Origin of the sequence: Pseudoalteromonas sp. BZK2 (genome assembly GCF_014349195.1) — a bacterium.
GTDB lineage: Bacteria > Pseudomonadota > Gammaproteobacteria > Enterobacterales > Alteromonadaceae > Pseudoalteromonas > Pseudoalteromonas simplex.
In genome coordinates this window covers 57672-115342 of record NZ_JACSOG010000005.1, presented here as the reverse complement: position 1 = coordinate 115342, position 57671 = coordinate 57672, and the positions used below count along the sequence as shown (strand labels likewise).

The following is a 57671-nucleotide window of genomic DNA, read 5'->3' as shown; positions in this document are numbered from 1 at the left end:
CCTTTAGCTGCAAGTCAGCAGCAATTGTCTCAACTATTGAATCAATACAAAGGGCAAGTCGTGTTACTCGATTTCTGGGCGTCTTGGTGCAGCCCGTGTCGACGGTCATTTCCTTGGTTTATAGCCATGCAGAGCAAGTATCAACAGCAAGGGCTTAAAGTGATTGCTGTAAACATTGATGTTGAGCGCAGTGATGCCGATGCTTTTTTAACTGAGTTTGCAGTGAACTTTAATATTATTTATGACCCAGACGCTGTTATTGGCAGGCAATACCAACTTAAAGGGATGCCGAGCAGCTTTTTAATCGATAAAGAAGGCGTAGTACGGTTCCAACACACAGGATTTGTTGCTGATAAATTAGACCTCTATGAAAGCCATATCAAAGAGTTAATTACTAAGTAGTGTGATTAGGTAGATAACTTTTGCAGTTGTTCGCTTTTATCGAACAAAGCTATCTATTTAATTAATTGCACTAATATTTACTTAGCATGCTAACTACATTAAAATACTTAGCATGCTAAGTAAATGGAGCGCATCATGTCTTCCACTCCCCCTTTTCACGAAACTCTTGATTTAACATTATGCGGCAGTATGGGCCGTGTGCATCGTTTATGTCGCGATGCTGTCACTTTGGCGGTTGAGCCTTTGGGTCTTACCCAATCTCGCTGGACCGCGATGATGCACCTGTTTCATTTAAACCAAGGTTGTACGCAACAAGAGTTAGCAAATAGCTTAGGCATTGAAATGCCTTCACTCACTCGTACGATTAAGCAGCTTGAGCAACAAGAGATTATTGCTCGCAAAGCTGACGCTGAAGATAAACGCAGTAAACGTCTGTACTTTACTGAGCAAGGTCTACAATTGTTAGACACATTGCAGGTGATTATTGCTGATGTGAAACAGCATCTTTATGCCGACTTAACCACTGAGCAACTCGATACCATGGCGCATGGTTTAATTCAGATGGAACAGAATGCTCGCCAGTGTATCCGCCATTATTCAGGAGATAAGTAACGTTATGACACCAGATCAAAAGTTTGCCCGTTACGTAAAAATCTCTTTAGCGGGTTTTATTGTTTTATTTTTATATTTTGTGATTGCCGATTTGTATATGCCTGTTACACCGCAGGCCCGTGTGTATCATCCGGTTGTGCAAGTGACCCCGCAGGTAAGTGGTCGCGTGACTGACGTACTTGTCACCAATAATCAAGCCGTCGAAAAACAGCAAGCCTTGTTTAAGATTAATGACGAGCCTTTTGAGCTTGCCGTGCAACAAGCTGAACTTGCATATGATGATGCAAAACTACAAAACCAACGTTTAGATAGCAGTGTGAAGGCAATAGAAGCACAGCTTGCAGCTGCTCAAGCTAAGCTGCATGAACAAACATTACTGTTCGAACGTGGTGAGTCGTTATTGAAAAAGCGCTCTATTTCAGAGCAAGAGTACGAAACTATCAATGCAAACTATCAATCAAGCAAAGCCAATGTTGCTGCAATTGAAGCCCAGCTTAGCGAGGCTAAATTAGCGCGTGGTAAAATGGGAGATGATAATTTAGCGCTTCGTCATGCTCAAAACCAGCTTGAACAAGCGAAACTAAACCTGTCGTACACCACAGTGACAGCCGATACCGACGGTAAAACAGCAAACTTACAAGTAACACCAGGTACCTATGCTAATAAGGGCCAGCCGTTAATGGCGATTGTTGCTAATAAAGCTGATTTAGTGGCTGATTTTCGTGAAAAGTCTTTAGTTCACGTACAAGTTGGTAGTACTGCAAAAGTCAGCTTTGATGCGCTACCGGGCAAAGTGTTTACTGGCAAAATTATTAGTTTTGAAGCGGGTGTCAGTGATGGTCAGCTTAACGCGAACGGTTTACTCAGTGCTACTGAAAGCAGCAACCGTTGGGTACGAGATGCACAGCGTCAACGTATCCATATTCAACTAGATGAACACCAGATGTTGGCTAAATTTCCAAGTGGTGCGCGTGCAACTGTGCAACTTCTGCCTGACTCTAGCATCGGTAGCTGGTTTGCAAGCATGCAAATTCGCTTCATTAGTGTTCTGCACTTCATTTACTAAGGCTGGGTGAGTTATGTCAGTATTGCAACTCGATGGTAACGGCTTACGCCAAGCGCTACGCATTGCTACGGGCTCAGCACTAGGGTTTACACTGGCAAAATTGATGAACTGGCCTAATGGCATCTTTTTTACTGTTTACCCTATGCTATTGCTCGGTTTAGTGCCTGTGCTTAACATGCATATTATTCGTCAGTTTTATGCAGGCGCGGTGTTCAGTGCGCTGTTCGTATTGGTTGTACAAGGTTTGTTTTCACACCTGCCTGTTGTTATGACAATGATGTGCTTTATCGCATTTGCTTTTTTGTTTTATCAAATGAGCCGTGGTGCTAACTTTTTATTTGGTGCCACAACAGTGGTAAGCTTGTCGATTCAATTGCACTTTTCGACCTACACTGGCAGTGGAGTGAGTATTTATCCGTTGATCATTAGTAACGCTGTTGCCGTTGTGGTCACAGTGGTGTTCTCGATGCTAATGCATGGTTTATTTCCTGATGTAGCACCACGCCAAGGTCGGGTAATGCCAGAAAAAGCAAAAGAAAGTGTGCGCCACGAAGTATTACTGTGCTCAACTGTAGCTACCTTGTCATTCGTTGTATTTCAGGTCTTCGATTTACAAGATTCAATTTCAGCTCAAGCGGCCTCGGTACTGATATTGTTTTCGTTGTGCTGGAAAGCAGCGGGTATGGCCGCGTGGCAACGTGCGATAGGCACCTTAATTGGTTGTAACTTAGCGTTAGTGGCACAGTTATTTTTGTATAACCATACCGATATTTTAATATTTCCTGCGTTAATTCTGTGGATTTTGACCTTTATCTTTAGTCGTTATCACATAATTGGTGGCGGTATTCCGGGTGTTGGTTTTGGTATTATTACCACATTTGGTATTTTGTTTGGCCAGTCATTAGGGCCGGGGCAAGATCTGGTTTACAGCGCGCTGTATCGTTTTTCGTCGGTATCTGTGGCAATACTATTGAGCTTGTGTGCGGTGTATATAATGCATCACATCTTAAATCGCTTTGAAATGACAAGGCATCACACGTTTGAGTAAAGATTAAAAAGGGAGTTAATCAGAACTCCCTTTTTTATTGTTATTTGATTCGAAAATGGTCGGTAAAGACTTTAATAAATCATCTTGTTTTTTTACGACACTCTGTACGCAGGTTTTTGAGGCGACATCTGCAACCCAAGCGCCCCATTGTGAACTACCTGGTTCTTCACCTGGAGTTGCCCACCATCTGGCTTTATAAAGAATTTCGTTGTAACAGGTTTCACTACCTTGCGGATACGCGTTACCGGCTTGCCATGAATCTACAGCAAAACTCGACATAGGCAAAGCTGACAGCGTTATCATTGCTGCAGCAACAATGCGTGATTTCTGGCCCATACGCGGCTCCTTCATTAATGGTGAGATTGTATGACTATTATAGACGCGGCAGGATTAACCATCAATTAACTTTGTTAACAAGTTACACTTCTTTACAGTTCTGCTTATTTTTGACACGATCTTCTGATGTGAAAGTTAGAATTTTACATTTTTTCTTAATACTTTTGTTTGTCCTCTTTTCGTTTTAGAGTCCATGCGTTTTCTCTGAGAGCTTTTGCTTGGTTTTGTCGCTCTTCGCGCCTTTTGTACTTGAGTGGCATTAAGAATTAATTCTTTCAAACGATTAAGCGCATCCTCTTTGTTCATCTCTTGCGTGCGATGACTTTGCGACTTAATAACAATAACGCCCTCTTTGGTAATTCGAGAATCATTCAAATTAAGTAAACGTTGTTTGTAAAAGTCAGGTAACTTTGAGCGTTTAATATCAAAGCGAAGGTGAATAGCTGTGGCCACTTTGTTGACATTCTGCCCGCCCGCGCCTTGCGAGCGGATCGCACTAAAGTCGAGTTCCCATTCATCAATTGTGACGGTATTAGAAATAATTAACATCAGGTTCAGTTAGCTATGGTAAAAAAGGTATTGTAACATTTGTAATTGGCTAAACATAATAGCTCGACTATTTGCGCCGGTTGCTAACCATTTTGAAAGAAAGGAGATCACGATGAAAGCACTACTTATTTCTATGAGTCTACTTGCGATGAGTTTTTCTAGCTTCGCAGAAGATATTTCTGAAAATCAGCTACAGCGTTACATTAAAGCCCTTCCTGCAGTTGTTAATTGGTCACAAAACCAACCTGAGCTGGATAGTTTGAATCTAGGTAGTATGTTAGGTAGTTCTGATGGTGTTGACAGTTCGTCTGTAATGAATGCATTAGGCCACATTAAAGAACACGAGCTTTACACTGAGTTTGCAGCCCTTACCAAACAATATGGTTTCACACCTGAGCAGTTAGTTACTGTTGGTTCAGAGGTATCAATGGCGTATTTAGAAAACCTTAAAGCGGGTATGTCTGAAGAGAATAAGCAACGTGTAAACCAAGCAATGAGTGGTTTACAAAGCCTTACAGCATCATCATCTGATGCGGGTACTCGCTCAATGGCTGGTGCTTTAGAAGGTATTAAAGCAAGTACTGCAACAGCAGATGTTAGCGAAAGTAACGTTAACTTAGTTAAGCAGTATATGCCGCAGTTAAAAGAATTGTTCGCAATGTTGCAGTAACTGCAAAACGAAAAGAAAGCGGCTAGGTAGCCGCTTTTTTTATGCTTACTCGAATACCACAGCGTTTTTTAGATGCAGCTTTTGTTCTGCAGTTGGTAAAAATCCAGTTTGTACAAACTCGCTAAGGCTTGGATGACGTTCAAAGTATAAAATATCAAGGGCGAAACGATTCATGCCGTACAAGCCCCGATGGATCATGTTTGCCGAAAATATGAGTAAGTCACCTTTTTTGAGTGCCACACTTTTACCACGAACGAGTGAGTCACTATTTCGAGCACCCTGCTGTTCTAATCTAACTGTTAACTCTTCATCTGAATCCCAGTTTTTATGGCTACCCGGTATTAGTTCTATTCCTGGTTCATCTTCAAAAGCAACGCGGCAATGTAGTACTTCAGGGCCGTTAAGAGCTACTTTTTGCGCATCAAGCTCTAAGTGATACTGCATATCTCGATGCCAATAGTTAGCTTGTTTGGGATTGTATGGGTTAAAGAATAGTTGAGTATTCATAAACTGAGGACCAGCAACAATACCTTTAACCTGTTTCAATAGTGTGTTGGCGCTGACAAACTTAAAAAGAGTAAACTTTTCCTCAGCACTTAAACATGCAGCGCCAGTCAAACCTGAGCTATTAATACCTCTAGATTGATAAAAAGATTGGTTTTCTTGCAACCAGTGTTGATGAAATTTATCGATAATTGGCCTTACTTTACTAAGCTCACTCTCTGTGTAAAGCCCCTTTACATGGTAGTAGCCGTTTTCAGCAAAAAAGTTATTTTTCATTTTCTACCTTGCTAAAATTGCACGCATTTTACTATTAAGCTCAGGCAATACTTGTTGCTCAAACCACGGATTTTTCTTTAGCCAGATATTATTGCGAGGGCTTGGGTGAGGAAGTGGCAAGTAATTTGGCCAATATTCACGCCACGATTTTACTAACTCAGTTAAGGGCAGCTGCTTAGTGTGGGGTAAATGATATGCCTGCGCGTATTTACCTAAGATAATGGTGAGCTCAATATTATTTAGTTGCGCTAAGAGCTTTTCACGCCATGCAGTCGCGCACTCTTTTCTTGGCGGTAAATCACCTGATTTTCCTTTGCCCGGGTAACAAAAGCCCATCGGCAAGATAGCAAAATTGTGGTCATCGTAAAACTCATCACTCGTAACACCAAGCCAAGAGCGAAGCCTTTGCCCGCTTGCATCATTAAAAGGTTTGCCACTTTCATGCACTTTAATCCCCGGCGCTTGACCGGCAATTAAAATACGAGCCTGTGGATTAAACTGAATAACGGGCCGCGCTCCGAGTGGTAAATGAGGTTCGCAGATCACGCATTTACTAACTTGTTCTAATAATGATTGAGTACTCATGAGTTAGTAAAAATATGATCTATGCTTGTTTTGACCAAACTGCTAACTCGTTACCACTTGGCTCTGTGAAGTGAAACCGACAGCCTCCAGGAAAATCAAACAAGGGCTTAATAATTGTTCCACCATGTTTTTCTACCTGCGCTTGCGTCTCTTTAATATTATTTGAATAAAGCACCAGTAGCGCGCCGCCATTATTGGTTAAGCTAGCTAATGGGGCTTGATAAAACCCGCCATCAAGCCCCGCAGATTCAGCGCTAAAGGCCGTGTATTCAGGGCCATAGTCGGTAAATTGCCATTTAAAAACCTGATGAAAAAATGCTTTTGTTGCGGCTAAATCTTTAGCAGCAAATTCAACATAATTTAGGCTATGGTGGTTCGACATGGTGAGCTCCTAATTTAAACTATTCTCAAGCGCCATAGCGCAATGAAGAGCAGTACTATCAAGTAGTGGAATTGATGTATCAGATTGTTGTACTAATAAGGCTATTTCGGTGCAACCAAGAATAATGGCTTCAGCACCTTGCTGAGTTAGATTATCAATAATGGTTAAATACTCGGCTTTAGATTCTTCCTTGATAACGCCTTTACATAGTTCATCATAAATCACACGATGCACTGTTTCACGCCCCTGTGCATCAGGAATTAACACGTCTATGGCGAATTTATCTGCTAGGAGTTGCTTGTAAAAGTCTTGTTCCATAGTGAATTGGGTGCCCAACAAAGCCACTTTTTTAAAGCTATGCTGGATCAGGTTTTCTCCAACTGCATCTGCAATGTGTAATAAAGGAATTGTAACAGCAGCTTGTACTTGCTCAGCTAGTTTATGCATCGTGTTGGTACAAATTAATAAATAATCCGCGCCCGCGGCTTCAACTTGCTTAGCGGCCTTAATGAGTATCTCGGCCATCTGTGGCCAATCTTGTTGCTGTTGTAGTGCTGCTATGTGGGCAAAATCGAGGCTAACGAGCACTATCTTGGCACTATGCAACCCCCCAAGTTTGTTTTTAATGCCTTGATTTAAAAGCTGGTAGTAACTTTGTGTAGACTCCCAACTCATGCCACCGATTAAGCCTATTGTTTTCATTGCAGCTCCCTTTTATTTACTTAACACCATATGATATTGCACAGAACAAAGCTAGCAGATCATTATTTTACTAACAGATCGACTTAGTTGGTTCAGTTTCACTATTTAATACGTGCATGCAAATGATAACTACTATCTTTTCTGTTTGTCGGCGATATAATACGGGGTTTTCTTCTCGTGTTATTTTTTAAGGGATTATCATGCATTCTCAATCATTAGATGCAGTGACTACCAATCGCCCTAAAAATACAGCTAAAAAGCGCTCTGTGAGCCTATCTTATCGTGTTGCTGTGTTTTTGCGTTTCGTTGCAGCCATCATTGGTGGTTACGCCTTTACCAGTGTGCTTATTTCATTACTAGCTGTGTTATTACCACTTAATAAACTCGACAGCGTGCTGTTAACCACGACTCTATCGGTATTTTTTTACTGTTGTGTGTTTATTTGGGTGTTTGCAGTTAAGTCTTTAAAGACTGTTTGGATCACTATTTTACTAACAACTGGTGGGCAATTGCTGGCCCTTTCATTGATTAAGGATTGGTTATGAAAGAGAGCTTTTTCCGCTCAATGACTTGGCTTCATACCTGGGTTGGCTTGCTGGTATGCTGGTTACTGTTCTTAATCTTTTTTGCTGGCACCATCAGCTTTTTTAAAGATGAAATCACTATTTGGGCTAAACCTGAAACACACAATGTTCAGCATCAAGCACTACGGGTTCAGTCTCAAGCCGAGCAAATTAATTATGTGTTTGCGCAATTACAGCAACAGGCACCTAATTCATTATCTTGGCGGATAAACTTACCTGAGCCACGTAACCCTGTTTTAAGCTATGGGTTTGCTGAGCCTAAACAGCCAGGCCAGCGCCGAGCACCTTTCAACTACTCACATTTAGACCCTAATACCTTAGAGCAATTACCCGAACCTCGGGAAACTAAGGGGGGTAACTTTTTCTATCGCTTACACTTTGATTTACATTACATAGATGTATTTACTGCACGGATAATTGTTTGTTTAGCCTCATTATTTATGTTGGTAGCGCTTATAACAGGCATCGTGATCCACAAACGTATTTTTAAAGATATGTTTAGCTTTAGAGCAAACAAAGGCAGCCGAAGCTGGCTCGATGCACACAATGTTTCGTCAGTGCTGGCATTACCATTTCATATCATGATCACCTACACGGGTATTATTACACTGATTTTTATGCTGTTCCCCTACCCTGCCGAAACCGTTTATGAAAATGGCGTACGGCAGATGTTTAATGAGGCGCAACCAGTTAATAAGCGTGCAAAACCAAGTGAAGAGCAGCGCCCAATGGTGGCAATTAAAGATGTATTAGATCAGATTTATACTAAGTCGCCGAATGCTGATATTAGCTACGTGTTTGTAAGAAATGCGAATACTGCTTCCTCGCAAATCGTGGTTTATTTGGCAACCGGCAAAGAGGTTGTTGATAACGGGCCGCGCTATTTATTCAATGGTGCTACCGGTGAACTTGAAGCAAGCTCAGGCGAAGATTGGAGCGCTTCGGCGCAGTTTTATGACTCAATGACGGCATTGCATAGCGGTCGTTTAGCCGAGCCGTTGCTGCGTTGGTTGTATTTTTTCTGTGGCGTAGCTGGCTGTGCCATGATCGCTACAGGCTGCATTATGTGGGCAAAACGCTTACGCGAGAGGCTCAAAGTAGAGCAAAAACCAAGCTTTGGTTTAAAGCTTGTTGAAAGTCTTAATTTAATAACTTTAATGGGCTTACCGCTAGCAACTTCAGCGTTCTTCATTGCTAATCGTTTATTGCCTTTAGAGTTAGCTGGGCGTGCCGATAAAGAAATACTCGTGTTTTTCTTAACTTGGCTTGCGGTGGCGCTTTCGGCTGTGAGCAGTATAGAAAAACGCCACTGGCGCTATAATGCATGGCTCAATGCAATAGCTTGCTTTCTCGTGCCCGTGGTAAATGCACTGACAACAGATGGTAATTGGATCACGTATTTACTAACTAATCAATGGGCCTTATTCGGTGTTGATAGTGCGTTTATTTGTGCTGGCGTATTGTTTTTACTACAAAGCAAAAAAATAGCTAGTCACAAAGCTGTTATTAACAAGGCAAAACCAAGTAAAAATAGGGTGTTAAAGGAGCAACAAGGATGATGGAGTTACTGCAATTTAGTCTCTGCTTTTTAGGGTTTAATTGTTTTGCGCTTGCAAAATTCAATCATTTCCGTGATGTATTTAAAAAGAAATTAACCGAAAAACAACGAAATAGCTTTTTAGCCAGTGGCTGGATCAGTATTTTACTAAGTTTGGTACTTTGTGTGCTGTCTGATGCTGGGTACGGCGCATTGCTGTTTTGCGGCTATATGGCTTTAAGTGTGCTTATGCTCATGATTTTATACAGTTTTACTGTTTCATGGGTGAAGCATGTCAGTGTATTTACTATGTCTATTTTACTGTTGAGTGGCTTTTCGGTGATGATTTTGTAGTTTAGTTAGTAAAAAACTGATCTGATAGCAATTTGCAATAATGCTTAATTGATCAAATTTGTTTAAAAAAATGGGTAGGCAATGCCTACCCTAGCAGGGGATTAAATTGGGGGATCACATGTTGCTTCAATTTAACGACGCTAAGTTTGCCTAGCATCCATTACAGTTGTGTTGCACATTCGTGATAGTTTAAAGACAGTTGTAAAGCCCCTTTACAAGCTATTATGGTCAACATAGATAAGTTCATCTGTTTTAAAGCCATATTCTTTTGCAGTGTTTATAAAGTCCTGCATTTGCTGTTTTGTCACGGTCGGTGTGCGCGACAAAAACCATAAATACTCTTTGTTATAACCTGTGATATAAGCGTATTGATAATTTTGCTTATCTAATTCAAACACCACGTAAGAGCTGTAAAATGGTCCAAAGAATGAGACTTCTAAGTGGCCTATGTTTTGTTCCTCTGCAAACTTCGCTTTACCTTCAGCTTGCTGCCATTCTTTATCTTCAGCGCTGTAACCCTTGTTGATAACCTTCACACTGCCATCTGGGTTAATTGAGTATTCGGCGGTAATGCCCTCAAGGCCGCGTTCAAATGAATGATCTAAACGTGCAATTTCGTACCATGTTCCTGTGTATCTGTTTAACTCAAAATTATCGACGGGTTTGATGTTGTCTGGCACGCCTGTACATGCAGATAAAATGACTGTGATACATAAAACCCCGATTAATTTTAATGATGTTTGCACGTTTTTACTCCCTTTAAAAATTAAACAAATTAATACGTTAATAGCACTAATTTAGTTCAATTACGGTAAACTATTAATGTCTAAAATTAAAGATTGAGAACAGCATGAAGATTTGGGTTGATGCAGACGCCTGCCCCGTCGTTATTAAAGAAATATTGTTTCGTGCCGCAGAGCGCACACAGACCTTTACCACATTAGTGGCGAACCATGCGATGCGAGTACCACCCTCAAAGTTTATTAGCCGTTTGCAGGTATCTTCGGGTTTTGATATTGCCGACAACGAAATCGTTAAACGTATTGAGCCGAATGATTTGGTGATCACCGGTGATATTCCCTTGGCTGCAGAAGTCATCGAAAAAGGCGCACAAGCGCTTAATCCGCGCGGTGAATTATATACGACCGAAAATATTCGCTCACGTTTAAACGTTCGTGATTTTATGGAAACAATGCGCTCAAGTGGTGTTGAAATGGCCGGTGGCCCACCGCCGTTAAGCCAAGCAGACCGCCAAAACTTTGCAAATAATCTTGATCGAATCCTAGCTAAACAGTTATGAGTGTCGTTAATAGTGCGCCACTGCAGGGTTTTGGTGATGATGCGTTTAAAGTCGCTGTTTATATAGAAAAGCGCCCGCCGATGCCTGCTTGGCAACAGCTTAAGCATTTGCATGCAATACAACCCGGACAAATAAACGAAATAAACCAAGCATGTGGCAATGGTTGGCGCAAAGTTTTTAATGTGTATGGCAAAGTACTTTTTGCACTACCAAGTGAATATTATGATTTTGCAAAAAGAGCACCTGATTGGCAGAGCTTTCGCGATGAGCAACTACTGCAAGCACATAGCCAAACTGCATTACTGTTTAGCCCACCGATATTAGGCAAACCAGAGCAATTACATATAATTGCAGGGCGAACCCATGCTAAGCAGCTTATAAATGACGGGCTTTTGCATTGCCAATTAATATGGCTTGATGATGAATTTGCTATTAGTAAATCAGATAAAGTGATTGTTTGCCCCTATTTTGATTACCGCCAGTTGAGCAACATTAAAATTGCACGACTTAGCCAGCTAGTTGCAGATATTTTTTCTTAGTTTCTGGTTTTTTGCGTTATTGAGTTAGCAAACTAAGCTTTAAATACTGTAGAGCTTAATAGGAGTTTAGATGAAAACTCTGATCGAATTGTTAAAGTGTGAAAAATGGAGCTAAACCGATGTTTAAGCATTTACCAATAGTGAGTTTGTTTACAGCTAGCTCTGTTATGGCGAGTGCTGAACAATTGACTTTATATACTGAAGTGTTCCCACCCTATAATTTTGTGGAGCACAATCAGCTCACTGGTATTAACACCAAAATCATGGAATCTTTGTGCGAAAGAGCCAAGTTGAGCTGTACGTTTAGTGTATTGCCTTGGAAGCGCGCAATGTCACTAACCCTTGCCCAACCGAATGCAGGAATTTACTCTACTTCACGTACCGCAAAGCGAGAAACTCAATTTTACTGGGTTGGCCCTTTGGTATCTGGGCATTCATGTTTCTATCGTTTAAATGACCGAAACGACATTAAAGTAACGAGTACACAGTCGTTGCAAAACTACACCATTGGCGTATCTCGTGGTGATGTATATCAAACCGTTCTTGCTGATTTTAACCTTACTGAAGGCCAGCAATTTTTAACTTACTCAAAAAAGTTCGAAGAACTTAAAATGTTTAAGCAAGGCAAGCATGATTTACTGATTGGCTCCTCTCTCACTCTGTCAACACAATTGATGAATGTAGGTATGAGCACAGACCAAGTCACACCGGTATTTGAGTTAAAGCACCCTGCTTTAGTGGGTAATTATTTAGCACTTAACAAAAACACATCGCCGGAGGTAGTTACTAAGCTGCAACACGCCCTCGATACCATGAAGCAAGAAAACCTGATTGACCCTTTTGTTGATCAGTTTGTCGAAGAGGATAGGCACTCTCACGGCGAAGCATCGACAGTTGCACAGCAGTGCTTAAATGGCTCTGCCATTTATTAAATTGGAGTGATTTTAGGTAAGTTAGCCGCTATTTTTCTTATTTTTGAAGTCAATCGCGATTTTTCGCGCTCGAACGCAAAGCCATTGCCTGATCTTAAATTGCTTTTTATAGTGACAAATAAAAAGGGCAAAAAATTATGAAACCAACTCCACTCTTCAAAAGCTTAGTGCTAGCAGTATGCTTAGGCACAGCAGGTGCTGCTCAAGCTTACGATCGCATCACTGGCCATAACTTTGCTAGTCGTTCTGAAGTCATCGCACAATCAGGGATGGTTGCAACATCGCAGCCGTTAGCCACGCAAGTGGGCTTACAGGTATTAAAAGACGGTGGTAATGCCATTGATGCAGCTATTGCGGCAAATGCAGTGCTAGGTCTGGTTGAACCGACCGGGTGTGGAATTGGTGGCGATTTATTTGCCATTGTTTGGGATAACAAAAGCAAGCAACTTTACGGTTTAAATGCCTCTGGTCGTTCACCACAAAGCTTGTCTTTTGAAACTTTAAAAGCACAAGGTGACTACATTCCTGCTTATGGGCCATTGCCTGTCTCGGTACCTGGTGCTGTAGATGGTTGGTTTGAGTTACATAAAAAGTTTGGCAAAACACCAATGAAAGCCTTACTGCAGCCTGCTATCGACTACGCTGAAAATGGCTTCCCTGTGTCTGAACTGATTGCCTATTACATGCAAAAAAGTGTGGCTGCGCGTGGTAAATACCCAGGCTTTAAAGATGTATATATGCCTGATGGGGCAATGCCAGAAAAAGGAGAGATCTTTAAGAACCCTGCCCTTGCAAACACCTATCGTAAAATTGCCAAAGGCGGCCGCGATGCCTTTTACAAAGGCGATATTGCTAAAGAAATTGGTCGCTACATGAAAGAAAACGGCGGCTACTTATCGTATGACGATTTAGCTGCCCACCATAGTGAATGGGTTAAGCCTGTGAGCGCCGATTATAGAGGGTATACGCTTTGGGAATTGCCACCAAATGGCCAAGGAATTGCCGCACAGCAAATTCTGAATATTCTTGAAGGTTACGATATCAAAGCTATGGGCTTTGATAGCCCTGAATACGTACACACCTTTGTTGAAGCGAAAAAACTCGCGTTTGCAGATCGTGCAAAGTATTACGCCGATCCAGCATTTAACACCATTCCCGTACAAACACTTATTTCGCAGCAATATGCTGACCAAAGACGCAAACTGATAGACCCTAATAAAGCTGCAAAACGTGACCACGCAGGCCCAGTAGAAGGCGATACCATTTATATGACGACCGCCGACAAAGACGGCAACATGGTTTCGCTTATTCAAAGTAATTACCGTGGCATGGGCTCAGGTATGACACCTGCAAAATTAGGCTTTGTATTGCAAAACCGTGGCGAAATGTTCGCCCTTAAAAAAGGCCACATGAACCAATATGAGCCAGGCAAACGACCATTTCATACAATCATTCCAGCGTTTGTCACCAAAGATGGCAAGCCATATATGAGTTATGGCGTAATGGGCGGCGCAACACAGCCACAAATGCATGCTCAAATACTTATCAACATGATTGATTTTGGCATGAACCTACAAGAAGCCGGTGATGCACCACGTATTCTGCACACAGGTTCATCGCAGCCAACAGGTGAGATCATGGAAGACGGCGGTTTTGTTAGCTTAGAGTCAGGTTTTTCGATGGAAACCCGCCGTGAGTTAATGAAAAAAGGCCACACCTTACAAGACGCGGTTGGCCCATACGGTGGTTATCAAGCAATATTGAAAGACCCAAAAACCGGCGTTTATTACGGCGCATCTGAAACCCGTAAAGACGGACAAGCCGCGGGGTATTAGGCTTAGGAGCTAACTCCCAACCACATACCCAGCAAAACCAAGCACTTTAAAATACTGTTTTGGGGTGCTGAAGCGGGTTTCATTCATTAACTCTGAAAAACGAATTCGGTCTAATGGGTAAAACTCGTGCTCTAGGTTGTGGCGCATGCGTTCTACGCCGACTTCGGTTAAACCTAACTGCGTACACAGCTGTAGTTGAGATTCGCGCTCAAAAGCGGTTTCTGGGCGCATTAAATCGGCAATGTATAAGTTGCTCGATTTTTTAAGTTTGCTGTGAATCGCTTTTAATAGCGCTTTTTTATCGCCGTTATCTTCAACAAAGTGCATTACCAGTAAACACAGTGCGGCGTCACATTGAGTGTCGATGTCGTTGATATCACCGCAGTGTACTGTTACGCGATCGCTAATGTTATGCTGGCCAAACTGTTGCTCGGCAATATCGAGCATGTCTTGCGAAATGTCTTGAGCAATAAATTGCCAGCTTGGTTTTAGCGCCGCTAATTCAATGATTTCTTTACCTGTTCCGGCACCAATCACTAAAATGCACGCTTCATCGCTCAGCGTGGCTGCTAATTGGGCTGCGGTTGCTTGATGTAATAGCTCATAACCTGGAACTAGGCGCAAAATGCGTTCGTCGTAATGATTTGCTTCTTCGTGGTTAAAAGTTGGCATGCTAATCCTTTAAATAACTGAGATGGTCGAATAACCACCTGGTTTTTTCGCCACATGCACTTGCGTGGCAACGCGTTCGGTCATTTCTGATACGTGAGAAATAACCCCTACTTTGCGGCCTTGTGCTTGTAGTGAATCAAGAGCATCCATCGCGATGCTTAACGTTTCACTGTCCAACGTACCAAACCCTTCATCGATAAACAAAGAGTTTATTTGCACTTTATTCGACGATAACGAAGCAAGCCCTAGGGCCAGTGCTAACGACACTAAAAATGATTCACCGCCCGATAATGTATTAACAGAGCGCTGCTCATCGGCCATGTCTTTATCGATAATTGCTATATCGAGCGTTTGCCCTATGGCTGTTAATTTGTAGCGTTTATTTAGTGTCTGTAAGTGACTATTCGCGTAGTGCAGCAGTATTTTTAAGGTTTGCGTTTGCGCTAAATTACGCATGGTTTTGCCGCTGGCATCCCCCAAGACCTTATTGAGTATATGCCAGTGCTCATAGCTTTTTTGCTGCTCAACTAATAGCTTTTGTTTATCTTCAAGCGCTTGGCTATTTTGTTGATGGGTTTTAAGCTCAGTCGCAACTTGTAATAGTGCATTATTCGCTTGTACATGTTGCTCTGTGGCTTGATTAAGCTGTAATTGTAGCTCATCTTCACCGAGCGCTGGCTTTTCTTTTTGATGCTGAGCCAGCGCCTGCTGTCGCTGTTTTAAAAGCGCCTCTGCGTCTTTTAAGCTGCTCTCGGCGGTGTGGTAATCTGCCAGAGTTTGTTTAATTTCAGCGGGACTTATCGTTAATAGCTGACTAACTGCTTGCTCATCCAAACTTGGGTGCTGCGCTTTAAAATCGTTAAACCAAAGGCTAAATCGCTCATTAAGCGCCGCTTGCTCTGCGGTGAGCTCTTTTTCACGCTCGTCAATATTGGCGATTTGAATGGCTTGTTCGTCACGCGCCTTCACCGCATTACTATGGTTTGTCTGGGCAAGTTGCAGTGCCTGCTGCGCTGAATCTATCGCCTTTTCAAGCTCTGCTATAAACTCATCTACCGATATCGCCGCGTTACTAAATAAGCCCTCGCGCTTTGATTTTATCTGCGTTAATTCGTTTTCAGTTTGGCTTAGTTGCTCGTTGCACTGAGTTAAGGAGGTATGTGCTTCGTTTAGCTGCGGCGTTACATGTGCAAGGTGCTGCTCAATGGCTTTTAAGTTCGTTTTAAGCTCATCCGCCGTTTGCAGCGAAGCTTGATAAGCCTCAACATGCTCTGCAATGACCTCTAAAGAAACGCTTTGTGTATTGAGTGCCTGCCACCAAGGTGCACTGGTGAACTGTTGATTCAGGGTCGTATAAAGCTGCTGATGCTCATCATTGAGCTCATTTAAACGAGTTTGCAGATTATTTAGCTGTTGCTGTAATTCGTTTAACTGCTGCTCTTTGCCATGTAGCGCTTGCCCTTGCTGATTATACTCAGCTTGCTTAGCCGCAAGCGTGTTTTGCAGCTGTTGTTGCTGTTCAAGAGTTTTGTAGTATTGCTGTTTTTGCAAGCTGAGCTGTTGTTGACGCTCGTTTAACTGATCTTCGGTTAAATCATTTAGCTCAGTACGATTAGCCGCCATGGTTTCTTTGAGGTTCTGTTGTTGAGCGCTCAGTTCCGAGATTTGCCCGCTTAACGAGCTTATCTGTTGGCTGCATGCCGCCAGCTCATTACTTTTAGCTTGCTGTAATGCTTGCTGAGCTTTTAAGTGCTGTTTGGCGTTAGTTAGTTGGTTGGTAAAGTCGTTAATAAGTTGACTAAATTGCTCGTTAACCATTTCTTCATGCATAAAAGGGTGCTCTTTTGAGCCACATACTGCACACGGTTCCCCTGCCTTTAAAGTGGCGCGTAACTGGCTAACCCCTTCACTGGCTCTTAACTGCACTTGCTGTAAGTTTTGCTCACAAAACGAAACCTGCTGCTGTGCTTGCTCTGCCCCTTGCTGCGCATCTTTTAATGCTGTTTGTAGTTGCTGCTCCGTTTGGCTTAAAGTGTTTAGCTGGGTTTGCCAATTTTTTAACTGCTGATGATTAGTTTGCCATACTTGGCGCTTTTCAATCAGGTGTTTAATCGCATCAAGCCTAGCGTCGATATCTGCCATTGATTGGGTGTTTAAACTCGATTTAAAGGCGGTATCTTGCTCATTTAGGCGCTTAATTTCTTGCTCAAGGGCTTGATATTGAGTTTTACACTGCTGCGCAGCTGCTTGCTGCTCATCAATTTTAGGTTGAAGAGCTTTTACGTTTTGCTGTGATTGGCTAATTGTGTGCAGTTGCTGGCTAAAGCGGCTTAACTCACTTTTAAAGAATGACCAGTCTTTTGCTAATGGTTGCCATTGTGCATGTGTTTCTAAATAGCTATTTATTTGCGCTTGTTGATCGAGCTGTTTTTGCTGCTCTGCTTTATGGCTGTTTAGTGTATTAGTCAGCTCTTGATGATGGTGCTTAGCTTTCTCTGCTTGTACTTTTTGCGCCGCTGCTTGCTGGTTTAATACAGCAAGTTGCTTATCTAACTCTCGGGCCTGGCTAATAATAGGCTGCGCGTCTTTTTGTGCTTGCTTTGCTTGGTTTAGTTGCGCGGTTTGCTTTTCAAGCGTTTGTTCAGCGTCTTTGAGCAGTGTTTTATGATCAACGTTTAAAAGCTGCTCACTGTTTTTAATAAGTTGCCCATGTTGAGCAGTAATCGAAGTGACGCGTTCACGGTTATCTTTTATTTCTAAGCATTGCTGAGCTTGTTTCGCTTCAGTGGCTTTTTCAGCAAGCGCGTGCATTTGCTGCTGTAACTCTTGCTTTGCTTGCTCTGCCTGGTTTAGCTGTTGTTGCTGCTGAGATGCTTGCTTGTACCACCCTTGGTACTGTTCAAATTGTTTTATTTGCTTTTGCAACTCAGCAAGTTTAGCTTCAAGCGCTTTTTGTTCTGCTTGTTTCGTTTCGACCTGTTCAGGGCTTAAAACCTGATAATTACTTAAACTTAACTTTAACTGCTCTAATGCTTGCAGCTGCTCACGATGGCGTTCAAAAATTCGCTGACCAATACGGCTAAATTTATCGGTGCCTGTTAAGCATTCAAGTAGTTGCGCACGCTCATCCCCGGTTGCTTTTAAAAATGCCGCAAATTCATGTTGCGCAAGAAGGACTGCTCTTGAGAATTGCTCAAAGCTCAAACCAATAATACGCTCGATTTCTTTACCTGCCGCGCTTCGATCGGCGATTAGGGTTTCATCAGGTAAAGAGTGCAGGCTATGTTGTGCAGGTTGTAACTTGCCATCGGCTTTATTACGCGCTCGGCTAAAGCTTAACCTTGCTCGGTACTGTTGTTTATCTTGGCCAATAAAGTCGACTTCGGCATAGCCCTGCCCTGCCCCGCGGCGTAATAAGTTTCGCGAGTCATTGAGTTTGATATTGTCGCCGTTAAAGTCAATTTTATTGCCTGTATCGCCGCGTAACCTTGCTGTTTTGTTATAAAGTGCTAAGCAAATGGCATCGAGTAATGTGCTTTTACCGGCGCCGGTATCACCGGTGATGGCAAACAACCCTGCTTCTTTTAAAGGCGAAGCGCTAAAGTCGACTTCGGCGTCTAAGATAGAGGCTAGTTGGTGAACACGAATCGCTAAAATTTTCATAGTAGGTCCTCTGCATTCAATTCATCGATCACTTGGCTTAGTAAGCTTTCTAATTCTTTTGGCACCGCCTGCCCTGCCATATCTTTATTGTTTGCAAATGCTTGCTCTAAAAGTGAATGTGGATTTAGCGCTTCAATTTGCGAGACATCTTCAAATAGGGTTTGTTCATCGTCTTGCTGGCTGCTTTGTTGTCGCACCCTTTCAATACCACAAAACTTAACCTGCTTACCTTCAAGGGCTTGTTCTATTTGCTCTCTGAAAGTGGTGTCAGTGTCATGGGCACTCAATTTAACCCGCAGATAGGGCGCTAAATCTTCATCCGTTAAATCGAGCTGTTTTATAAGTTCACAGAGTTCGTTAAGTGGTACGCAGTCTTTTTCTGGTAGCAACATGACTTTACAAAAGCTAGGAATGTAAAGGGGGTTTACAGAAGTACCGGAGTCACTAAGCTCGACTAGCACAACTTGATGCTGATAGCGTCTTTCAGAAAATGACATCGGCATTGGCGTGCCACTGTAGCGAATGGTCTCTTTCTTCGCGACGCTTTGAGCTTTATGAAGATGCCCTAGTGCAACATAATCAGGCTGATCAGTAAATATGCTTGCCGATATCGCATCTTCACCACCAATCACTAAGTTACGTTCAGAATCCGATGAGATGTCTCCGCCTTTTGCATGCAGGTGGCCCATGGCAATTAATGGCGCGCTTGGTAATTCGCTTGCCGCTTGTAATGCATCTTTGTAAGCAAAGGCAACGGCTTGGTTGTAACTTAACGGTTGCTCTTGTTGACGGTTATAACTGCTTAAATCACTACTTCGTAAAAACGGCATAGCAACAACATTCGCATCGCCGTTTTTTGTGCTGATTGGCAGTACTACTTCATGAGGAGCATTACTATCAAAGCGGCCAACAACATAGGTATCAAACTGAGCCAATAAAGGCTTTGCCGCCATAATGCGATTTGCTGAATCGTGGTTACCAGCAATAATCACTATGTGTAAGTCAGGGCAATGCTGCTTAGTGGTTTTAATAAATTGGTAGAGTTGGTTTTCTGCGCTGGCAGGAGGTGTTGCCGTATGATAAATGTCACCCGCAACCAGTAGTAAGTCAATCTTCTCTGACACAAGCGTATCGGTTAACCAAGCTAGAAATGCTTGATGCTCATCGAATCGGGAATGCTCGTAGAATTGTTGGCCTAAATGCCAATCAGATGTATGAAGGACTTTCATTAAACGCTCTTATTATTTATTAAGAGCGTCAATATACCTAAGCTGAGCCAAGATGCCCAGCCTGGTTTGTTAACTTAAGCTATACCAAGCAAAAACCACCATTGGCAAAGCTAACAATGCCATTATCATAGGTACTTTAAGCGCTTTAGTTTGCTTAGCTTGTAAAATCTTAAGGGCATTTGTTTCATTACATGCCGCTACTTTGTCGATATAAAAATACCCTGAATCTAGGTACTGTTTACAATTTTGTTCGTCCGCTGGAATTGCAATTAGTTCTTGTTGTTTTTTTAGGATATAGAAATCCATACGCTCACCGAATTCTATGCTGATTACCAAACATTTTGGGGTTAAAATGCATGCTGCGTAGACCCCAAAATCAAAAAAGTGGGCGATTTTAAATATAAATGGCAGTAAATTTCAATAGTAAATGCTACAAAAATTACTTAATTGCAAAAAATAATTATGGATAGGGTCAAAATAACCAAAGAAGATGACCAAATTAGCCATTTGTTAGCTCTTTTAATCTCTGGTTTTGTTCGTGATAGGGCGTCTGATTCATCACATGCATTGATGACCTCAACAAACTTAAAACCACGATCTTGGTACTCGTTTAAGATTGATTCTTGCGCAGGAATGGCTGCTAAACGAGAGTCTTTTTTTACAATATAAAACTTCATCTAATCACCCTTTCATCATTAACTAGAATTTAAGTCGATTACCTTCTCTTTAACTGTAATGCTTTGGAATGAATTAGTGCTGAATTAAAATTAATCAGTTTTTGTAAACCCCCTTTACAAGATATTAATTAAAAAAAGCAACAATTAATCTTGATTAGTAATAACCGATGAATACTACCGGAAAAATACCGCAATTTATCGTGATAATGTTGCAACTTTGTTTTTAGTTTGCGATGTTACGGTTGCAAACTAATTACAGGATAAATAATGAAAAAAGCAGTTCTCAAATTGAGTGCTTTGGTATTGCCTTTAGCAGTATCTTCAGCTGTTATGGCGTCATCTGTTGAGCAAACTAAAGGCTCATTCGTTGACAAGTTCCGTCAGCTAGATGAAGCACTTCCAACTCCAAACGTATACCGTAGTGCGGCCGGTGAGCCTGCTGAAAATTACTGGCAACAGCAAGTAAACTACGACATCGATGTAAAGCTAGATGAAAAGAAACGTCGCTTAACAGCAAACCAAACTATCGAATACAAAAATAACTCGCCGCACACCTTAAAGTATCTTTGGTTACAGCTAGACCAAAATATCTTTAAATCTGACTCAATTGCTGAAATGACATCTACTTTCAATGGTAAAACATTGCAAGGTGATCCTCAGCCAAAATCAACTAAATTGAGCTTAGGTCAGTTACGTCGTCAGCAATTTATGGCCGACAACGAGCTGGGTTATCAAATCGCCAATGTTAAAGACGAAGACGGAAAAGAGCTTAAAGTTACTGTAGTAGATACCTTAATGCGTATCGACTTAAACGAGCCGCTTAAACCGGGAAAAGACGTTGAGTTCAGCATGGACTTCGCCTTTAACATTGTTGAAGAAGACGCCGTTGGTGCACGTTCAGGTTATGAACACTTTGAAGAAGATGGTAACGATATCTTCTTATTAGCGCAATGGTTCCCTCGTCTTGCTGCATACACTGATTATGAAGCGTGGACTAACAAAGCTTTCTTAGGCAGCGGTGAGTTCACACTTGAGTTTGGTGATTACGATGTAGAAATTACAGTACCTGCTGACCATATCGTATCGGCAACGGGTCAACTTGATAACCCAAGCAGCGTTCTGACTAGCACACAGCGTAAGCGTCTTGAACAAGCTGAAGATGCTAAGCGCCCTGTTTTCATCGTGACTGAAGAAGAAGCGTTAGAAAACGAAAAAGAAGGCACAAACAAAACGAAAACATGGCATTTTAAAGCTGAAAATGTACGTGACTTTGCGTGGGCTTCTTCACGTAAGTTTATGTGGGATGCAAAAGGCTATCATCAAGGCGGTAAAGATCAGCCGTTAGTAATGGCGATGTCTTTTTACCCTAAAGAAGGTGGTGACCTTTGGAAGAAGTATTCTACTGAGTCAGTAGTTCATACAATGGAAGTGTATTCACGCTTCTCGTTTGACTACCCTTACCCAGTTGCTCAATCTGTAAATGGCCCTGTAGGCGGTATGGAATACCCTATGATCACCTTCAATGGCCCGCGTACAGATCTACAAGAAGATGGAACTCGTACCTACTCGCAAGCAGAAAAACGCTTCTTGATCGGTGTGGTTATCCATGAAATTGGCCACATTTACTTTCCTATGATCGTCAATTCTGATGAACGTCAATGGACGTGGATGGATGAAGGCCTTAACAGCTTCTTAGATGGTGTTGCTGGTCGCGAATGGGACCACACTATTCCTTGGGGGGTTGAGCCTCGCGACATCGTTGAGTACATGAAGTCTGAAAACCAAGTGCCTGTTATGACACAGTCAGACAGCGTATTACGTTTAGGCCCTAATGCTTATACTAAGCCTGCTGCTGCACTTAACATTTTACGTGAAGTGATCCTTGGCCGTGAGCTATTCGACTTTGCATTCAAAGAATATGCACAGCGTTGGAAATACAAGCGCCCTACTCCTGCTGATTTCTTCCGCACTATGGAAGAAGCGTCAGGTGTTGACCTTGATTGGTTCTGGCGTGGTTGGTTCTACACCACAGATCACGTTGATATCTCGCTAGACAAGGTTTACCAACTTCGTTTAGATACCAAAAATCCTGATATCGACTTTAATCGTTTACGTGATATCGAAGCTGACAAGCCAATGCCGTTATTCGTAAAACGTAATAAAGAAGAAGGTAAAAAACTGTGGGTTGAAGAAAACCCAGATGTAACTGACTTCTACGACGAAAACGACCGTTTCACAGTAACTAACAAAGAGCGTAACGCGTATAACAAATTCCTTAAAGGATTAGAGCCTTGGGAGCGTAAAACGTTTGAGCGTGCAATCAAAGAAGATAAAAACTACTACGTACTTGAGTTCTCAAACTTAGGTGGTTTAGTCATGCCTATCTTATTAGAGCTTACTTATGAAGATGGTACGAAAGAAGAGCAGTACATTCCGGCTGAAATCTGGCGTCGTAACCACAAGCATGTACAAAAGCTAATTGTTACAGAAAAAGGTAAAAACCTAGTGTCTGTTACAGTGGACCCTCGCTGGGAAACAGCGGATGTTGATGTAGAAAACAATAACTACCCGCGTCGTATTATTCCATCACGTATTGAAGTGTACAAACGTGAGAAGAGTAAAGCGAAAGTCAGCCGCGATATCATGCAAGATATTAAAACTGAGCTGAAAGAAGACGACGAAAATGATGCCCAGGAGCAACAATAATGCGCTTTATAGCCATTATTTTTGCTTTATTACTGAGTGCGCCAACCATGGCGCACCAGTTAAAAGCGTCTGTGACTACCGTGTTATTTAACAAACGCACCAACAATATTGAGCTGATGCATCGTTTTTATTTACATGATACAGAGCACGCCGTTGAATATTTGTTTGACGGCAATGCTGATATTTTATCAAATAAAGAAGATCAGAAGCGTTTTGCTGATTATGTTGAGTCACATATTGCTCTACAAACTTTAGATGGCAAGCCGCTTGAGCTTAAAGATGTGGGTGCGCAAGTTGATGGTAAATTCTTTTGGGTTTATCAAGAAGTCATGATCCCTGAGGGAATTAATGGTATTCGAATGAGCAACGGAGCACTTCGCGACCTATGGCCAACACAAGTGAATATGGTAAATATTGAGGGTAAAGGTAAGGTAAAAACGCTGACCTTTAGCCAAGATGATACTTGGCTTGAAGCTAGATTTGAACCGGTCAATCCAGAGTAATAGCAGTCCTAAAGGATTAAAAAAGTTACTTTTTTAATCCTTTGATCCTTTAATAAACCCATTTCGTAAACTATCTTATTAATGGGCATCAACATTTTCCCACTTCTCATATACAGGGATTTATATGACTATCCATGACAACAATATCCGTGGCGTAATTTTTGACTTAGATGGTACTTTGGTTTCATCGGAGTTGGATTTTTCACTGATCAAAGCACAGGTAGGCTGTCCGCTTGATAATGACTTACTTGCTTACATTGCTTCGTTACCTTCGCCTTACATGCGTGAAGAAGCGATGAATATTGTTCATCAGCATGAACTTATTGATGCGCAGCATGCGCATTTATTGCCAGGCGTTGCTGAGGCAATTACGAGGCTGAAAGAAAATAACATCCCGATGGCGATTGTGACTCGCAACTACGACCGTGCAGCTGCCATTAAATTAAAGAATAATCCCTTACCAATAGAAACCGTGCTGACTCGCTCTGATGCGCCTGCTAAGCCTGATCCAAGTGCTTTAAATGCGATTGCGACATTATGGGAGCTTGATCAGTCTGAGTTACTTTATGTCGGCGATTATTTATTTGATATACAAGCAGCTCACAATGCCAACATGCGTGCTTGCTTGTACGCGCCAGATGAAATTCCTGAATATGCGAATCAGGCCGATTATGTAATGCATCATTTTTCAGAATTGCCTACTTTGGTTGACTCTTTTCAAGAAAATAAAGTGTTATGTTAAATAGCTTTGTTTTTTATTTTTCCTGAGATTTATTGTTAGTTTTTTATTTTTCAAAATGCCCTAGTACTAGCCCAAGCGGTCATGAGTTGCTAAAATATCGGCAATTATCAAATGTATTCATAGAGGCATAAGATGGGCAGAGCATTTGAAGTCCGCAAAAACGCCATGGCTAAAACAGCCAATGCAAAAACTAAAGTAAATTCTAAGTACGGTAAAGAAATCTACGTTGTTGCTAAAAATGGCGAACCAGATCCAGAAGTAAACCAAGCGCTAAAACGTATTATTGAGCGTGCAAAAAAAGACCAAGTTCCAGCACACGTAATCGATAATGCAATCAAAAAAGCAGCCGGTGGAGCAGGGGAAGACTACTCTCCAGCACGTTACGAAGGCTATGGCCCGGGTAACTGTATGGTTATTGTGGACTGTTTAACTGATAACCCTAACCGTACTATTAAAGATGTACGTTTACCGTTCACTAAAACAGATTCAAAAATTGGTACACCGGGCTGTGTAGCGCATATGTTCGACCACTTAGCTGTTTTAGGCTTTGAAGGCGATGACGACGAAGTTGTACTTGAAGCACTAATGATGGCTGATGTAGACGTAACAGATGTAGAAGTAGAAGACGGCAAAGTATCTGTATTCGCTCCACATACTGAGTACTACAAAGCAAAAACAGCTCTTGAAGAAGCATTTGAAGGTATCAACTTTGAAGTAGACGAAATCACGTTTGTTCCACAAGTTCATACTGACATCACTGATCCAGATGATATCGCAAACTTTGAAAAGTTTATTTCTATGCTTGATGACTGTGATGACGTGCAAAACGTTTATCACAATGCGATTGTTAAAAACTAATTTTTAAAAAATTAGTACGTATTAGTACGTATTAGTACGTAAAAAGGGGCATTTGGTAACAAATGCCCCTTTTTTAATAGATTTTCATTATGCCATGAATGGTGGCTATTCACTGTCGTTATGAGTTTATACCAATACGCTTAATTTAGTGGTCTATTTTGAGGCAATAAAACCTCGTTGATAACAAGGCAAAAGTTTCGTTATTTAGTTGTTCTAAATCAGAAATTTTTAACGCAGGTAGCGACAGGTTTAATCCCTCAAAATAATTAAGTATTATTGCGGATTGGTATCAGTTGATATTAGCAAAAAAAAAGCAGCCCTAGGGCTGCTATGAACGACACATGAAACTCGAAGGGGAGTTGTGTAGTGGCTAATTTAACGACTTATACTTTATACGGAACGCATGCAATAATGGTTCAGTATAGCCACTAGGTTGTTTAATTCCCTCTAATACAAGGGCTAATGCAGCTTGATAAGCAACACTTTGTGCTAAAGTTTCGGCTGAATCAGCCATATTATTGTAGGCCGGATCACCTTCATTTTGACCATCAACAACTTTCGCCATACGTGCCATGGTTTTTCTAATTTGCTCTTCAGAACAAACGCCATGATACAGCCAGTTGGCCATGTGCTGGCTTGAAATACGCAGTGTGGCACGGTCTTCCATTAAACCGACATGGTTGATGTCTGGTACTTTTGAGCAACCAATACCTTGGTCAATCCAACGCACAACATAACCTAAAATACCCTGAGCGTTGTTATCAAGTTCGGCTTGAATATCTTCTTTGCTTAAGCTGCTGGCATCTTTCATAAGCGGCGGAGTGAGTAAGCTGGTAAGGCTTGCTTCTTTGCGGTCCATAAGTGCTTTTTGGCAGGCAAATACATCAATATCATGATAATGCATGGCATGCAGTGTTGCAGCAGTAGGAGAGGGCACCCACGCGGTATTTGCACCACTTTTCGGGTGACCACTTTTTTGTTCCATCATTAACGCCATTTTATCTGGCATTGGCCACATACCCTTACCAATCTGTGCTTTACCACTAAGGCCAGTTGCAAGACCAATATCTACGTTGCGATCTTCGTATGCGCTGATCCAAGGTTCAAGCTTAATAGCGCCTTTTGGCAGTACTACACCTGCTTGCATTGAAGTATGAATTTCGTCACCAGTGCGGTCTAAGAAGCCGGTATTGATGAATACAACACGCTTTTTAGCTTCGAAAATACAGGCTTTTAAGTTAGCTGAAGTACGACGCTCTTCATCCATAATACCCATTTTAATGGTGTTTGTAGGCAAGCCTAACAGCTGCTCAACGCGGGTAAACAGGGTATTAGTGAAGGCAACTTCTTCTGGACCATGCATTTTTGGCTTAACAATATTAATACTATTAGCCGTTGAATTTTTAAGGCTACCTGTACCTTTTAAGTCATGAAGTGCAGCGGTGCTAGTGATAATGGCATCCATAATGCCTTCAAACACGTCATTGCCTTCACTATCTTGGATAGCTGGATTAGTCATTAAGTGGCCAACATTACGCACAAACATCATGCTGCGGCCTTTTAGCGTGATTGTTTCGCCATTGACACCTTGATATTGGCGATCTTCTGCTAAACGGCGTTCAATGGTTTTACCTTCTTTGTTAAATGCTTCTACTAGGTTTCCTTGCATTAAACCAAGCCAGTTTTGATAGACGTTTACTTTGTCTTCGGCATCAACGGCAGCAACGGAATCTTCACAGTCCATAATCGTTGTAAGGGCTGCTTCTAGTAGTACATCTTTAAGGCCTGCTTTATCTGCTTGGCCTATTGGGTGATGATGGTCTATTTGTAGCTCAATATGTAAGCCATTATTTTTCAATAAGATAGCGCTTGGATTTTGCGCTTCACCTTGGTAACCAATAAGTTGTTCAGGGTTTGCTAGGCGAACCTGACTACTATCACGTAATGTGATTAAAAGCTCATTATTAACCACTGCATAGCTGGTGCTTTCGATGTGTGAGCCGTTTGCTAAAGGCAGTGCTTTATCCAGAAACTGGCGAGCATAAGCCATGACTTTAAAGCCACGCACAGGGTTGTATGTAGAGCCTTTCTCAGCGCCGTCGTCTTCACTTAATACATCTGTGCCGTATAGCGCATCATACAGTGAGCCCCAGCGCGCATTTGCGGCGTTTAAGGCAAAGCGTGCATTACTCACTGGCACAACAAGCTGCGGCCCTGCAGTGCTTGCGATTTCAGGCTCTACTTGCTCTGTTTCTATGCTGAAGCTAGCTGGCTCAGGAACGAGGTAGCCTATGTCTTCAAGGAATGCTTGATAGTTAGCCGCATCCCATACCGGCTGCTGTTTATGGTAGTCATCAATCTTTGCTTGTAGTTGTTCGCGTTTTTCTAAAAGCGCACGATTGATAGGTGTTAGTTCGTTGACGATATCAGCAAAACCTTGCCAAAAAGTGTCTGTGCTAATGCCTGTTCCTGGTAAAAGTTGCTGTTCAACAAACTGTGCAAGTTGTTGAGCAACGCTTAAACCGTTAAGTGAGAGAGTGGTCATAATAATGTCCTTTAAACGAGCTTAAATTGATCATTCATGGCTCAACCATATCGTAAAAAAGGCTAATAAGCAGGTTATTTGTCATTCACTAAAAATATAGTGGCAATAACAACTATAAATTTACTAAATCCCAAAAATCCGCCTAATGTTGAATTAAGCGCTACGAAGCAAACGCCAAGTAGCCACTCTCACTAACAAAAAATAGATAACCCGTTCGAAGGATTTTTATTATGACAACATATCAACGCGAAACCGATAACTTAGCTACCTTATGTCAAACACAAGGCAAAACGTGGCAGTCAATCAACCCAGAATACGCTAGCCGTATGCGCTTACAAAACCGTTTTCGTACGGGTCTAGACATTGCTCAATATACTGCAGACATTATGCGTGCAGATATGGCAGCTTATGATGCTGATCACAGCCAATACACACAATCATTAGGTTGTTGGCATGGTTTTACTGCACAGCAAATGATGATGGCAATTAAACGTCATAATAAAACAACTAAACGCAGCTATGTATACCTAAGTGGCTGGATGGTTGCGGCACTTCGCTCTGAGTTTGGTCCATTACCTGACCAAAGTATGCATGAAAAAACGTCTGTTCCAGCGCTAATCGAAGAAATCTACACTTTCTTAAAGCAAGCTGATGCACGTGAGCTCGACCACCTTTACAAAGACCTAGACGAAGCGAAAGCAAACGGCGGTGACGTTCAAGCAGTGCTAAATAAAATCGATAACTTCGAAAGCCATGTTGTGCCAATTATTGCTGATATCGATGCGGGTTTCGGTAACGAAGAAGCAACTTACCTACTTGCTAAAAAGATGATTGAAGCGGGTGCATGTGCTATCCAAATCGAGAACCAAGTATCTGACGCAAAACAATGTGGTCACCAAGCTGGTAAAGTAACTGTACCGCATGAAGATTTCTTAGCAAAAATTAACGCAGTTCGTTACGCATTCTTAGAGCTTGGCATTGATAACGGTATTATTGTTGCTCGCACAGACTCATTAGGTGCAAGTCTTACTCAAAAAGTGCCAGTATCTAAAACTCCTGGCGACCTTGCTAGCCAATACACGTCGTTCCTTGAAACAACACCAGTAAACAATGTAGATGACTTAAACGAAGGCGACACTGCAATGAAGCTGAATGGTCAGCTTTGCAAACCAACACGTTTAGATAATGGTTTATACCAGTTCCGTGAAGGTACAGAGAAAGACCGCGTAGTTCTTGATTGTGTAACTAGCTTACAATCAGGCGCAGACTTACTGTGGATTGAAACAGAAAAGCCAAACGTTAAACAAATCGCTGAGCTTGTAAACCGCGTTAAAGAGCAAGTACCAAATGCTAAGCTGGTATACAACAACTCACCGTCGTTCAACTGGACACTTAAATTCCGTGAGCAAGTATATGCTGAGTGGCAAGAACAAGGTAAAGACCTATCTGCTTACCCAAGCATCGATGACAATAAAGCATTAATGGCGCCAGAAATGGATGACACAGAGCTTGCTGCGGCAGCAGATGTACTTGTACAAAACTTCCAAAAAGATGGTGCACGTGAAGCGGGTATCTTCCATCACCTAATCACGCTACCAACTTACCATACAGCGGCGCTAAGCACTGATATTCTATCAGAAGGCTATTTCGGCGACCTAGGAATGCTGGCGTATGTTCGCGACGTACAACGTCAAGAAATCCGCCGTGAGCAAGCATCAGTGAAACACCAAGACCTAGCAGGTTCTAACATTGGTGATACTCATAAAGAGTACTTCTCTGGTGAAAATGCGCTTAAAGCCGGTGGTGAAGCAAATACCATGAACCAGTTCTAACCAAGTTGTAATGTAGTTTCCTTTATAGCTATTCAATAATGTTGTTAGGGGCTTTCGGGCCCTTTTTCACATTTTAGCCGTCAGCTTTCAGCCGTCAGCCATCAGACTCGCATTTCTCACCTCGCATCTCGTATCTCGTATCTCGTATCTCGTAGTTCGGATCACTCTTTAACCAAGTCTTGGATCAGCCATTTACTAGCTTTATAAAAATACAGATCACGCATTTACCAGCGTTAGAATTTTAGATCAGTATTTAACTACCTCCGCCTCATGAACCTTAATTTAGGGCTTATTGGCAGAGCACAGCCTCTAGAATGGCTAAAATTAGGTCATATAAACGGCAATTTAATGCTGTTTTGTAAAATCTTGCGATTTACAAACCGATTTTTTATTAACTCACTCAAGCCATAAACCGATTTTTTACCAACTCAATACCCTCACAAACCAAAATTTTACTAACTGAAGCTAGGTTTTTAGCGGCACAAACCGATTTTTTACTAACTCAAGTTACTGATTTTGGCTATAAACCGATTTTTTACTAACTGCTTTTGGATTAATGTCCGATATTTGAGAAATGTATGTAAGGAGTTACTCATATTTTGACTGTAAAGGGGGTTTACAGAAAAGAGAGCTGTCAGCTTTCAGCCGTCAGCTATCAGATTGAAATTCAAAAGTTAGAAAATAGCAGCGGGTTTATCCCGCGTTATGGTTTATATATGGCGCGGCATAAAGCCGCACCTAAACTATTGCTCGCAACCCGCAACTACTTACTATGTTTATCAAACCACCATTGAATATAGGCGACTTTGGTCATCAGGTTTGATGGGCGCGCGGTAATACCATGTGAGGCATTAGGAATACGCACCATCGCTGTATCAACGCCTTGAAGCTTTAACGCTTGGTAAAATTGCTCGGTTTCAGAAATCGGCGTGCGATAGTCTGATTCACCAGTTAACAGCATAGTGGGTGTTTTTACATTGCCCACATAGCTAATTGGAGAGCGCTTCATATAATGCTCAATGTTGTCCCATGGTTTACCTGGGAACCAATAGTCAGCAAAGAAAGGGTAGAAATCAGCAGTTAGTACAAAGCTGATCCAATTGATAACAGGTTTAGCAACAACAGCGGCTGCAAAGCGGTCTGTATGACCTACAATCCATGCAGTTAAAACACCGCCACCTGAACCGCCGGTGACAAACAACTTACTCTCATCAATAAAGCCCTTATTGATGACAGCATCAACACCTGTCATTAAGTCATCAAAGTCATTACTTGGGTAGTTATGATGAATTGTTTGCGCGAATTCTTTACCGTATGAGTCACTGCCGCGTGGGTTCATATACAGCACAACATTCCCTTTGGCTGCGTATAATTGTACTTCAGGGCTAAAGTGAGGGCCGTAGTTTGCAACAGGACCGCCGTGGATCTCTAAAACAAGTGGATACTTTTTGTTTTTATCAAAGCCCGGCGGGTAAGCAATCCAACCTTGAATAGCCAAGCCATCGTGGCTTGATTTAACCCAAATTTCTTCAACCTTAGCTAGCTCTTTGTCGCCCAGCGCATCTTCGTTTAATTGTGTTAAACGCGCCGTTTTACCACGCTTAATTAATGCTACATCAGCTGGACGCTGGGTATCTGCAAGTGTGAATGCAACTTCACCATCTTCGCTCACATCAAAGTCACCACCTGAATATGGGCGACCAAAGGCGACACTACCAATCTGTGAGGTAATCACCTTATGTTTACCACTACGCGGCTGATAAGCTAGGTGTGTTTTACCTTCACTATCGTAGCTAAAATAAAGGCCTCTGCCGCTATCATCCCATTTAATATCTTCGACACTACGGTCTAAATCAGCAGTGAGTACCGAGGTTTTACCTGATTTTAAATCAAGTAAATAAATGTCGTTATTTTCATAGTTAGTTTTTTTGTCGTCGTAACCTGTGTATGCTAGATAACGACCATTTGGCGAGACTTTAGGGCGTGAATCTGGGCCTTTACGGTCTGTTATTTGGGTAATTGAACGATCCGCTAAGCTAAGTTTATAGATTTCAGATTCAGTTGGGTGTAATTCATTGTCTTCATAGCGATTAGCCGAAAAATAAAACGCATCGCCTTGTTCGTTAAAGCTAATAGCACCACCATGATCAAAATCACCAGAACTCAATTGACGTGCATTGCCGCCCGTTGCACTGATGATAAAAAAGTGACGATAACCTTTTTCAGAGTAGCCACCGCCATCGGCACGGTAATAGGTATCGTCAATATATTTAGCTGGCTCAGCCCACTTAGCGCCTTCTGGCTTGCCCGGTAAAGACACTGGGCTTGCTGATTTTGCTGGCACAAACTGACTAAACACTAATTGTTTACCATCTGGCGTCCAAGTTAATCCGCCAGGGCTTTGCGTTAGGTTACTAATTTTTGCTACGTTACCGGTTTTTAACCATTTTACATAGATTTGGCTGCTACCATCTCGGGTAGAAATAAACGCTAAACGAGTTTCATCTGGTGACAACACCGGAGAGTAATCCATATGCACGCCAGATGTTAGCGGTAGCATGGTTTTACCATCTGGGTTTACTGACCAAATATTACTGACTTTACGGTCGCTTTTGATATCCATGCGATTACGCACAAAGTAAATTGTATCGCCATTTTTTGTCATTTCTATTTGGTTGGCGTATTCAAGATCAAAAACATTTTCAAGTTGAAAGGTATTGCTAGCTCCTGCATGGCTGTAAAAGCTGGCTGCTGCAAGCAGTGCTAAAGACGTTTTAAACTTCATTTTATTTCCTTGTTAGTGAGCAGAAATTAGGGCGTGTTAACCTGTTATAAAGTAACAACCATCAGAAATATAGTCCATTGCGATGAATGGAGAAATCAATAGACAGATGGTCATTTCCCTTTTATGTTGAGTACAGACACTTTTAAACGTAAGGAGCACACAATGATAGGTTACACCATGTTAGGCACTAACAACCTAGCTAAAGCAGTAAAGTATTACGATGAATTGTTCGCCACTTTAAACGCCGAGCGCTTTTTAGAAACTGACCGCTTTGTCGCATGGAGCACTGGTCAAGATAAGCCCGGTTTTGCTATTACCAAACCTTATAACGATGAAAAAGCCACAGTAGGTAACGGCACTATGATTGCTCTGGCAGTCGAAACCCCCGCCCAAGTAGATGCCTTTTATAAAAAAGCCATAGAACTAGGTGGCACAGACGAAGGCGCCCCCGGTCCACGTGAAATGCCCGGCTTTTATGCGGGATACTTTAGAGACTTAGACGGTAATAAACTTAATGTGTTCTGTTTTACGCATGGGTGAGGGGAGTGAGCGAGGGAAAGTGAGCTGTAAGCTTTCAGCCGTCAGCTATCAGATTGAAAGTTAACAGGCGCTAGGCTCTAGGAAACAGGGCCTAGCTTATGTAGTCGAGATTCTATATCGCAGATTAGATTAAGCTATTTGCAGCCTCTTTGAAGCATTTGAAAAGATGGAAATTTTAAACATACCTTGAATTATCAGCAATCAAGTTATCATGCTCAGCGGGTATGTCATTGAGCTTAATTGATTCCATAATCCGTTGTTGCGACGCAAGGGCATGTTTTGACCACTTTTTGTGTTTATCAGAGCGGTCAACGCGGTGGTTAAACTTCACCTCTAAAAAAGCATGTTCACTGAGTGGTAAGCAGTAGTAGTCTTGGTGAGAGCGATCATTATCTCTTATTTCTTGATAAAAAACCCAAGTTAGTTGATCGATAACTATGTCTTTTGCTGCAGGTAGTGGCGGGTAGCCATAAATTTCCACTCGTTCTAGTATCTCCTTTTTTAATGCATCTCCTATCCAAGGGTTCGCTCTTTTACTAGATTCTAAAGTGGTATCATTCTCGATTTCAGTATTTCTACCCTCAGGTCCCCAATGAAAAACATCGTATTCATTAATCACAAAATGCTTTAACTGTTCAGTATCTTGAACATTGATATTCTGGGTTTGTTTTATACGTAACTGGCAACTAAGCATGCCATATTCGCTGCTTGGCAGATAACTCACTGGCGGAAGATACATCCAGTTCTTTGTAAGCATATGAACATATTCATGCTGTAAATAATTTTTCTTCTGCTGATTAAACCAACTTGTTGAGCTATAAGGAAATGACACATCGACTGGTTTACTTACAGCAGCAACATGGCTTTTTGGTATATCCACTATAAGTAACTTATCTTCTAAAATAAGGCGGTGGTGTACACAATTATCAAAGTTAGGGCCACCAATAAAGCCGCGTATAAATGCTTTAAGTAATTTAACCATGCTTCTCATCGTTATCTGTTATCAAGTTATCGTGCTCAGTGGGTATGTCGCTGAGCTTAATTGATTCCATAATCCGTTGTTGCGATGCAAGAGCATGTTCTGACCACTTTTTGTGTTTATCTGAGCGGTCAACACGGTGGTTAAATTTCACCTCTAAAAATGTATGCTCACTGAGTGGTAAGCAATAGTAGTCTTGGTGAGAGCGATCATTATCTCTTATTTCTTGATAAAAAACCCAAGTTAGCTGATTGAGAACTATTTCTTTTGCAGGAGGGAGAGGAGGATAACCATGCAATTTTATATACTCTTTGATTTCTTCGTTTATTTCAGCTTCTGTCCAATCGACTGAACTTTTAGCCCTTCTAGCTTTGACTTCTTTGGTAATACTAACGTTTCGCCCCTCATGTCCCCAATGAAATCTATCGTATTCATCAATCACAAAATGCTTCAACTGATCAATATCAAGTACTTTTATCTTATTTGTTTGTTTAATGCGTAGTTGGCAACTAAGCATGCCATACTCACTACTTAGTAAATAGCTAACAGGTGGTAAATACATCCAGTTTTCAGTGAGCATATGTACATATTCATGATATAGATATATTTTTTTATTATGCTCAAACCAACTTTCTGAGTTGTAAGGGAATGAGACATCAATTGTTGAAGGGACTGCAGCAACATTACTGTCTGGCACATCTAGCGTTAGCAATTTATCTTCTAAAATAAGTCGGTGGTGTACACAATTATCAAAGTTAGGGCCACCAATAAAGCCGCGTATAAATGCTCTAAGTAATTTAACCATGCTTCTCAGCGTTATCTGTTATTAAATTATCATGCTCAGCGGGTATGTCATTGAGCTTAATTGTTTCCATAATCCGTTGTTGGGATGCTAAGGCATGTTTTGACCACTTTTTATGTTTATCAGAGCGGTCAACACGATGGTTAAACTTCACCTCTAGAAATGCATGCTCACTGAGTGGTAAGCAATAGTAGTCTTGGTGGGAGCGGCTATTACTTCTTTTGATTTGATAAAATACCCAAGTAAGTTTATTGATGATTACCTCTTTTGCAGGAGGTATTGGGGGTTTGCCGTAAACTTCGATACGCCCCTCAATTTCTTCTTTCAAAGCCTCATCATCCCAAGGGTTAGCTCTCTTAGATGATTCAACTGTGGTATCATTTTTTATTTCTGTGTTAACACCACTCGGCCCCCAGTGAAAGGTATCATATTCATTAATCACAAAATGTTTTAATTGCTCGGGATCTAAAACGTTTATCTTATCGGTTTGCTTTATGCGTAGTTGGCAGCTGAGCATGCCATATTCGCTGCTTGGTAAATAATTTAATGGCGGGAGGTACATCCAAAGCTCTATGAGCATATGAACAAATTCATGCTGGAAATCATCTTCTTTGTTTTGTTCAAACCAGCTTCTTGAGTTGTAAGGAAAAGAGATATCAATTGTCGAGGTTGCTGCAGCAACGTTACTGTCTGGTATATCTAGCGTAAGCAACTTATCTTCTAAAATAAGGCGGTGGTGTACACAATTATCAAAGTTAGGGCCACCTATAAAGCCACGGTAAAATGCTTTAGCTAGTTTAATCATAATCTTGCATCCGTTATAGGTAGGGTTTTTATAAACTTTCTAACAATATCAGCTTTATCGTTATAGCCTAACATTTGTAGCTGATCGGCATAGGTTACTAAACCTAAAAAAGGTAGCGTATGTGGGCTAGCACCTGCGTCTTCACCAGTTACAAGACCCCTAAACTTCATAGAGCGAACAAAACTACTTGCCGATAAATCATTACGTCCAGCTAGGTTAGGCACTAAGTCATATGGATTGTTACGTATTGCAACTACTTTTAAGCCAGTGCTGTTAGCTATGCGTTTCAAGCGCTCTATATTAGAGCCTGATCCATGAACAGCTAATTGCTGGCTTGTAAGTGGTTTACCGTAATAAATACGGTAGTGCTCAAGGGCGGCACAAAAGATAATGGCCCCCTGACTGTGGGCAAGCCATTTAACCTGTTTACCTTGTTGGCTATTTTGCGCAAGAACCGCTGCTAAATGCTGCGCATTGTGTGACTTTGTCCCTAACCGTTTATCAAATGCACACTCTACTAAATCAAGTTTGACACGATCCGTTGGGTTATGGAACAAGGTATATGCTTTAATGCCATCTCCTTCATAGGCACTATCTAAGTGGGTGCCCATTAACCAAGCCGCTTTAGTCAGTTCATTCAACATGCCGTTAACTGCAGCATGTTCAGTATTGATTCGCGTTGTCGGAATTATTTTCTCTTGGTCCCATGCCTCTCGGACTTTATCTAATTCTTTCTTATTCATAGCTTTATCATAGCTATGGCTGCTCCGTCTTTTCACCTCGTATAACATAGTACGTTCAGCAGAAAATGTTTCTTTAGAGCCGTATAATTGTTTATCAAATAAGATGTCTTCTAGGTTTATAAAACCATTTTTTAGTGAATACTCAATCAAAAAATGATAATTGCGAAACGGGTATTTAGTCCGCCATAAGCGTCTTAACGGATTACGACTATGTTTGATTGAGTTTTGCGCATTAGGGTTGGCACATATTTGCATAATATCAGCGCAAACCATTTTTATATCATAGTCATTCAGTTGGGATAGCATCGCCAGTGCTTGGCAAGTAAATTTTACTTTACGGAAAGGAAAATCAGCGGGTAGTTTAACACCAAAATCGCGACAGCTAAGGGCGTCAAGTGGAATAACAGAGTTAGCATTGATAGTTTTATTAAGTTTTGACCAAGACATATTGCTTCCTTGTAATGTTGTCTGTACCTAAAATGATAAAGAAAACATTTAGCAATCGCAAAGTAATTTCAACTTTTTGTAATATTTGATTATTAGTTCATATGTTTGTTCATAGTTAAGGGTTATCCATTTTTGCAGCGAATTGGAAGGGGGTTGTTCGGCGTTAAAGCACCCTCAACCTCGTCCCTCGCACCTAAAAAACACTCATCACTCCAAAGTAGTATTTATTTTAGTAAATAGTTGTCTTTTTCACTATTTATTGGTGAAAATATCAACTATGCTTTTGTGTGAATAATCCATTTTATTGATTTATATGAGGTTACATTGTTGGTTCGATAATTGCTCCAGTCTTTTTACCAACACTTTTAAAGGAAATAAAAATGAAAAATACACTAACGCTTACCCTTCTTGCTGTACTGCTTTTGGTTCTGTATTCACAGTTCACAGAATTAGCCTATAAATTTGGTTTTGCTGAGCTCAAACTAAATGCGGTTTTGGAAAACAGTGAACATATGAAAGTAAAGTGTGATGCATACTCACTAGGCTTTTTTGATGAAATAAAACTTCAAAATAAATTTCAAAAATGCATCAACGATTATGAAGCCAAAGGCTACGAAATCGTGAGCAGAACAGACCAATAATCGTTTCTTGTAGGCGCCATGCTTGCATGGCGCGCCGCTGCACCGCACAGCTGCCAGCGCTTCGCGCGAAATAAATTTCACGCCTACAAAAACTGATGGCTGACGGCTGAAAGCTGACAGCTAGTTCCCCTACCAACTTCCGCTTATTTTCATTACACTGCCTCTATACAAAATAATTATAAAATTGAGAATAATCATGACGTCGAAACTGTTTAAACCTCTTGCTTGTGTATTTGCACTAAGCCTTGTGGGCTGTGGTGGAGGTGAGGTGTTTACTGCCCCTGCTAGTAGTGAGTTTGCCCATGGCAATGAGTTACTAAGTGCCACGGCACTAACCGAGGATGCTAGTCACGCGTTAGTGGCAACCCAATCTGAGGTGTGCGTTTGGGATAATCAGTTAAAAGCGCGTCTATACGATTGTATAACAGGGCAGGGCGCTGAACATGTTGAGCTTGTGGGTTTTAGCGCTAACAAATCTCGTTTTTTCATTTCAAATCGATTATCGGTGACTTTATACGATACTCGCACTGGGCGTAGCATTGGTACTTGGCTCACCGGGCAAGAAATCGCCAGAGACATCGCTATTTCAGCCGTAGGCGATACGTTGGTTATCGCTTATCGTAGCGGCAAGGCTGAGGTAATAAATACCCGTACAGGTGATACTAAGCGTTTTGATATTCATCGTTTAGATATTAATAGCGTGGCGTTATCGGCTGATGGTCAGTGGGCGTTTACCGGCTCGAGCGACAAGTACGTAAAGCTTTGGTCAACGAGCGATGGCAGCACTCGTTTTGAAGAGCGTTTAGCGACCAGAGTGAATCACGTTACTTTAAATAAAACAGCAAGCTTGGGCTTTGCAATTGACTCGGTTGATGATCGTGTATTCTTTGATTTAGCCAAGAAAAAAGAACTATCAGAAGTGGCCTCATACTCTAACTTTATTGAATTCACCGCATCGCAATTTATTAATCAAGATAAATGGCTATTAACGGGCTCGCCAAAAATGAAGATGCGTTTATATCGCGTTGCAGATGGTGAACTAATCGCTGAATACGAAGCTAAACAACAGCGCCAGCGAACGTCGGTTCTGAGTGTGGCTTACGATGGTAAGCAACTATATTCAGAAACCAGTGACGGCCTCTTGCAAGCTTGGCCTTATAAAGCAAATAAAAGCTAAAACAAAAACGCCTACTTGCAGTAGGCGTTTGTTTTTGAGTGCGATTAAATTAGTAATCAAACTTATGCTTGGTAAACAAGCTTTGCACTTGTTGCCAAACTGCACCAGGCTTACCATCGCCAACTAACTTGCCATTTACTTTTACAACTGGGCCAACTTCTTTAGTGGCGCTGGTGATCCATACTTCGTCGGCATCAAGTAACTCGTCTTTACTAATAATGCGCTCTTGCACTTTAAAGTTACTGTAACTGTGAAGAATATTGAGGATTAACCAGCGGGTGATCCCCGGTAAAATTTGGTTATCAAGTGGTGGCGTGCCGATCACACCATCTTTTACTATAAACACATTACTTGAACTTGCTTCGGTAATTTCTTCTAAGCGGTTAAATAGAATGGTTTCTTTGTTGCCCGCTGCTGCACCGTGCTGGAAATGGATCACGTTGCCAAGCAGTGCCGTTGATTTAATATGGCAACGTTGCCAGCGACGGTCTTGCTCAAGTGATACGGTGTAAGTTGTTGCATTGTCGATATCGCTTTTTGGCTCTGCCGGAATTTCAAACGCAAACGCGAATACGGTCGGGGTAATATTAGTTGGGTAGCCGTGGGCTCGTTTAGTGTCGGCGCCGCGGCTAACGTGCAAATAAATCCCTAGATTATCACCTTGGTTTTTCTCGCATAAATCATTACAGATTTTACGCCACCTATCGGCACTGTAATCGAGCTTAATTTCAAGTTCGTTTAAACCGTTATTCATACGCTCAATATGTGCGCCAAAGCCAAGCATTTTGCCTTGGTATGATGGGATCACTTCATAGATGCCATCGCCAAATAAGAAGCCGCGATCCATGGGTGAAATCTTTGCTTCATCAGCGCCAAGGTATTCACCGTTTAGGTATACCGTGCCCATTGTTAAACCTCATTCTCTGTCGTAAAGCCGCCAAGTTGGCGAAGCCGAGTTATTAATTGTTGACCATGCATTGCATGCAGGCCGTCTTCGGTGAGCTCATTTTTATGGGTGACGCCATCGACACTACCGCGCTCACTTAGGTAATGTAAAATGTTGAGTGGCTCAATATCAGCCAACAAATCAGTGTTATGCCAGCGACTTAAAAAGGCAATGAGTCCGTATGCTGCCCAGTTAGATACATCGGCGAGTAACAGCTCATCACAGGTTGTTAAACAAGGAGTGATGTTTAGCGCTTGCATATGCTGTGCAAGGTTACCCATGCCTATTTCGTTACCGCCATCACCAATCGCTATGGTGGGGCAAGGTGCTTCTGTCACAAAAAAATCAAAGCAGCCGCAATGCTCCGAAATATCAATACCGCGCATATTATAATAACGCTGATGCTCGTTAAGCCCCGGGCGTTCTATTGATAAAACACACTCAGGTTTTAGCTGCGCAAGGGCTTTAATGCTAAAAGTGTGTGCATTATCAATGCTATTTATAGGTAGCTCAAAACAGTTAAAGTCATTTTTCAGGGCTCTGTAAAGGGGGTTGCCAGTAACCAAAATAGGCTGTTTACCAAGCTTTTCGAGTACCTTGTAAAGTGCAATTGCACCAACCGGACCATCAGTCTCGAAGGTATTGTTGACCGCAAAGCCCGTACCTATCAACACAGTACCTTGTACTTTATAAAGGTATTTTGCTGCGCGTAAATACGTACCCGTTAGTTGTTTTGCGTATAAATGCTGCATACCACGTGGGTTTTGTTCAACCATCATGGTTTCAATGTGTTGGCTGAGCGCAGCGTCGCTTAGGCTTGCTGACATAGTGCTTTGATCTCTTGAATGAGTGCAATACCCGCTTCATTATCGCCATGTACACACAGGCTATCGGCATTAAGTGCCAGCTGCTGACCACTTCGCGTTGTAACTGTGCCATGTGCAACTAACTGTTTTACCTGTGCCATTAGCGCCGCTTTGTCGTGTACGCTGCCCGCTAAAGAACGTGCAACAAGTTTACCTTCGTCTGTGTATTGACGGTCGGCAAAGGCTTCTAAAATGAGTTCTAGTTGCAGATCGTTGGCTTGTACTTTGTGTTTGGCAGCTTGGTTGGTAGCTAAAATCATTAATTTTAATGGTTTTGCATAACTTGCCACTGCGCGCATGACAATATTCAGCGTTTGCTCGTCACTCATCATGTCGTTATACAGTGCGCCATGTGGCTTAACGTATTCGAGCGTTAAACCATGTACTGCAGCCATACCGTCAATTGCAGCAATTTGATAATGCAGGCAATTGGTCAGCTCTTTTTCGCTCATAACCATTGAGCGGCGACCAAAACCTTGCTTATCTGGGTAACTTGGGTGCGCGCCAACCATTACTTTGTGCTGCTTGGCTAGGGCTAGGGTGTTTGCCATCACATCGGCATCGCCAGCATGAAAGCCACAAGCAATATTTGCCATATCAATATGTGGCATAACTTGCTCATCTAAGCCCATTTTCCACATGCCATAGCTTTCACCAAGGTCGCAGTTTAATTTCATCGTCATTTATAACGCTGCCATTTTACTATTTGGAATATCAGTGATCAGCATGTGTCCTGGACTATGCGTGATACAAAAATCAGGAGCCGCGTTGGCAATCGCGACTTGTGGAGTAACACCACAGGCCCAAAATACCGGTACTTCGCCTTCTTTAATGGTCACCGCATCACCAAACTCAGGTTTGTTAATATCTTTAATGCCAATTGCAGCAGGGTCGCCAAAATGCACTGGCGCACCATGTACACTTGGAAAGCGGCTGCAAATTTGGATAGCGCGAATGGCATCGGCAGGTTTCATCGGGCGCATGCTTACAACCATATTGGCGTGAAAAATCCCTGCACTTTGGCAAGCCATATTGGTCACATACATAGGCACATTTTTTTGTTCGCTGATGTTTCTGATCTCAAGACCCGCGGCAATCAGCGCTTCTTCAAATGAGAACGAGCAACCAATTAAAAAGGTGACTAAATCGTCGCGCCAGTGACTGGTAATATCGGTTACTTCTTCAACCATTTGGCCATGTTTGAAGACGCGGTAACGAGGTAAATCGCTACGAATATCAATGTCTTCACCAACACTTGGCATATCGGCAACGCCCGGTAAGCGACTAGAGGCAATAATTGGGCACGATTTTGGGTTTGCTTGACTAAACTGCAAAAAATCAAACGCGTACTGTTTGGGTAAAATGACTAAATTAGCCTGCACAAAGCCCGGTGCAAAGCCCGATGTATTACCACTGTAATCTCCTGCGCGAACCATTTTTCGTATAGCTGCGGGAGTGGTTAATGATGCATTTTTTTGCATATACCGATCCTTACCAAATGCTTAACTGATAGTTTTACAATAACACTCAGTTCAGATCATTAATAGTAACGGGTAGCTGTCCTTTTGCAGGAGCTTTTCCTAGTAATACTTTTGCCAGTGCTGTGAAAGCTGGCCCTGCAATTTTCTCATCAGTATCTACATCAATATTGTAAGCATAAGTAGCAAGTACAGCGTCGCTAAATTTCCCGAATTGGGCAATATCGTAAGGGGCACGTAAGCTTACAAATATAGTCTTCTTATGGGCTAATTTTGCTTGTTTTAGCAATGACTCTAATGCCGCAGATTGGTCGGCTTTAGCAATTGCAAACTCCGGGTTGTCAGCTAAGTCATCCATCCCACCGACTTCAACAGCACTTTGTTTTGGTGACGCATTGGCGGCAATGATTATATCCGCTTCGTTAATTTCTTTTAATGTTGCAAGCGGCTCATAACCTTGCAAACTTGTGCAGCTAAAGCTGATTAACTTATCGGTGTTGTCAATTAACGCCTGCTGCAAAGCATAGCATTTGCGGGTGTCTGGCATAATAATATGCACTTTGCTGTTCGATTTAATGCTAAGCGGTAAGGTGTTTTTCTCGTTTTTCACTTCAGTGATAGCAGCTAATGCTAATTCGGCTTCTACTTTTCTATGGCTTTGATCACCGAGTAAAAGCTGCGCTTTTTTGATGGCTGCTTTGTCATCAAGCAACGAAGTGAGCTTAAACTTTTCTTTAAGTTTTAAAATGCGTGTAGCAGAAGCACTCATTTCGTTGGCATTTAACGTGCCGCGTTGTACTTCTTGTTCTAATCGCTCAATCAGGGCTTCAAGCACAGCTAAGTCTTTAGGGCTTCTGATTTCGATTGGCATCAGGGCAATATCAACACCCGCTGCAAAGGTATTTACGACCGCTTCAATTGGTTCAAAAAAGTGGCTGATCCCCGCCATATCAAGAGCATCTGTGATCACCACACCTTGATAACCAAGTTCGTCACGTAATAAGTCGGTGATGATTTTGCGCGACATCGTTGCAGGCTTGATCATGGTTTTGCCTTCTTTACTGACAAACGTGCTGTCGTCGAGGGCGGGGTATTGGATATGTGCAGTCATGATCATACCCGGTTGTTGGTTTTTAATAATTTCTTTAAAAGGTGGTAAGTCTTGCTGCCAAATGGTTTCTTTATCATGCATTACTTTTGGCAGGCCTGTGTGGCTATCTACATTGGTATCGCCATGCCCCGGAAAGTGCTTTAATGATGAAATAACGCCGTTGTTTTCAAACCCAGCTACTTGGGCACCACCTAGTTTTGCCACCAATTGCGGATCTTCACCGTAAGAGCGCACGTTAATAACGGGGTTATCTGGGTTCATGTTTACATCAACCGTGGGTGCATAGTTAACATTAACACCCAGTGCTAATAGCTCGTCGGCAATAATGCGGGCAGACTCAGTCGCGAAGTGGGTACCATGTTCTTTATAGGTCGCGCCAATCGACATGTTACCGGTAAACGATGTACCTACATCACGAGGAATACGGGCAACTCGGCCGCCCTCTTGGTCTATCGAAATAAACAGCGGTAAGCCTAACTCTGACTTAGCGGCGGCTTTTTGTAGGTCATTGTTAAGTTTGATCACTTGCGGCACAGTATCGATATTTTCTGCAAATAAGATCACCCCACCAATGTTATGTTTAGTGATGATATTTGCTAAATCGGCCGGCAGTTCTGTCACCGGTGTACGGCATTTTTGCTCACCCGGGTCTTGCTCGCAGTAATAACGTAGGTCAAGCATGAGCTTTTGCCCTAACTGTTGTTTTAAAGTTAATGCAGACTCAGCAAATGATGATTGTAATGGCATGAAACATCCTAATCCGATAACCAGTGACGATAGTGCAAACTTATTTAACACAGCAAGCTCCAAAGCAAAACGCTTATTTAGTTTTTAGAATAAATTATTCTTGATGTTAATGGGTTTTTAAATATAAATACAGTATTTTTTTGCTACCCTAGCGGTTTTTGAGTCCGACTGCAAAAAGCTAAGTTAGATCACCAAATAGGGCTAATAAGCTCAAGTAACCAAACCTTTATACTGATGAAAAGCGTGGCAAGTTGATAATTTATCAATTTAATGGGTCGCTTTTTAGTACAATTTAAAGTAATAATATATTCCATAATCATCAGCGTAAATATGACAAGCCTGGGGGCGAGATGGCTTTTACTCGATTGCACGCATTTAAACAGCAAATTAAACCTTTTTTACCAGAGTCTGCATTAATAGAAGATTACTCGCGCCGTTATGCGTACGGGACTGACGCTAGCTTTTATCGATTAATCCCTGAGTTAATTGTATTAGTGAGCAATCAAAATCAAGCACGGCAAGTGATCATTACTGCCAACGAGCTACAGGTTCCCATTACTTTTCGCGCCGCTGGCACGAGTTTATCTGGGCAAGCAATTACCGATTCGGTATTAGTTTTATTGTGCGATAGTTGGAGCAAGTTTGAGATTATTGATGACGCCGAGGCAATCCGTTTACAACCGGCGATCATTGGTGCTCGAGTAAATCAAGTATTAGCCCCGTTTGGTAAAAAAATTGGCCCTGATCCCGCTTCAATTAATAGCTGCAAAATAGCCGGAATGGCGGCAAATAATTCATCGGGCATGTGTTGTGGGGTGGCGCAAAACAGCTATCACACAGTAAAAGATATGACCCTCATTTTTGCCGATGGCACTGTGCTAGATACGGCTGATAGCCAAAGCTGTAATGCCTTTTTACAAAGCCATAGTCTTTGGGTTGATGAGCTAATGAGCCTTGTTGATAGGGTAAAGCAAAACCCCGATTTGAGTGAGCGCATCGCCCATAAATACCGTTTAAAAAATACCACGGGTTATGGTTTAAATGCACTGCTGGATTTTTCTGATCCAATCGAAATCATTAAGCACTTAATTATCGGCTCTGAAGGCACCTTAGCTTTTATCGCCGATATCACTTACCACACCGTGGTTGAGCATAAGTACAAACACACAGGTTTCTTTATTTTTGACGATATCAGCAAGGTGTGTGAGCTGGTACAAAGGCTGAGTGAAGTTGATGTTGCGGCCGTTGAGCTGCTAGATAAACGTGCCCTGATGTCGGTATCTGAACACGCCATAATGCCAAAAGAAGTGGCCAGCTACCCAGAGCAATCAGCGGCACTGTTAATTGAGTTAAGAGCTGAAAATACACAGGCTCTCGATGTGCTCACTAAGGTCACCGAACAACTTCTTGCTGAGTTTAAGCAAAGCCAACTGGCAGCGATTGAGTTTTCAGCAGACAGCGCCCGTAATGCGGCACTTTGGAATATCCGCAAAGGCACCTTTCCTGCTGTTGGCGCAGTGCGCGAAACTGGCACTACTGTGATTATTGAAGATGTTGCCTTTGCTCTTGATAAATTAGCTGAGGGCGTAAATGCGCTGCATCAATTATTTATCAAATATGGTTATGATGAAGCCATTATTTTTGGGCATGCCCTTGCCGGAAATCTGCATTTTGTATTCACCCAAGCTTTCGATACACCAGAGCAAGTAAGCCGATACGAGCAATTTATGGCTGATGTGGCGAACTTAGTGGCGGTTGAACTAAAAGGGTCATTAAAAGCTGAGCATGGTACTGGGCGTAACATGGCACCGTTTGTTGCCACCGAATGGGGAGACGATGGCTTTGCGGTGATGGTTGCGCTTAAAGCATTATTCGATAAACAAAATATTCTTAACCCTGGGGTTATTATAAATCACGACAAAAATGCTCACACTCAGCATTTAAAAGTCATGCCAAAAAGTGATGATATTATCGATACCTGTATTGAATGTGGTTTTTGCGAAGTTGTTTGCCCGTCAAAAGGGCTTAGCTTAACACCGAGGCAGCGTATTACTTTATGGCGACACCGCACCGAGTTACACAATCAATTGCTAACAACCGAAGATTTAGCAAGCAAGCAGAAGTTAAATCAAAAGCTCAGTGTTATCGAGGCCGACTTTAAATACTTAGGTATTGATTCATGCGCGGCAACGGGCCTTTGTGGCCTTAAATGCCCGGTGGGAATAAACACGGGCGAATTTATAAAATCGCTCAGAGCAGAGCAAGCCTCATCGAACAAAGTTGCGCGATCATTATCACGTTTTGCTAGCAAGCATTTTGCGGTTGTTGCTAAGGGTGCACGGTTTGGTTTAACTGTGATGCAGGTGCTCGAAAAAGCAATCGGCAGCAGTAAGCTAAGAAGCCTAAGCAAGCCTGCCAATAAGTTGCTTGGTACACCGCTTTATTACTCGGCATGGCCAAGAGCTGAGCAACCAATTAATAAGCAATTCAAGCAGCTCCAACAAACGAAAAAGTTGGTGTATATGCCAAGCTGCGCCAGCCGGATTTTTGCCCCCGATAAGTTTGCGGATGATAAGCTCCCACTGCTAGATGTTATCTATTCACTCGCAGCTAAAGCAGGCTATGAAGTGCTACTTCCGCAACAAGTAGATTCACTTTGTTGCGGTATGCCATTTGCTAGCAAAGGCTTTAATGAAGAGTCTAAAAATAAAAGTGAGCAGTTACTTACTGAGCTCGAGACGCTTTCAAATAATGGCCAATATCCCATTGTTTTTGATGCCAGCCCTTGTGCACTTACTACTCTTAATGCCGCGAAAAATACAGCACTCACAATTTATGAAAGTGCCGATTTTGCAGCCCAGCATTTACTGCCTAATTTGCAGGTAACCCCCGTGCAAGAGCCGGTGATGCTCCATGTTACTTGTAGTTCTAAGCGATTAGGTAAAGAGCAAAGCCTAGTATCACTTGCCAAGGCATGTAGTAATGAGGTGATTATTCCAGCTGATATTGAGTGTTGTGGTTTTGCAGGTGATAAGGGCTTTAACTTGCCAGAACTCAATGGCAATGCGTTAAAAACCCTTAAACAACAGGTACCAAAGAACTGTAATCGCGGCGTGTCTAATAGCCGTAGTTGCGAAATTGGTTTAACTGAACACAGTGGCATTAGTTATCAGTCAATTTTGTATCTACTCGATAAGCAAAGCCATGCAATAAAACAGGCTTAATTGCTAATTTGATGAGCCAGTTGCTGACTGGCTCATCTATTTTTTAAAGCTTACACTTTCCAAAAAATGCCTTTGCGGTAGCAGCCGTACATCACACCATAAGACACCATTAAAAACAGCAGTGAAAAGCTAAATGAAGCGAGGTGATCATTACTGATCACTAATTGTATTAAGCCATAAATACTGCCTTTTAAACTGCTATCGCCGAGCGGGATCATAATTAATAGCCGTGCAAACACGCCCGCAAACATAAAAAATAATATCGCATTCGCACCAAATACAATAAACGGAGCGCCCCAACTACGCAGCTTATAAATATCTAAAATAGCACTGCACAGTGCATAGAAAATCGCTGCAAGCCCTGAGCTGAATAGCACATAGCTCGGCGTCCATAAGGCTTTATTGATAGGTGTTATTGGTGCAATCGCATAGCCAGCAATAACGGCTAATGTGCCCAGTAAGATAAGTGTACGGGCTTGTTTTTTAAGGTCGGGTTGCTTAGTTAAATAAACCGCAGCCAATATGCCGCTTAGCGCACTTGCAATGGCAGGCAGTGTTGAGAACAGCCCTTCAGGATCAAATGGCAGTGGCTTAGCATTGGCATAATATAGGTGATGACTACCAAGTACGGTATTGTCTATGAAGGCACTTAAGTTATTGCCATGTAACCATAAACCACTCACTACCTCGCCGTTTGGCAAGGTATACGGGATATAAAGCATGGCAGCGCCGTAAAACAATAAAAGAGTGATGCAAGTTATGGCTATTTTCTTAGGTGATAAATAAAGATAACAACACAGAGCTACTAAATAGACCAAACCGATACGTTGCAGCACGCCTAACACGCGCAGCTGCAATAACTTGTCATCAACCCAGCTAAAAGAAGGGTCTCGAAAGTTGTAATAAAACAAAGCTAAAAACCAACCGAGGGCAATGAGTTTAATGGTACGAATAACCCCTGCTTTTAGTATGTGTTGATCACTGACCCCTTTAGCACGCAGGCTATTTACTGAAAGCGTGATAGACATGCCGACGATAAAAATAAAAAACGGAAAAATTAAATCGGTAGGTGTCCAACCATGCCAGTCAGCATGCTTTAAAGGCCAATACATCGCTCCCCAGCTGCCAGGGTTATTCACCAATATCATTGCGGTAATAGTCAAACCGCGCATTACATCTAACGCCATCAGGCGATGTGAAGGGAGTTTATTGATGATCGCAGAACTATGTTTAAACATGAAAAATTTCTATATTTTTTCTTTATTGTAATAAATTATTCCTTTTGGGCAAGTTTATTTGTCAATATAAATTTTGATTTTATTGCATCATCATTGAGCTAAATCAAATTATGACGAAAGTTTTATAGAGGCTGTAGTGATAAATTGCTAGTATAAATGTATTAGATGTACCCGATATGGACATTGGGCTTTGATGTGAGAATTACAGTGCTTAATGGTCTTAAGGCAGGTTTAAATCTGCGCCGCTTAATTTTACTATTAGCGTTTTCGGCAACGCTAATCACCTTTCTAAACAGTTATTACTCGAGCTATCAAGTTCAAAAGCAACAACTAATAGATAAAACGCTTGAAAATCACAAAGCTTACGCAGCTAAACTGGTATCGGCCACCGATAATTTTTTATTGGCGGCGCAGCAGCAACTGGCTTATGTAGGTAAAATTCTTGAAAATGACTTTAATAATCAAGGGTTGATAAATGCTGAAGCAGAACGATTGAGATTACAAACTAACAGTTTTAACTCGACCATTATTGTTAATAAACAAGGCGATATCTTAGGGGTATCACCGCAATCCTTAAAACTTAAAAATCGCAAAGTTGATAGTTTTGGGACTAAAGCTGCGCTTTCTTATCGAACCCCGATGATCAGCGAACCGTATATTTCGATGGCGGGAAATTTGCTGATTTTTATTTCTCAGCCTTTATTTGATAAGCAAGGTGAATTCATTGGCTATGTCGGCGGTACATTATATTTGAAGCGCACAAGCATTCTAAACCAGCTTTTACAAGTTCACTATTATCGCGATGGTTCATATTTATATGTTGTTGATGAGAATCATCGCTTGCTTTATCACCCTGATACAAAAAGGATAGGGGAGCAAGTTTTTGAAAACCCTGTGATCAAGGCTGTTTTGAAAGGGCAAGCCGGAACTGAACTATTAAGTAATAGCAAAGGGGTTGAAATGTTGGCTGGCTTTGCTCCTTTAACTGTTGCTCCTTGGGGAGTCATTGCACAACGACCCCTTGAAGACACATTAGCACCGCTTGATAATTTAATGTGGCAAGTCTTCATAAAAACGGCGCCTGTGGGTGTCATCACTTTAATATTAATTTGGGTATTAGCTAGAAAAATAGCGAGCCCATTGAGGCAACTTGCTGAAACCGCAAATACGCTGGATAAGCCAACCACAACACGCGAGTTAATGCTAATTCGTTCATGGTATTTTGAAAGTAATGAGCTTAGAAAAGCAATGTTAAAGGGAGTTGGTTTATTACACAGTAAAATTGGTTTGTTACGTCAAGAAGCACAGACAGACTCACTAACAGGGTTACACAACCGTAGAAGCTTTGATGCGCAGTTAAGTCATTTTATTGCACAGCGCTGCCCGTTTGCAGTTTTGGCAATCGATATTGATCACTTTAAGCGGGTAAACGACGAATTTGGGCATGATATTGGTGATGTGGTATTGCAGTCGCTTGCTAAAATTTTGTTAGATGTAACTCGTGATAGCGACGTTGTTGCTCGTACTGGTGGAGAAGAATTTATTGTGATCATGCCAAGAGTTGAGGTCAAACGGGCGTATCAGCTTGCAGAACGCTTGCGGATGCGGATATCTGAAAGCTACATTGACCCTGTTGGCTGCATTAATGTATCTATTGGTATATCTGGTTGGCCGATTGAGCAACTGAACATTGATGAAGTACTTAAGCTCGCTGACCAAGCCTTATATCAGGCTAAAAAAACGGGCCGCAATCGTTCTGTAGTTAATGCAAGTTATGGGCAAGATTTCGCAACTATTTCTGAGTCTCCAATCTTGGAATAAGTTATTTAATGTGCAATAGTGAACGTTATTAAGTTATTTATGGAAAACCAAAATGGCATTCACTTTTTTGACTCGTTTAACTAAATCCATTTCCTTGTTAAGTATTGCTGTTATTTTAACAGGCAATGTTTATGCAGACTCAAGCGATGATAAACGTAGCGAATTTGTGGATGTTGGTGCTTTGCTACCTAATGCTGTGTTAGATATTCGTTATTTTGGCCATCATAACTTTGTTGGCAAACCTGTTGATGGTTACAATGCGCCAAAATGTTTATTGCACAACAGTGCTGCTACAGCCCTTAAAAAAGTGCAAGTAGCAGCGCAAGCCCAAGGCCTGAGCTTAAAAATATTTGATTGTTATCGCCCGCAGCTTGCTGTTGATCACTTTGTGCGTTGGGTTAACGATTTAGAAGATACCCGCACTAAAGCTGAGTTTTATCCAAACTTGGGCAAAGACAAACTGCTTGGTGATTACATCGCTGCTAAATCGGGTCACAGCCGTGGTTCAACGATTGATTTAACCTTAGTTGATGCAAAAGGCAATGAGCTCGATATGGGCTCACCATTTGATATGTTCGACACTCTTTCTAACACCGACGACCCACGCATTAGTGCAGAGCAAAAAGCCAATCGATACAAATTAAAAAGCCTGATGACTGAGGCCGGCTTTGCGCCTTATTCAATGGAATGGTGGCATTTTACTTACAAACCGCAAGCATACCCCGCAACCTATTTTGATTTTGTGGTGGAGTAGGTAAAACAGCTTAAAGCTTTCAGCTGTAAGTTTTAAGCCGAAAAGTGTTGTTTTTGAATGTTGAATCAGCTTGATTAAATAGCGTTGAATGTTAGACACGCCATGCAAGCATGACGCCTACGGTTTGATGTAGGCGTGAAACTTGTTTCACGCGTCTGACAGCTCCTTCTAGAACCTAGTATGATGACGCGGGATAAACCCGCTGCTACAGGCTGACAGCTTCTTCACGTTGGGTTTCGCTGCGCTCTACCCAACCTACATCACCTCTTTTACCGGTGAATAATCAACTTTAATTTCAACAATATCGACATTGGCATTTTGTTTAAAAGCGTTTTGCACTTGCAGTAAATCAGTGTCTTTTTCTGCAAGGTAGCGGTAGCTTTTGTTGGTCATTTTTTTCAGCGCATATTGACTGCTAAGCTCTACCGGTAAGCTATTCTCTTTTAGCGTTAAGTAAATTGCACCCGTTGCAATGCCGCGCTCTTGCATTGCGTGATTAAAGACTTCTGTGCCCTTGGTTAAAGTCGGTGCATCAAAGGTAATTTTTTCGCCATTATTACTAAAAGCATTCGTCGATTTTTGTTTATTGATTTCAACTACTTTTTTAACATCTTTTTCTAAACTTTGTTCTTTTTGTGAACTAGCTGTTGGCTGCTGTTCTGTGTCTTGATCAGATATTTCACTTTTTTGACAGCCAGATACTAGTAATAATGATATCATAAGTGCTTGTATTTTAATTGTTTGTTTCATTTTTGATCTGCTTGTTTGTTACTTTTGTTTACAATTAATTCTGTTTTTTAATTGCCGTATTAGGTACATTGGGGTTGGTTATGATTGTTAACCGAAAATAAAAATATAACAATAGGGAACGTAAGGAATGTCTCAATTTAAAGTAACGGCAGTTGCTACCATGGTAACGGCTATCTTGGCATCATCTCAAGTACAGGCAAGTGAACAAACTCGCTTTTATAATGCTTCAAGTGTTAGCTCTCAAGTACAATTTAATCCTCAAGTATCTCAGCAACGTGCATTAGCTGAGCGAAGAACTGTTTCGGGTCACAAATCTATTTTCGATGCGCAATTAGGTAAAGCTACGTTCCTATGGAATGCAGTTGGTCAAGCTAAGCCTGACATGGCCATGGTGCTTCCTGAGCAACGTAATGCTTACGCTGCAGATTTTTATTTAAATGCCTTAACTGGGGTTAGTACAGCGAAAAAAGGTGTATCAAGCGCTGTATTAACAGATTTATCTGAGCAAAAACTTGGCTCAATCACAGCTAAATACAAACAAAAAGTTCATGATATTGAAGTATTTAACCGTGAATACAACCTGATCATGGACAAAGAATATAACCTAGTTGCAGGTTCTGGTTATTTCGCTAACACAAGTTCAAATGCAACGCAGTCGTTCGCGCCGCTTGCTGAGTTTGTAGGTGCTGAGCAAAGCATCAAACGTGCGATTAAAGAACTTGCTGATATCAATGTGTCGTTAACTAAATCAACTGAGCAAGGCGACTATGTTAAATATACTGTGTCTAACCAAAGTGGTGACAAAGTTGTATTAGGTCAGCCACGTGCTAAGAAAGTATTCTTTGAAGTAGCGGGTGAGCTGCAATCTGCATACTATGTTGAAGTCGAAGTTGCTGATAAAAACAGCCTGGAAAGCGATTACTTCAGCTACGTTATTGGCGCGCAAAACAGCAAAGTTTATTTCAAGAAAGACTTAAAAGCACACGCGGCAGACTTTAACTACCGTGTATGGGCTGACGAAGATGGTTACCCGTGGGAAGGTCCACACGGTGACGTGATCCCAGCTGATGGCCCAGATCAAATTGATGAAACTGAAATCCTAGATGCGCCACTTGTAAGCTTGTCTTACTACAAAAAATTAAGCACGATGGATCCATGGCTTGCTGATGATGCTACAACAACATCAGGTAATAACGTATTTGCTTATGCTGATGTTATCGCACCACAAGGTTTTACAGAAGGTGACTTCACAGCTGAAACCACATCAGATTACACATTTGACTACCCTTATCAAGTTGATCAAGTAGCAAACAGCTACGACAACCGTAAAGCAGCTATCGTTAACTTGTTCTATATGAACAACTTCTTACACGATTTCTTCTATGACCATGGTTTTGACGAAACATCAAATGTTGCGCAAGTATCAAACTACGGCCGTGGTGGTGTAGAAGGCGACCCTATCGAAGCGCAAGCGCAAGATAATAGCGGTTTAAATAACGCTAATATGGCAACCCCTGCTGACGGTGCAAGCCCACGCATGCAAATGTATTTATACAACTCGAAAGATGCGAAAGTGGGTGTAGATTTTGGTGTGGTTGTTACATCTGACGAATCAATTGGTCTTCTAGAGTCTTCTAAAGTATCAGGCTTTGGTCAAATGCAATTTGCTGATATCGCAGGCGAAGTTGTACGTCTAGTTGATGGCGATGATGCCGATTCTGGTAGCGTAACAGATGGTTGTCAACCAGCAACAAATGCAGCTGAACTTGCTGGAAAAATTGCGCTAGTTGATCGTGGCTCTTGTAACTTCACAGCAAAAGTACTACACGCTCAAGAAGCGGGTGCAATTGGTGCAATCGTTGTAAACAACAACCCTGATACAGATGAACCAGCGCCGATGGGCGGTGAAGATGATGCCGTTATCATTCCTAACATGGGTCTGAACTATGCTGACGGTCACGCACTTTACGATGGTATCGCTGCAGGCGACACTGTTACTGTGAACATGTTCAACAAAGCAACGTTAAAAGACGGTACGCTAGATAACGGTATTATTGCTCACGAATGGGGTCACTATATCAGTAACCGTTTAGTGGGTAACTCATCAGGTCTTATCAACTTCCAAGGCCGTGCGATGGGCGAAGGTTGGGGTGATTTCCACTCGCTTATGTTCATTGCTAAAGCTGATGACATTAACATTCCAGGTAACGACAAGTTCCAAAAAGCCTACGGTAGCGGTACTTTCGTAGAAGATTTCTACTACGGTATCCGTCGTGTTCCATATTCAACCAATATGGAAGTAAACCCGCTGTCTTTCCGCCACATTACTGAAAATGAAGGTGCTGATGTAGGCATTGCACCAACAAGTGTTGCTTCACCACACGCAGCAGGTGAAATTTGGGCAACTATGCTTTGGGAAAGCTATGTAGCACTTATCAACGAGCACGGCTTTGAAGACGCACAAAACCGCATGGCTAACTACTTAGTTGCTGGTTACAAGCTAACTCCTGTTGCTCCGCTATACACAGAAGCACGTGATGCTATCTTAGCTGCAGCGTACGCAGTAGACCCAGAAGATTACAAACTAATCTTAGGTGCATTTGCTAAGCGTGGTATGGGCTTAGGTGCTGTAGCACCAGAGCGTTTCAGCGAAGATTTAACCGGTGTTGTTGAATCAGACAAAATGAAACTTGCTAGCTTCACATTGAAAGATGTGGCAATGAATGCAAACTACAACGGTGCTGAATTAGGTTATTGTTCAAACGATAACGTGCTAGATAAAGGTGAAACAGGCACATTAACTGTTAGCATCATGAACACAGGTAGTGAAGTACTAACGGGTACACAAGCACAGTTAACAGTTGTTAGCGGTCACGATGTAACGTTCGAAAATGATGGTTTAATTACATTCGACGATACAAACCCGTATGCTTCACAAACAAGCGCGCCTATCACGTTTACGCTAAATGATGCAGGCACTGCTGATACACTTGAAATCGAAGTGTCATTCCCTGAACTGTCTGCTGATGACGAAATTGTTGAAGCAGCAACCGATAAAGTATCTTATCTTGTGAACATGGACTTTGAAGATAAAGCACCAGTTAGTTCACAAACTGCTGACGATATGGAAATTGCAGGTGCATCATTACGTGACTGGAAAGAAAACGTAATGACAGGTGATGATTTAGCTGTTGGCACGCAAAGCATGGCAACTGGCGGTAATGTTAACTTCTTCAACAGCTTTGGCTTCGGTCTTGGCGAGCAAACCATGTATCTAAACAACAATGACTTCCAGTCAGATGTTGCGGTTGAATCAAGAGAGTTTGATATCGGTTTTGCTGGTGATTTTGAAGTTTCATTCTGGCACTTCTACCTAATCGAAAACGAATGGGATGGTGGTGTTGTAGAGATCAGCGTAAACGGTGGTAACTGGGTAGATGTTACTGAAATGGGCGGTACATTTGATGTTGGTTACGATGGCCCACTAATCGAAAATGACGCGCAAGCACTACAAGATCGCGATACCTTCACAGGTAACAATGTTGATGGTAACGGTGTTTATGGTAACTACGAAACAATTCGTTTCGGTACTGAACTAAACGGTAACCGTGCAAAATTACGTTTCCGTATGTCATCAGACAGCGCAGTACGTGAGTTCGGCTGGTGGATTGATAACGTAACTGTTAGCAATGTAACGTCACCAATCTTCTCAAACGTGATTGCTGGTGATGCATTAGCATGTGATAACGCACTACCATTGCTTTCTGTATCGGGTGATGAGTCTGTTTCTGAGTCTGCTTCAGGCACATTAACGGCAACAGCGTCAGACCGTAACAGTGATGACACGCTAAGCTATGCATGGACGCAACTAAGCGGCACAACAGCAACACTTACAGGTGCTGATACTGCGACTCTAAGCTTCACGCCTGGTGCTATCTCAAGCGATGACGAGTTAGTATTTGAAGTAACAGTGAGCGATGGTACAGACTCTGTATCAGAGCAGTTCACTGTTGCCGTAACTAACGAAGCTGAGCCAGTAGAAGAGAAGAAAGTAACTAAATCTAGCAACGGTAGCTTTGGTTTCTTAACACTACTACTTGCACCATTAGCGCTTATCGGCCGTCGCCGTAAACGTAAATAAGACTTTTAAATAGTGATAACAAAGCCCTTACAGTTCGCTGTAAGGGCTTTTTTGTTTTTAAGTTAGCGAGTTTCGAGGTGCGACTTAGCAGCGATTTCACATCGCGTCCTAGCGCCTAGAGCCCTATGACGCGGGATAAACCCGCTGCTACAAGTAGGCGTGAAACTTGTTTCGCGCGCCTGACCTATTGAACGGTTGCTTTTAGGCCACGGCGTTTTAATAGCGCTGAGGTGTCTGGCTCTTGACCGCGGAATGCTTTGTACGATTCCATTAGGTCACGTGAGTTACCGACTTCTAAAATTTCTTTACGGTATTTATCACCGATTTCACGTTTTAGACCGCCTTGCTCTTGAACAAAGGCAAAGGCGTCTGCTGCTAAGATTTCACTCCACATATAAGCATAGTAACCCGCTGAATAACCGCCGCCCATTGAGTGTGAGAAGAAGGCTGACTTATAACGAGGTGGTACAAATGCTACATCAACTCCATGTTTTGCAAGCGCTTGTTGCTCAAACTTTTCAATGTCTTGTAAAGGAGCATCAGCTGAGAGTGAATGCCATTCCATATCAAGTAGTGCAGCAGCAACGTATTCTAGGGTATCAAAACCTTGGTTGAAGCTACGTGATTGAATTACTTTTTTCAGTAGCTCATCAGGAATTGGCTCGCCAGTTTTATGGTGTTTCGCATAGTTAGCGATAACTTCAGGATACATTGCCCAATCTTCTTCAAATGTTGATGGGAATTCAACGAAGTCACGTGATACTGAGGTGCCAGATAGAGTAGGATACTTCACGTTTGAGAACATGCCGTGTAAGCCATGGCCTAGCTCGTGGAAGATCGTTGTTGCTTCATCATAACTGATAAGCGTAGGTTCGCCATTCGCGCCTTTTTGAATGTTCATAACGTTTACGACAACTGGCTTTTGTTCTTTAAGGCCAGATTGTTTAACGAATGAGCTCATCCATGCACCGCCACGCTTACCTTCACGAGCGAAGTAGTCAGCAAAGAAAATGGCTAAGCTTTTACCATTTTCATCAAATAACTCATAGGCTTTTACATCAGGGTGGTAAACCGGAATATCGTTACGTGGTTTAAAGGTGATACCGTATAAACGGTTCATGGTGAAGAATACGCCGTCTTCTAAAACACGGTTGAACTCGAAATATTCTTTCACTGCATTTTCGTCAAGGTTATATTTATCTTTACGCACTTGCTCTGCGTAGAATAACCAATCCCATGGCTGTAATTTGAACTGCTCACCTGACTCATCAATCTTAGCTTGAATTGCAGCTGCTTCTGCGTTGACGTTCTGCATTAATGCAGGGATCATGCTCGCAAACATATCAAATACAGCTTGTGGTTTTTTCGCCATTTGCGACTCTAAACCAAAATCAGCCCAGCTGTCGTAACCTAATAGTTTCGCTTTTTGAGCACGTAAGTGAGCAAGTTCTGCCACGATATCACGGTTACTATTTTCGCCCGATAATGCACGCTCAGCTGATGCACGCCATACTTTTTCACGTAAATCGCGGTTTTTCAGTGTTGCCAGAATAGGCTGACGCGTGGTGTTTGTGATCTTAATTAGGTATTTGCCAGGGTGGCCAGCTTCTGCAGCGGCATTGGCAAGCTGCTCAATTTGACCTGCTGGTAAGCCCTCAAGCTCTGCTTTGTCATCCACTAAAACAACATTTGTTTTAGTCAGCGCTAATAAGTTTTGTGAGAACTGAGTTGTTAAGCTCGAGTGCTTTGTATTGATATCACGAATTTGTTGTTTTTGCTCTGCACTTAATTTTGCACCAGCACGCACAAAACGTTTGTAGTAAACGTCTAATAAACGCTTTTCTTCAGCAGTTAAGGCAAGGCTGTCAGCTTCGCTGTGAATAGCCGCTACTTTCTCAAAAAGTGCTTTATTTAAGAAAATGTTGTCGCTATGAGCCGCTAGTTTTGGCGCTAACTCTTTTTGTAATTCACGACGTGCCGGGTTTGAATCCGTACCCGCTAAGTTATAAAAAATACTGCGTGTGCGTGTTAATAGC

The 57671-nt window shown here is 41.9% G+C and carries 50 protein-coding genes (2 of these 50 cut by a window edge); 24 read left to right on the top strand and 26 right to left on the bottom strand.

What is annotated here, in order from left to right:
* The 4 genes from BIZ38_RS04695 to BIZ38_RS04680 all read left to right on the top strand — a co-directional run.
* Positions 1 to 402: the 3' portion of a TlpA disulfide reductase family protein gene (locus tag BIZ38_RS04695; protein WP_262387555.1), read on the top strand. Its footprint begins 75 nt before the window's first position; 402 of the gene's 477 nt are visible here — the last part of the coding sequence; its start codon lies beyond the left edge, outside the window; the stop codon is at positions 400 to 402.
* 135 nt (positions 403 to 537) lie between these two features.
* Positions 538 to 1014 carry a MarR family winged helix-turn-helix transcriptional regulator gene (locus BIZ38_RS04690; protein WP_054553355.1) on the top strand — a complete coding sequence of 159 codons (477 nt, stop codon included), beginning with the start codon at positions 538 to 540 and terminating at the stop codon, positions 1012 to 1014.
* Positions 1015 to 1018: 4 nt separating this feature from the next.
* Positions 1019 to 2080 (top strand): HlyD family secretion protein, encoded by a 1062-nt coding sequence (locus BIZ38_RS04685; RefSeq protein ID WP_187489698.1) that lies wholly within the window; start codon positions 1019 to 1021, stop codon positions 2078 to 2080.
* Positions 2081 to 2093: 13 nt separating this feature from the next.
* Positions 2094 to 3128 carry a DUF2955 domain-containing protein gene (locus tag BIZ38_RS04680; RefSeq protein ID WP_138599757.1) on the top strand — a complete coding sequence of 345 codons (1035 nt, stop codon included), beginning with the start codon at positions 2094 to 2096 and terminating at the stop codon, positions 3126 to 3128.
* 15 nt (positions 3129 to 3143) lie between these two features.
* Here the strand turns inward: BIZ38_RS04680 and BIZ38_RS04675 are convergent, their stop codons facing one another.
* Both BIZ38_RS04675 and arfB read right to left on the bottom strand, forming a co-directional pair.
* Positions 3144 to 3464: a hypothetical protein gene (locus tag BIZ38_RS04675; RefSeq protein ID WP_138617196.1), complete on the bottom strand. Its 321-nt coding sequence runs from the start codon at positions 3462 to 3464 to the stop codon at positions 3144 to 3146.
* Positions 3465 to 3599: 135 nt separating this feature from the next.
* Positions 3600 to 4013 (bottom strand): alternative ribosome rescue aminoacyl-tRNA hydrolase ArfB, encoded by a 414-nt coding sequence (gene arfB / locus BIZ38_RS04670; RefSeq protein WP_138617194.1) that lies wholly within the window; start codon positions 4011 to 4013, stop codon positions 3600 to 3602.
* Between the two features lie 112 nt (positions 4014 to 4125).
* Between arfB and BIZ38_RS04665 the strand changes: the two genes are divergently transcribed.
* Complete coding sequence (locus BIZ38_RS04665) at positions 4126 to 4683, top strand: short-chain dehydrogenase (RefSeq protein WP_166338191.1); 558 nt, start codon at positions 4126 to 4128, stop codon at positions 4681 to 4683.
* A gap of 45 nt (positions 4684 to 4728) precedes the next feature.
* On the opposite strand, the gene BIZ38_RS04660 is transcribed toward BIZ38_RS04665, so the two are convergent.
* Genes BIZ38_RS04660 through BIZ38_RS04645 form a run of 4 tightly spaced genes read right to left on the bottom strand, consistent with a single transcriptional unit; the run spans position 4729 to position 7132 of the window.
* Entirely contained in the window at positions 4729 to 5463 is a 735-nt protein-coding gene (locus tag BIZ38_RS04660) for a phytanoyl-CoA dioxygenase family protein (protein ID WP_187489697.1), read from the bottom strand.
* A gap of 3 nt (positions 5464 to 5466) precedes the next feature.
* Complete coding sequence (locus BIZ38_RS04655; RefSeq protein WP_187489696.1) at positions 5467 to 6048, bottom strand: uracil-DNA glycosylase family protein; 582 nt, start codon at positions 6046 to 6048, stop codon at positions 5467 to 5469.
* 19 nt (positions 6049 to 6067) lie between these two features.
* Entirely contained in the window at positions 6068 to 6430 is a 363-nt protein-coding gene (locus BIZ38_RS04650; protein ID WP_054553363.1) for a VOC family protein, read from the bottom strand.
* Positions 6431 to 6439: 9 nt separating this feature from the next.
* Positions 6440 to 7132 carry an aspartate/glutamate racemase family protein gene (locus BIZ38_RS04645; protein WP_187489695.1) on the bottom strand — a complete coding sequence of 231 codons (693 nt, stop codon included), beginning with the start codon at positions 7130 to 7132 and terminating at the stop codon, positions 6440 to 6442.
* A 200-nt stretch (positions 7133 to 7332) separates the two neighbouring features.
* Between BIZ38_RS04645 and BIZ38_RS04640 the strand changes: the two genes are divergently transcribed.
* Genes BIZ38_RS04640 through BIZ38_RS04630 form a run of 3 tightly spaced genes read left to right on the top strand, consistent with a single transcriptional unit; the run spans position 7333 to position 9607 of the window.
* Positions 7333 to 7677 carry a hypothetical protein gene (locus tag BIZ38_RS04640; protein WP_206004023.1) on the top strand — a complete coding sequence of 115 codons (345 nt, stop codon included), beginning with the start codon at positions 7333 to 7335 and terminating at the stop codon, positions 7675 to 7677.
* A complete protein-coding gene (locus BIZ38_RS04635; RefSeq protein WP_187489694.1) occupies positions 7674 to 9275 on the top strand; it encodes a PepSY-associated TM helix domain-containing protein in 1602 nt (533 codons plus the stop codon). The genes BIZ38_RS04640 and BIZ38_RS04635 overlap by 4 nt, the downstream gene beginning before the upstream one ends.
* Positions 9272 to 9607, top strand: a complete 336-nt coding sequence (locus BIZ38_RS04630) for a DUF3325 domain-containing protein (RefSeq protein WP_054553366.1) — start codon at positions 9272 to 9274, stop codon at positions 9605 to 9607. The genes BIZ38_RS04635 and BIZ38_RS04630 overlap by 4 nt, the downstream gene beginning before the upstream one ends.
* 212 nt (positions 9608 to 9819) lie before the next feature.
* On the opposite strand, the gene BIZ38_RS04625 is transcribed toward BIZ38_RS04630, so the two are convergent.
* On the bottom strand, positions 9820 to 10353 hold the full coding sequence (locus BIZ38_RS04625) for a lipocalin family protein (RefSeq protein WP_054553367.1): 534 nt from the start codon (positions 10351 to 10353) through the stop codon (positions 9820 to 9822).
* 104 nt (positions 10354 to 10457) lie between these two features.
* Between BIZ38_RS04625 and BIZ38_RS04620 the strand changes: the two genes are divergently transcribed.
* The 4 genes from BIZ38_RS04620 to ggt all read left to right on the top strand — a co-directional run bounded on the left by BIZ38_RS04620 (position 10458) and on the right by ggt (position 14213).
* Positions 10458 to 10907 carry a YaiI/YqxD family protein gene (locus BIZ38_RS04620; protein ID WP_138599750.1) on the top strand — a complete coding sequence of 150 codons (450 nt, stop codon included), beginning with the start codon at positions 10458 to 10460 and terminating at the stop codon, positions 10905 to 10907.
* Positions 10904 to 11446, top strand: a complete 543-nt coding sequence (locus BIZ38_RS04615) for a DUF6942 family protein (protein ID WP_166338201.1) — start codon at positions 10904 to 10906, stop codon at positions 11444 to 11446. The genes BIZ38_RS04620 and BIZ38_RS04615 overlap by 4 nt, the downstream gene beginning before the upstream one ends.
* A gap of 119 nt (positions 11447 to 11565) precedes the next feature.
* Complete coding sequence (locus BIZ38_RS04610; RefSeq protein ID WP_187489693.1) at positions 11566 to 12378, top strand: substrate-binding periplasmic protein; 813 nt, start codon at positions 11566 to 11568, stop codon at positions 12376 to 12378.
* 137 nt (positions 12379 to 12515) lie between these two features.
* Positions 12516 to 14213 carry a gamma-glutamyltransferase gene (gene ggt, locus BIZ38_RS04605; protein ID WP_187489692.1) on the top strand — a complete coding sequence of 566 codons (1698 nt, stop codon included), beginning with the start codon at positions 12516 to 12518 and terminating at the stop codon, positions 14211 to 14213.
* 9 nt (positions 14214 to 14222) lie between these two features.
* On the opposite strand, the gene BIZ38_RS04600 is transcribed toward ggt, so the two are convergent.
* From BIZ38_RS04600 to BIZ38_RS04580, 5 genes are all read right to left on the bottom strand, one after another.
* Positions 14223 to 14885, bottom strand: coding sequence for a class I SAM-dependent methyltransferase (locus BIZ38_RS04600; RefSeq protein WP_138617169.1), 663 nt, complete (start codon positions 14883 to 14885; stop codon positions 14223 to 14225).
* 9 nt (positions 14886 to 14894) lie between these two features.
* Positions 14895 to 18548: an SbcC/MukB-like Walker B domain-containing protein gene (locus tag BIZ38_RS04595; protein WP_187489691.1), complete on the bottom strand. Its 3654-nt coding sequence runs from the start codon at positions 18546 to 18548 to the stop codon at positions 14895 to 14897.
* Positions 18545 to 19777: an exonuclease SbcCD subunit D C-terminal domain-containing protein gene (locus BIZ38_RS04590; RefSeq protein WP_187489690.1), complete on the bottom strand. Its 1233-nt coding sequence runs from the start codon at positions 19775 to 19777 to the stop codon at positions 18545 to 18547. Before BIZ38_RS04590 ends, BIZ38_RS04595 begins: the two co-directional genes overlap by 4 nt.
* A 69-nt stretch (positions 19778 to 19846) precedes the next feature.
* On the bottom strand, positions 19847 to 20083 hold the full coding sequence (locus tag BIZ38_RS04585; protein ID WP_054553375.1) for a hypothetical protein: 237 nt from the start codon (positions 20081 to 20083) through the stop codon (positions 19847 to 19849).
* Between the two features lie 137 nt (positions 20084 to 20220).
* A complete protein-coding gene (locus tag BIZ38_RS04580) occupies positions 20221 to 20454 on the bottom strand; it encodes a hypothetical protein (protein WP_187489689.1) in 234 nt (77 codons plus the stop codon).
* A gap of 267 nt (positions 20455 to 20721) precedes the next feature.
* On the opposite strand from BIZ38_RS04580, the gene BIZ38_RS04575 reads away from it, so the two are divergent.
* The 4 genes from BIZ38_RS04575 (at position 20722) to BIZ38_RS04560 (ending at position 25263) form a co-directional block, all read left to right on the top strand.
* A complete protein-coding gene (locus tag BIZ38_RS04575) occupies positions 20722 to 23160 on the top strand; it encodes a M1 family metallopeptidase (RefSeq protein WP_187489688.1) in 2439 nt (812 codons plus the stop codon).
* On the top strand, positions 23160 to 23663 hold the full coding sequence (locus tag BIZ38_RS04570; RefSeq protein ID WP_187489687.1) for a DUF6702 family protein: 504 nt from the start codon (positions 23160 to 23162) through the stop codon (positions 23661 to 23663). Before BIZ38_RS04575 ends, BIZ38_RS04570 begins: the two co-directional genes overlap by 1 nt.
* A gap of 124 nt (positions 23664 to 23787) precedes the next feature.
* A complete protein-coding gene (locus BIZ38_RS04565) occupies positions 23788 to 24405 on the top strand; it encodes an HAD family hydrolase (protein ID WP_054553379.1) in 618 nt (205 codons plus the stop codon).
* 132 nt (positions 24406 to 24537) lie between these two features.
* Entirely contained in the window at positions 24538 to 25263 is a 726-nt protein-coding gene (locus BIZ38_RS04560; protein ID WP_054553380.1) for a YebC/PmpR family DNA-binding transcriptional regulator, read from the top strand.
* A gap of 370 nt (positions 25264 to 25633) precedes the next feature.
* Here BIZ38_RS04560 and BIZ38_RS04555 read toward each other — a convergent pair whose 3' ends face one another.
* The gene (locus tag BIZ38_RS04555) at positions 25634 to 27808 is read right to left on the bottom strand and encodes a malate synthase G (RefSeq protein ID WP_222938003.1); all 2175 of its coding nucleotides are present in this window, start codon (positions 27806 to 27808) and stop codon (positions 25634 to 25636) included.
* A 230-nt stretch (positions 27809 to 28038) separates the two neighbouring features.
* On the opposite strand from BIZ38_RS04555, the gene BIZ38_RS04550 reads away from it, so the two are divergent.
* Complete coding sequence (locus BIZ38_RS04550; RefSeq protein WP_187489686.1) at positions 28039 to 29640, top strand: isocitrate lyase; 1602 nt, start codon at positions 28039 to 28041, stop codon at positions 29638 to 29640.
* Between the two features lie 763 nt (positions 29641 to 30403).
* Here the strand turns inward: BIZ38_RS04550 and BIZ38_RS04545 are convergent.
* Positions 30404 to 32425 (bottom strand): prolyl oligopeptidase family serine peptidase, encoded by a 2022-nt coding sequence (locus tag BIZ38_RS04545; RefSeq protein ID WP_187489685.1) that lies wholly within the window; start codon positions 32423 to 32425, stop codon positions 30404 to 30406.
* 162 nt (positions 32426 to 32587) lie between these two features.
* Here BIZ38_RS04545 and BIZ38_RS04540 point away from each other — a divergent pair, with 162 nt between their 5' ends.
* A complete protein-coding gene (locus BIZ38_RS04540; RefSeq protein ID WP_054553384.1) occupies positions 32588 to 32965 on the top strand; it encodes a VOC family protein in 378 nt (125 codons plus the stop codon).
* A 175-nt stretch (positions 32966 to 33140) separates the two neighbouring features.
* Here the strand turns inward: BIZ38_RS04540 and BIZ38_RS04535 are convergent, their stop codons facing one another.
* From BIZ38_RS04535 to BIZ38_RS04520, 4 genes are read right to left on the bottom strand one after another with little or no spacing between them, the layout of a single operon-like run.
* Positions 33141 to 33947, bottom strand: coding sequence for a hypothetical protein (locus tag BIZ38_RS04535; protein WP_187489684.1), 807 nt, complete (start codon positions 33945 to 33947; stop codon positions 33141 to 33143).
* On the bottom strand, positions 33940 to 34749 hold the full coding sequence (locus BIZ38_RS04530) for a hypothetical protein (protein WP_187489683.1): 810 nt from the start codon (positions 34747 to 34749) through the stop codon (positions 33940 to 33942). The genes BIZ38_RS04535 and BIZ38_RS04530 overlap by 8 nt, the downstream gene beginning before the upstream one ends.
* Positions 34742 to 35551, bottom strand: a complete 810-nt coding sequence (locus BIZ38_RS04525) for a hypothetical protein (protein ID WP_187489682.1) — start codon at positions 35549 to 35551, stop codon at positions 34742 to 34744. Before BIZ38_RS04525 ends, BIZ38_RS04530 begins: the two co-directional genes overlap by 8 nt.
* Positions 35548 to 36741 carry a hypothetical protein gene (locus BIZ38_RS04520; protein ID WP_187489681.1) on the bottom strand — a complete coding sequence of 398 codons (1194 nt, stop codon included), beginning with the start codon at positions 36739 to 36741 and terminating at the stop codon, positions 35548 to 35550. Before BIZ38_RS04520 ends, BIZ38_RS04525 begins: the two co-directional genes overlap by 4 nt.
* Positions 36742 to 37121: 380 nt before the next feature.
* Here BIZ38_RS04520 and BIZ38_RS04515 point away from each other — a divergent pair, with 380 nt between their 5' ends.
* Positions 37122 to 37382 carry a hypothetical protein gene (locus BIZ38_RS04515; RefSeq protein ID WP_138600123.1) on the top strand — a complete coding sequence of 87 codons (261 nt, stop codon included), beginning with the start codon at positions 37122 to 37124 and terminating at the stop codon, positions 37380 to 37382.
* 196 nt (positions 37383 to 37578) lie between these two features.
* Entirely contained in the window at positions 37579 to 38559 is a 981-nt protein-coding gene (locus tag BIZ38_RS04510) for a WD40 repeat domain-containing protein (protein ID WP_138619028.1), read from the top strand.
* Between the two features lie 49 nt (positions 38560 to 38608).
* Here the strand turns inward: BIZ38_RS04510 and BIZ38_RS04505 are convergent, their stop codons facing one another.
* Genes BIZ38_RS04505 through BIZ38_RS04485 form a run of 5 tightly spaced genes read right to left on the bottom strand, consistent with a single transcriptional unit; the run spans position 38609 to position 43707 of the window.
* Positions 38609 to 39466: an aminotransferase class IV gene (locus BIZ38_RS04505; RefSeq protein WP_138619026.1), complete on the bottom strand. Its 858-nt coding sequence runs from the start codon at positions 39464 to 39466 to the stop codon at positions 38609 to 38611.
* A gap of 2 nt (positions 39467 to 39468) precedes the next feature.
* Positions 39469 to 40332, bottom strand: a complete 864-nt coding sequence (locus BIZ38_RS04500) for a glutamate cyclase domain-containing protein (protein WP_187489680.1) — start codon at positions 40330 to 40332, stop codon at positions 39469 to 39471.
* Positions 40317 to 41048: a 5-oxoprolinase subunit PxpA gene (locus BIZ38_RS04495; RefSeq protein ID WP_138619034.1), complete on the bottom strand. Its 732-nt coding sequence runs from the start codon at positions 41046 to 41048 to the stop codon at positions 40317 to 40319. The genes BIZ38_RS04500 and BIZ38_RS04495 overlap by 16 nt, the downstream gene beginning before the upstream one ends.
* Before the next feature lie 6 nt (positions 41049 to 41054).
* A complete protein-coding gene (locus BIZ38_RS04490) occupies positions 41055 to 41852 on the bottom strand; it encodes a putative hydro-lyase (protein WP_138619022.1) in 798 nt (265 codons plus the stop codon).
* A 46-nt stretch (positions 41853 to 41898) separates the two neighbouring features.
* A complete protein-coding gene (locus BIZ38_RS04485; RefSeq protein WP_187489679.1) occupies positions 41899 to 43707 on the bottom strand; it encodes a glycoside hydrolase family 3 protein in 1809 nt (602 codons plus the stop codon).
* A 350-nt stretch (positions 43708 to 44057) separates the two neighbouring features.
* Between BIZ38_RS04485 and BIZ38_RS04480 the strand changes: the two genes are divergently transcribed.
* Positions 44058 to 46931 (top strand): FAD-binding and (Fe-S)-binding domain-containing protein, encoded by a 2874-nt coding sequence (locus tag BIZ38_RS04480; RefSeq protein ID WP_187489678.1) that lies wholly within the window; start codon positions 44058 to 44060, stop codon positions 46929 to 46931.
* Positions 46932 to 46981: 50 nt separating this feature from the next.
* Here BIZ38_RS04480 and BIZ38_RS04475 read toward each other — a convergent pair whose 3' ends face one another.
* Positions 46982 to 48169 (bottom strand): acyltransferase family protein, encoded by a 1188-nt coding sequence (locus BIZ38_RS04475; RefSeq protein ID WP_187489677.1) that lies wholly within the window; start codon positions 48167 to 48169, stop codon positions 46982 to 46984.
* A gap of 195 nt (positions 48170 to 48364) precedes the next feature.
* Between BIZ38_RS04475 and BIZ38_RS04470 the strand changes: the two genes are divergently transcribed.
* Both BIZ38_RS04470 and BIZ38_RS04465 read left to right on the top strand, forming a co-directional pair.
* Entirely contained in the window at positions 48365 to 49990 is a 1626-nt protein-coding gene (locus tag BIZ38_RS04470) for a sensor domain-containing diguanylate cyclase (protein ID WP_294409394.1), read from the top strand.
* Positions 49991 to 50042: 52 nt separating this feature from the next.
* Positions 50043 to 50744: a M15 family metallopeptidase gene (locus BIZ38_RS04465; RefSeq protein ID WP_187489675.1), complete on the top strand. Its 702-nt coding sequence runs from the start codon at positions 50043 to 50045 to the stop codon at positions 50742 to 50744.
* 255 nt (positions 50745 to 50999) lie between these two features.
* Here the strand turns inward: BIZ38_RS04465 and BIZ38_RS04460 are convergent, their stop codons facing one another.
* Positions 51000 to 51494, bottom strand: a complete 495-nt coding sequence (locus BIZ38_RS04460) for a hypothetical protein (protein ID WP_187489674.1) — start codon at positions 51492 to 51494, stop codon at positions 51000 to 51002.
* Positions 51495 to 51621: 127 nt separating this feature from the next.
* Between BIZ38_RS04460 and BIZ38_RS04455 the strand changes: the two genes are divergently transcribed.
* Positions 51622 to 55635: a rhombosortase-dependent M36 family metallopeptidase gene (locus tag BIZ38_RS04455; RefSeq protein WP_187489673.1), complete on the top strand. Its 4014-nt coding sequence runs from the start codon at positions 51622 to 51624 to the stop codon at positions 55633 to 55635.
* Positions 55636 to 55819: 184 nt separating this feature from the next.
* Here the strand turns inward: BIZ38_RS04455 and BIZ38_RS04450 are convergent, their stop codons facing one another.
* On the bottom strand, positions 55820 to 57671 hold the 3' portion of the coding sequence (locus BIZ38_RS04450; protein ID WP_187489672.1) for a M3 family metallopeptidase. The gene runs 314 nt beyond the window's last position; only the last 1852 of its 2166 coding nucleotides appear in the window; its start codon lies beyond the right edge, outside the window; the stop codon is at positions 55820 to 55822.

Excerpts from the sequence above, each read along its gene's own strand:
- BIZ38_RS04560 (WP_054553380.1), top strand. The coding sequence starts at position 24,538 with ATGGGCAGAGCATTTGAAGTCCGCAAAAACGCCATGGCTAAAACAGCC.
- BIZ38_RS04675 (WP_138617196.1), bottom strand. The coding sequence starts at position 3,464 with ATGGGCCAGAAATCACGCATTGTTGCTGCAGCAATGATAACGCTGTCA.
- BIZ38_RS04460 (WP_187489674.1), bottom strand. The coding sequence starts at position 51,494 with ATGAAACAAACAATTAAAATACAAGCACTTATGATATCATTATTACTA.
- ggt (WP_187489692.1), top strand. The coding sequence starts at position 12,516 with ATGAAACCAACTCCACTCTTCAAAAGCTTAGTGCTAGCAGTATGCTTA.
- BIZ38_RS04520 (WP_187489681.1), bottom strand. The coding sequence starts at position 36,741 with ATGTCTTGGTCAAAACTTAATAAAACTATCAATGCTAACTCTGTTATT.
- BIZ38_RS04565 (WP_054553379.1), top strand. The coding sequence starts at position 23,788 with ATGACTATCCATGACAACAATATCCGTGGCGTAATTTTTGACTTAGAT.
- BIZ38_RS04505 (WP_138619026.1), bottom strand. The coding sequence starts at position 39,466 with ATGGGCACGGTATACCTAAACGGTGAATACCTTGGCGCTGATGAAGCA.
- BIZ38_RS04585 (WP_054553375.1), bottom strand. The coding sequence starts at position 20,083 with ATGGATTTCTATATCCTAAAAAAACAACAAGAACTAATTGCAATTCCA.
- BIZ38_RS04580 (WP_187489689.1), bottom strand. The coding sequence starts at position 20,454 with ATGAAGTTTTATATTGTAAAAAAAGACTCTCGTTTAGCAGCCATTCCT.
- BIZ38_RS04535 (WP_187489684.1), bottom strand. The coding sequence starts at position 33,947 with ATGGTTAAATTACTTAAAGCATTTATACGCGGCTTTATTGGTGGCCCT.
- BIZ38_RS04530 (WP_187489683.1), bottom strand. The coding sequence starts at position 34,749 with ATGGTTAAATTACTTAGAGCATTTATACGCGGCTTTATTGGTGGCCCT.
- BIZ38_RS04555 (WP_222938003.1), bottom strand. The coding sequence starts at position 27,808 with ATGACCACTCTCTCACTTAACGGTTTAAGCGTTGCTCAACAACTTGCA.
- BIZ38_RS04570 (WP_187489687.1), top strand. The coding sequence starts at position 23,160 with ATGCGCTTTATAGCCATTATTTTTGCTTTATTACTGAGTGCGCCAACC.
- BIZ38_RS04640 (WP_206004023.1), top strand. The coding sequence starts at position 7,333 with ATGCATTCTCAATCATTAGATGCAGTGACTACCAATCGCCCTAAAAAT.
- BIZ38_RS04525 (WP_187489682.1), bottom strand. The coding sequence starts at position 35,551 with ATGATTAAACTAGCTAAAGCATTTTACCGTGGCTTTATAGGTGGCCCT.
- BIZ38_RS04635 (WP_187489694.1), top strand. The coding sequence starts at position 7,674 with ATGAAAGAGAGCTTTTTCCGCTCAATGACTTGGCTTCATACCTGGGTT.
- BIZ38_RS04550 (WP_187489686.1), top strand. The coding sequence starts at position 28,039 with ATGACAACATATCAACGCGAAACCGATAACTTAGCTACCTTATGTCAA.
- BIZ38_RS04500 (WP_187489680.1), bottom strand. The coding sequence starts at position 40,332 with ATGTCAGCAAGCCTAAGCGACGCTGCGCTCAGCCAACACATTGAAACC.
- BIZ38_RS04685 (WP_187489698.1), top strand. The coding sequence starts at position 1,019 with ATGACACCAGATCAAAAGTTTGCCCGTTACGTAAAAATCTCTTTAGCG.
- BIZ38_RS04575 (WP_187489688.1), top strand. The coding sequence starts at position 20,722 with ATGAAAAAAGCAGTTCTCAAATTGAGTGCTTTGGTATTGCCTTTAGCA.
- BIZ38_RS04615 (WP_166338201.1), top strand. The coding sequence starts at position 10,904 with ATGAGTGTCGTTAATAGTGCGCCACTGCAGGGTTTTGGTGATGATGCG.
- BIZ38_RS04495 (WP_138619034.1), bottom strand. The coding sequence starts at position 41,048 with ATGAAATTAAACTGCGACCTTGGTGAAAGCTATGGCATGTGGAAAATG.
- BIZ38_RS04665 (WP_166338191.1), top strand. The coding sequence starts at position 4,126 with ATGAAAGCACTACTTATTTCTATGAGTCTACTTGCGATGAGTTTTTCT.
- arfB (WP_138617194.1), bottom strand. The coding sequence starts at position 4,013 with ATGTTAATTATTTCTAATACCGTCACAATTGATGAATGGGAACTCGAC.
- BIZ38_RS04475 (WP_187489677.1), bottom strand. The coding sequence starts at position 48,169 with ATGTTTAAACATAGTTCTGCGATCATCAATAAACTCCCTTCACATCGC.
- BIZ38_RS04680 (WP_138599757.1), top strand. The coding sequence starts at position 2,094 with ATGTCAGTATTGCAACTCGATGGTAACGGCTTACGCCAAGCGCTACGC.
- BIZ38_RS04655 (WP_187489696.1), bottom strand. The coding sequence starts at position 6,048 with ATGAGTACTCAATCATTATTAGAACAAGTTAGTAAATGCGTGATCTGC.
- BIZ38_RS04595 (WP_187489691.1), bottom strand. The coding sequence starts at position 18,548 with ATGAAAATTTTAGCGATTCGTGTTCACCAACTAGCCTCTATCTTAGAC.
- BIZ38_RS04545 (WP_187489685.1), bottom strand. The coding sequence starts at position 32,425 with ATGAAGTTTAAAACGTCTTTAGCACTGCTTGCAGCAGCCAGCTTTTAC.
- BIZ38_RS04510 (WP_138619028.1), top strand. The coding sequence starts at position 37,579 with ATGACGTCGAAACTGTTTAAACCTCTTGCTTGTGTATTTGCACTAAGC.
- BIZ38_RS04690 (WP_054553355.1), top strand. The coding sequence starts at position 538 with ATGTCTTCCACTCCCCCTTTTCACGAAACTCTTGATTTAACATTATGC.
- BIZ38_RS04590 (WP_187489690.1), bottom strand. The coding sequence starts at position 19,777 with ATGAAAGTCCTTCATACATCTGATTGGCATTTAGGCCAACAATTCTAC.
- BIZ38_RS04465 (WP_187489675.1), top strand. The coding sequence starts at position 50,043 with ATGGCATTCACTTTTTTGACTCGTTTAACTAAATCCATTTCCTTGTTA.
- BIZ38_RS04645 (WP_187489695.1), bottom strand. The coding sequence starts at position 7,132 with ATGAAAACAATAGGCTTAATCGGTGGCATGAGTTGGGAGTCTACACAA.
- BIZ38_RS04540 (WP_054553384.1), top strand. The coding sequence starts at position 32,588 with ATGATAGGTTACACCATGTTAGGCACTAACAACCTAGCTAAAGCAGTA.
- BIZ38_RS04480 (WP_187489678.1), top strand. The coding sequence starts at position 44,058 with ATGGCTTTTACTCGATTGCACGCATTTAAACAGCAAATTAAACCTTTT.
- BIZ38_RS04490 (WP_138619022.1), bottom strand. The coding sequence starts at position 41,852 with ATGCAAAAAAATGCATCATTAACCACTCCCGCAGCTATACGAAAAATG.
- BIZ38_RS04660 (WP_187489697.1), bottom strand. The coding sequence starts at position 5,463 with ATGAAAAATAACTTTTTTGCTGAAAACGGCTACTACCATGTAAAGGGG.
- BIZ38_RS04455 (WP_187489673.1), top strand. The coding sequence starts at position 51,622 with ATGTCTCAATTTAAAGTAACGGCAGTTGCTACCATGGTAACGGCTATC.
- BIZ38_RS04515 (WP_138600123.1), top strand. The coding sequence starts at position 37,122 with ATGAAAAATACACTAACGCTTACCCTTCTTGCTGTACTGCTTTTGGTT.
- BIZ38_RS04485 (WP_187489679.1), bottom strand. The coding sequence starts at position 43,707 with ATGCCATTACAATCATCATTTGCTGAGTCTGCATTAACTTTAAAACAA.
- BIZ38_RS04650 (WP_054553363.1), bottom strand. The coding sequence starts at position 6,430 with ATGTCGAACCACCATAGCCTAAATTATGTTGAATTTGCTGCTAAAGAT.
- BIZ38_RS04630 (WP_054553366.1), top strand. The coding sequence starts at position 9,272 with ATGATGGAGTTACTGCAATTTAGTCTCTGCTTTTTAGGGTTTAATTGT.
- BIZ38_RS04600 (WP_138617169.1), bottom strand. The coding sequence starts at position 14,885 with ATGCCAACTTTTAACCACGAAGAAGCAAATCATTACGACGAACGCATT.
- BIZ38_RS04620 (WP_138599750.1), top strand. The coding sequence starts at position 10,458 with ATGAAGATTTGGGTTGATGCAGACGCCTGCCCCGTCGTTATTAAAGAA.
- BIZ38_RS04610 (WP_187489693.1), top strand. The coding sequence starts at position 11,566 with ATGTTTAAGCATTTACCAATAGTGAGTTTGTTTACAGCTAGCTCTGTT.